The sequence below is a fragment of the Stenotrophomonas sp. YJH_SMC_105-26 genome (assembly GCF_059368915.1).
Window position 1 is genome coordinate 56,152 of sequence record NZ_JCAFSD010000011.1, and the last position, 54,033, is coordinate 110,184.

The 54,033-nt window shown below is 65.3% G+C and carries 54 protein-coding genes (2 of these 54 cut by a window edge); 29 read left to right on the forward strand and 25 right to left on the reverse strand.

Translation table 11 applies throughout. The features are described from left to right. Window positions 1–657, reverse strand: partial view of a succinyl-CoA:acetate CoA-transferase ScpC gene (gene scpC, locus AC5P7F_RS18945; RefSeq protein ID WP_197602883.1) — the beginning only. It extends 858 nt beyond the left edge of the window; 657 of the gene's 1,515 nt are visible here — the first part of the coding sequence; its start codon is at window positions 655–657; the stop codon falls past the left edge of the window. A gap of 386 nt (window positions 658–1,043) precedes the next feature. On the opposite strand from scpC, the gene glnE reads away from it, so the two are divergent. Further along, window positions 1,044–3,839, forward strand: coding sequence for a bifunctional [glutamate--ammonia ligase]-adenylyl-L-tyrosine phosphorylase/[glutamate--ammonia-ligase] adenylyltransferase (glnE, locus tag AC5P7F_RS18950; RefSeq protein WP_197602881.1), 2,796 nt, complete (start codon window positions 1,044–1,046; stop codon window positions 3,837–3,839). A 373-nt stretch (window positions 3,840–4,212) separates the two neighbouring features. Here glnE and AC5P7F_RS18955 read toward each other — a convergent pair whose 3' ends face one another. The 6 genes from AC5P7F_RS18955 to AC5P7F_RS18980 all read right to left on the reverse strand — a co-directional run bounded on the left by AC5P7F_RS18955 (window position 4,213) and on the right by AC5P7F_RS18980 (window position 8,134). Beyond that, on the reverse strand, window positions 4,213–4,773 hold the full coding sequence (locus AC5P7F_RS18955) for a queuosine precursor transporter (RefSeq protein ID WP_014645727.1): 561 nt from the start codon (window positions 4,771–4,773) through the stop codon (window positions 4,213–4,215). Window positions 4,774–4,848: 75 nt separating this feature from the next. After that, window positions 4,849–5,364 carry a hypothetical protein gene (locus AC5P7F_RS18960; RefSeq protein WP_197602879.1) on the reverse strand — a complete coding sequence of 172 codons (516 nt, stop codon included), beginning with the start codon at window positions 5,362–5,364 and terminating at the stop codon, window positions 4,849–4,851. A 31-nt stretch (window positions 5,365–5,395) separates the two neighbouring features. Further along, window positions 5,396–5,899, reverse strand: a complete 504-nt coding sequence (locus tag AC5P7F_RS18965; protein ID WP_014645729.1) for a hypothetical protein — start codon at window positions 5,897–5,899, stop codon at window positions 5,396–5,398. 19 nt (window positions 5,900–5,918) lie between these two features. Further along, window positions 5,919–6,770, reverse strand: coding sequence for a DUF2145 domain-containing protein (locus AC5P7F_RS18970; protein ID WP_197602877.1), 852 nt, complete (start codon window positions 6,768–6,770; stop codon window positions 5,919–5,921). A 48-nt stretch (window positions 6,771–6,818) separates the two neighbouring features. Beyond that, complete coding sequence (locus AC5P7F_RS18975) at window positions 6,819–7,046, reverse strand: hypothetical protein (protein WP_014645731.1); 228 nt, start codon at window positions 7,044–7,046, stop codon at window positions 6,819–6,821. A gap of 128 nt (window positions 7,047–7,174) precedes the next feature. After that, on the reverse strand, window positions 7,175–8,134 hold the full coding sequence (locus AC5P7F_RS18980) for a mitochondrial fission ELM1 family protein (protein ID WP_481462451.1): 960 nt from the start codon (window positions 8,132–8,134) through the stop codon (window positions 7,175–7,177). Between the two features lie 126 nt (window positions 8,135–8,260). Here AC5P7F_RS18980 and AC5P7F_RS18985 point away from each other — a divergent pair, with 126 nt between their 5' ends. Both AC5P7F_RS18985 and AC5P7F_RS18990 read left to right on the forward strand, forming a co-directional pair. Further along, entirely contained in the window at window positions 8,261–8,851 is a 591-nt protein-coding gene (locus AC5P7F_RS18985; protein ID WP_005415046.1) for a malonic semialdehyde reductase, read from the forward strand. A gap of 86 nt (window positions 8,852–8,937) precedes the next feature. Further along, the gene (locus tag AC5P7F_RS18990) at window positions 8,938–9,645 is read left to right on the forward strand and encodes a YceI family protein (RefSeq protein WP_005415047.1); all 708 of its coding nucleotides are present in this window, start codon (window positions 8,938–8,940) and stop codon (window positions 9,643–9,645) included. A 157-nt stretch (window positions 9,646–9,802) separates the two neighbouring features. On the opposite strand, the gene AC5P7F_RS18995 is transcribed toward AC5P7F_RS18990, so the two are convergent. Then, window positions 9,803–10,204, reverse strand: coding sequence for a hypothetical protein (locus AC5P7F_RS18995; RefSeq protein ID WP_197602874.1), 402 nt, complete (start codon window positions 10,202–10,204; stop codon window positions 9,803–9,805). Window positions 10,205–10,412: 208 nt separating this feature from the next. On the opposite strand from AC5P7F_RS18995, the gene AC5P7F_RS19000 reads away from it, so the two are divergent. Further along, window positions 10,413–11,243, forward strand: coding sequence for a hypothetical protein (locus tag AC5P7F_RS19000; RefSeq protein ID WP_197602872.1), 831 nt, complete (start codon window positions 10,413–10,415; stop codon window positions 11,241–11,243). A gap of 161 nt (window positions 11,244–11,404) precedes the next feature. On the opposite strand, the gene AC5P7F_RS19005 is transcribed toward AC5P7F_RS19000, so the two are convergent. Then, entirely contained in the window at window positions 11,405–12,202 is a 798-nt protein-coding gene (locus tag AC5P7F_RS19005) for a siderophore-interacting protein (protein ID WP_197602871.1), read from the reverse strand. Window positions 12,203–12,261: 59 nt separating this feature from the next. Continuing rightward, on the reverse strand, window positions 12,262–12,822 hold the full coding sequence (locus AC5P7F_RS19010; RefSeq protein ID WP_049441440.1) for a PadR family transcriptional regulator: 561 nt from the start codon (window positions 12,820–12,822) through the stop codon (window positions 12,262–12,264). Window positions 12,823–13,367: 545 nt separating this feature from the next. On the opposite strand from AC5P7F_RS19010, the gene aceE reads away from it, so the two are divergent. The 6 genes from aceE to AC5P7F_RS19040 all read left to right on the forward strand — a co-directional run bounded on the left by aceE (window position 13,368) and on the right by AC5P7F_RS19040 (window position 21,060). Next, complete coding sequence (gene aceE / locus AC5P7F_RS19015) at window positions 13,368–16,055, forward strand: pyruvate dehydrogenase (acetyl-transferring), homodimeric type (RefSeq protein ID WP_012478970.1); 2,688 nt, start codon at window positions 13,368–13,370, stop codon at window positions 16,053–16,055. Window positions 16,056–16,301: 246 nt separating this feature from the next. Next, on the forward strand, window positions 16,302–17,327 hold the full coding sequence (locus AC5P7F_RS19020) for a hypothetical protein (protein ID WP_197602870.1): 1,026 nt from the start codon (window positions 16,302–16,304) through the stop codon (window positions 17,325–17,327). Between the two features lie 10 nt (window positions 17,328–17,337). After that, on the forward strand, window positions 17,338–18,489 hold the full coding sequence (locus tag AC5P7F_RS19025) for a GmrSD restriction endonuclease domain-containing protein (protein ID WP_197602869.1): 1,152 nt from the start codon (window positions 17,338–17,340) through the stop codon (window positions 18,487–18,489). Then, on the forward strand, window positions 18,486–19,175 hold the full coding sequence (locus tag AC5P7F_RS19030) for an MAE_28990/MAE_18760 family HEPN-like nuclease (protein ID WP_197602868.1): 690 nt from the start codon (window positions 18,486–18,488) through the stop codon (window positions 19,173–19,175). Before AC5P7F_RS19025 ends, AC5P7F_RS19030 begins: the two co-directional genes overlap by 4 nt. 83 nt (window positions 19,176–19,258) lie before the next feature. Then, entirely contained in the window at window positions 19,259–20,377 is a 1,119-nt protein-coding gene (locus AC5P7F_RS19035; RefSeq protein ID WP_197602867.1) for a GmrSD restriction endonuclease domain-containing protein, read from the forward strand. 62 nt (window positions 20,378–20,439) lie between these two features. Continuing rightward, window positions 20,440–21,060: a HEPN domain-containing protein gene (locus AC5P7F_RS19040; RefSeq protein WP_197602866.1), complete on the forward strand. Its 621-nt coding sequence runs from the start codon at window positions 20,440–20,442 to the stop codon at window positions 21,058–21,060. 475 nt (window positions 21,061–21,535) lie between these two features. Here the strand turns inward: AC5P7F_RS19040 and AC5P7F_RS19045 are convergent, their stop codons facing one another. The 4 genes from AC5P7F_RS19045 to AC5P7F_RS19060 form a co-directional block, all read right to left on the reverse strand. Continuing rightward, window positions 21,536–21,937 (reverse strand): HNH endonuclease, encoded by a 402-nt coding sequence (locus AC5P7F_RS19045; protein WP_197602865.1) that lies wholly within the window; start codon window positions 21,935–21,937, stop codon window positions 21,536–21,538. Continuing rightward, window positions 21,889–22,434 carry an SRA domain-containing endonuclease gene (locus tag AC5P7F_RS19050; protein WP_197602864.1) on the reverse strand — a complete coding sequence of 182 codons (546 nt, stop codon included), beginning with the start codon at window positions 22,432–22,434 and terminating at the stop codon, window positions 21,889–21,891. The genes AC5P7F_RS19045 and AC5P7F_RS19050 overlap by 49 nt, the downstream gene beginning before the upstream one ends. A 623-nt stretch (window positions 22,435–23,057) precedes the next feature. Then, window positions 23,058–23,426 carry a hypothetical protein gene (locus AC5P7F_RS19055; protein WP_053494870.1) on the reverse strand — a complete coding sequence of 123 codons (369 nt, stop codon included), beginning with the start codon at window positions 23,424–23,426 and terminating at the stop codon, window positions 23,058–23,060. Between the two features lie 487 nt (window positions 23,427–23,913). Next, the gene (locus AC5P7F_RS19060) at window positions 23,914–24,129 is read right to left on the reverse strand and encodes a hypothetical protein (protein WP_197602863.1); all 216 of its coding nucleotides are present in this window, start codon (window positions 24,127–24,129) and stop codon (window positions 23,914–23,916) included. A gap of 212 nt (window positions 24,130–24,341) precedes the next feature. Here AC5P7F_RS19060 and AC5P7F_RS19065 point away from each other — a divergent pair, with 212 nt between their 5' ends. The 7 genes from AC5P7F_RS19065 to AC5P7F_RS19095 all read left to right on the forward strand — a co-directional run bounded on the left by AC5P7F_RS19065 (window position 24,342) and on the right by AC5P7F_RS19095 (window position 30,695). Beyond that, window positions 24,342–24,941 (forward strand): hypothetical protein, encoded by a 600-nt coding sequence (locus AC5P7F_RS19065; protein ID WP_197602862.1) that lies wholly within the window; start codon window positions 24,342–24,344, stop codon window positions 24,939–24,941. 4 nt (window positions 24,942–24,945) lie between these two features. Beyond that, window positions 24,946–25,920, forward strand: a complete 975-nt coding sequence (locus AC5P7F_RS19070) for a lytic enzyme (RefSeq protein ID WP_262243139.1) — start codon at window positions 24,946–24,948, stop codon at window positions 25,918–25,920. Window positions 25,921–26,075: 155 nt separating this feature from the next. After that, window positions 26,076–27,002 carry an XVIPCD domain-containing protein gene (locus tag AC5P7F_RS19075; protein ID WP_481462530.1) on the forward strand — a complete coding sequence of 309 codons (927 nt, stop codon included), beginning with the start codon at window positions 26,076–26,078 and terminating at the stop codon, window positions 27,000–27,002. After that, window positions 26,999–27,634, forward strand: coding sequence for a hypothetical protein (locus tag AC5P7F_RS19080; RefSeq protein ID WP_197602860.1), 636 nt, complete (start codon window positions 26,999–27,001; stop codon window positions 27,632–27,634). Before AC5P7F_RS19075 ends, AC5P7F_RS19080 begins: the two co-directional genes overlap by 4 nt. A 180-nt stretch (window positions 27,635–27,814) precedes the next feature. Then, entirely contained in the window at window positions 27,815–28,648 is an 834-nt protein-coding gene (locus AC5P7F_RS19085; RefSeq protein ID WP_262243137.1) for an XVIPCD domain-containing protein, read from the forward strand. A gap of 184 nt (window positions 28,649–28,832) precedes the next feature. Beyond that, complete coding sequence (locus AC5P7F_RS19090) at window positions 28,833–29,978, forward strand: YncE family protein (RefSeq protein WP_197602858.1); 1,146 nt, start codon at window positions 28,833–28,835, stop codon at window positions 29,976–29,978. Window positions 29,979–30,122: 144 nt separating this feature from the next. After that, window positions 30,123–30,695: a hypothetical protein gene (locus AC5P7F_RS19095; protein ID WP_197602857.1), complete on the forward strand. Its 573-nt coding sequence runs from the start codon at window positions 30,123–30,125 to the stop codon at window positions 30,693–30,695. A 41-nt stretch (window positions 30,696–30,736) separates the two neighbouring features. Here the strand turns inward: AC5P7F_RS19095 and AC5P7F_RS19100 are convergent, their stop codons facing one another. Together AC5P7F_RS19100 and AC5P7F_RS19105 are read right to left on the reverse strand one after the other, a co-directional pair. Next, on the reverse strand, window positions 30,737–31,153 hold the full coding sequence (locus AC5P7F_RS19100) for an XVIPCD domain-containing protein (RefSeq protein ID WP_197602856.1): 417 nt from the start codon (window positions 31,151–31,153) through the stop codon (window positions 30,737–30,739). A gap of 75 nt (window positions 31,154–31,228) precedes the next feature. Continuing rightward, window positions 31,229–31,708: a DUF4440 domain-containing protein gene (locus AC5P7F_RS19105; protein WP_197602855.1), complete on the reverse strand. Its 480-nt coding sequence runs from the start codon at window positions 31,706–31,708 to the stop codon at window positions 31,229–31,231. A 221-nt stretch (window positions 31,709–31,929) separates the two neighbouring features. Between AC5P7F_RS19105 and AC5P7F_RS19110 the strand changes: the two genes are divergently transcribed. Continuing rightward, complete coding sequence (locus AC5P7F_RS19110) at window positions 31,930–32,742, forward strand: alpha/beta fold hydrolase (RefSeq protein ID WP_197602854.1); 813 nt, start codon at window positions 31,930–31,932, stop codon at window positions 32,740–32,742. 9 nt (window positions 32,743–32,751) lie between these two features. Continuing rightward, window positions 32,752–32,925, forward strand: a complete 174-nt coding sequence (locus AC5P7F_RS19115; RefSeq protein ID WP_005415066.1) for a hypothetical protein — start codon at window positions 32,752–32,754, stop codon at window positions 32,923–32,925. Between the two features lie 110 nt (window positions 32,926–33,035). Here the strand turns inward: AC5P7F_RS19115 and AC5P7F_RS19120 are convergent, their stop codons facing one another. Beyond that, the gene (locus AC5P7F_RS19120) at window positions 33,036–33,716 is read right to left on the reverse strand and encodes a hypothetical protein (RefSeq protein WP_069118052.1); all 681 of its coding nucleotides are present in this window, start codon (window positions 33,714–33,716) and stop codon (window positions 33,036–33,038) included. Between the two features lie 138 nt (window positions 33,717–33,854). On the opposite strand from AC5P7F_RS19120, the gene AC5P7F_RS19125 reads away from it, so the two are divergent. Both AC5P7F_RS19125 and AC5P7F_RS19130 read left to right on the forward strand, forming a co-directional pair. Further along, the gene (locus AC5P7F_RS19125) at window positions 33,855–34,499 is read left to right on the forward strand and encodes a hypothetical protein (protein WP_495204192.1); all 645 of its coding nucleotides are present in this window, start codon (window positions 33,855–33,857) and stop codon (window positions 34,497–34,499) included. 64 nt (window positions 34,500–34,563) lie between these two features. Further along, window positions 34,564–35,532: a polysaccharide deacetylase family protein gene (locus tag AC5P7F_RS19130; RefSeq protein ID WP_197602853.1), complete on the forward strand. Its 969-nt coding sequence runs from the start codon at window positions 34,564–34,566 to the stop codon at window positions 35,530–35,532. Window positions 35,533–35,535: 3 nt separating this feature from the next. Here the strand turns inward: AC5P7F_RS19130 and AC5P7F_RS19135 are convergent, their stop codons facing one another. Then, a complete protein-coding gene (locus AC5P7F_RS19135) occupies window positions 35,536–36,456 on the reverse strand; it encodes a class I SAM-dependent methyltransferase (RefSeq protein ID WP_230548521.1) in 921 nt (306 codons plus the stop codon). A 65-nt stretch (window positions 36,457–36,521) separates the two neighbouring features. Next, entirely contained in the window at window positions 36,522–36,938 is a 417-nt protein-coding gene (locus tag AC5P7F_RS19140; protein WP_075076834.1) for a hypothetical protein, read from the reverse strand. A gap of 90 nt (window positions 36,939–37,028) precedes the next feature. Here AC5P7F_RS19140 and AC5P7F_RS19145 point away from each other — a divergent pair, with 90 nt between their 5' ends. Then, a complete protein-coding gene (locus AC5P7F_RS19145; RefSeq protein WP_032961769.1) occupies window positions 37,029–37,313 on the forward strand; it encodes a hypothetical protein in 285 nt (94 codons plus the stop codon). A gap of 88 nt (window positions 37,314–37,401) precedes the next feature. Here AC5P7F_RS19145 and dmeF read toward each other — a convergent pair whose 3' ends face one another. After that, window positions 37,402–38,364 (reverse strand): CDF family Co(II)/Ni(II) efflux transporter DmeF, encoded by a 963-nt coding sequence (gene dmeF / locus AC5P7F_RS19150; RefSeq protein WP_046428557.1) that lies wholly within the window; start codon window positions 38,362–38,364, stop codon window positions 37,402–37,404. A gap of 48 nt (window positions 38,365–38,412) precedes the next feature. Here dmeF and AC5P7F_RS19155 point away from each other — a divergent pair, with 48 nt between their 5' ends. Further along, window positions 38,413–38,697, forward strand: coding sequence for a metal-sensing transcriptional repressor (locus tag AC5P7F_RS19155; RefSeq protein WP_021204443.1), 285 nt, complete (start codon window positions 38,413–38,415; stop codon window positions 38,695–38,697). A gap of 76 nt (window positions 38,698–38,773) precedes the next feature. On the opposite strand, the gene AC5P7F_RS19160 is transcribed toward AC5P7F_RS19155, so the two are convergent. After that, the gene (locus tag AC5P7F_RS19160) at window positions 38,774–39,145 is read right to left on the reverse strand and encodes a MerC domain-containing protein (RefSeq protein ID WP_046428559.1); all 372 of its coding nucleotides are present in this window, start codon (window positions 39,143–39,145) and stop codon (window positions 38,774–38,776) included. A gap of 69 nt (window positions 39,146–39,214) precedes the next feature. Between AC5P7F_RS19160 and AC5P7F_RS19165 the strand changes: the two genes are divergently transcribed. Next, window positions 39,215–40,540: a GTP-binding protein gene (locus AC5P7F_RS19165; protein ID WP_014645761.1), complete on the forward strand. Its 1,326-nt coding sequence runs from the start codon at window positions 39,215–39,217 to the stop codon at window positions 40,538–40,540. 186 nt (window positions 40,541–40,726) lie between these two features. Here the strand turns inward: AC5P7F_RS19165 and AC5P7F_RS19170 are convergent, their stop codons facing one another. Next, window positions 40,727–42,334 carry an ATP-binding cassette domain-containing protein gene (locus AC5P7F_RS19170; RefSeq protein WP_197602852.1) on the reverse strand — a complete coding sequence of 536 codons (1,608 nt, stop codon included), beginning with the start codon at window positions 42,332–42,334 and terminating at the stop codon, window positions 40,727–40,729. Window positions 42,335–42,545: 211 nt separating this feature from the next. Next, window positions 42,546–43,445 carry a LysR family transcriptional regulator gene (locus AC5P7F_RS19175; protein ID WP_049406919.1) on the reverse strand — a complete coding sequence of 300 codons (900 nt, stop codon included), beginning with the start codon at window positions 43,443–43,445 and terminating at the stop codon, window positions 42,546–42,548. A 228-nt stretch (window positions 43,446–43,673) separates the two neighbouring features. On the opposite strand from AC5P7F_RS19175, the gene AC5P7F_RS19180 reads away from it, so the two are divergent. After that, window positions 43,674–44,852 (forward strand): serine hydrolase, encoded by a 1,179-nt coding sequence (locus AC5P7F_RS19180; RefSeq protein ID WP_197602851.1) that lies wholly within the window; start codon window positions 43,674–43,676, stop codon window positions 44,850–44,852. Further along, window positions 44,849–46,033, forward strand: a complete 1,185-nt coding sequence (locus AC5P7F_RS19185) for an MFS transporter (protein ID WP_014645765.1) — start codon at window positions 44,849–44,851, stop codon at window positions 46,031–46,033. The genes AC5P7F_RS19180 and AC5P7F_RS19185 overlap by 4 nt, the downstream gene beginning before the upstream one ends. Before the next feature lie 216 nt (window positions 46,034–46,249). Here AC5P7F_RS19185 and AC5P7F_RS19190 read toward each other — a convergent pair whose 3' ends face one another. Beyond that, entirely contained in the window at window positions 46,250–47,866 is a 1,617-nt protein-coding gene (locus tag AC5P7F_RS19190) for an EAL domain-containing protein (RefSeq protein ID WP_075076829.1), read from the reverse strand. Between the two features lie 230 nt (window positions 47,867–48,096). Here AC5P7F_RS19190 and cycA point away from each other — a divergent pair, with 230 nt between their 5' ends. Both cycA and AC5P7F_RS19200 read left to right on the forward strand, forming a co-directional pair. After that, a complete protein-coding gene (gene cycA, locus AC5P7F_RS19195; protein ID WP_142235382.1) occupies window positions 48,097–49,470 on the forward strand; it encodes a D-serine/D-alanine/glycine transporter in 1,374 nt (457 codons plus the stop codon). 162 nt (window positions 49,471–49,632) lie between these two features. Further along, the gene (locus AC5P7F_RS19200; protein ID WP_049406906.1) at window positions 49,633–50,409 is read left to right on the forward strand and encodes a lytic transglycosylase domain-containing protein; all 777 of its coding nucleotides are present in this window, start codon (window positions 49,633–49,635) and stop codon (window positions 50,407–50,409) included. Window positions 50,410–50,506: 97 nt separating this feature from the next. Here AC5P7F_RS19200 and AC5P7F_RS19205 read toward each other — a convergent pair whose 3' ends face one another. Further along, window positions 50,507–52,027 carry a hypothetical protein gene (locus tag AC5P7F_RS19205; protein WP_197603038.1) on the reverse strand — a complete coding sequence of 507 codons (1,521 nt, stop codon included), beginning with the start codon at window positions 52,025–52,027 and terminating at the stop codon, window positions 50,507–50,509. 165 nt (window positions 52,028–52,192) lie between these two features. On the opposite strand from AC5P7F_RS19205, the gene AC5P7F_RS19210 reads away from it, so the two are divergent. Continuing rightward, window positions 52,193–54,033 carry the 5' portion of an NHL repeat-containing protein gene (locus AC5P7F_RS19210; protein WP_197603040.1) on the forward strand. It continues 241 nt past the right edge of the window, so the window shows 1,841 of its 2,082 coding nt (coding positions 1–1,841); it begins with the start codon at window positions 52,193–52,195; its stop codon lies off the right edge, out of view.

The following is a 54,033-nucleotide window of genomic DNA, read 5'->3' on the forward strand; positions in this document are numbered from 1 at the left end:
GGCCACGATCTTGTCCAGGTCGCAGCGCAGCGCGGTGTCGCCGATGCGGTCGTTGGCGTTCACCAGCGGAATCGGCTTGCGGTGCGGTGGCAGCGCGGTGCCGTAGTAGATGTCGTGCATGCCGTCGACGCCGGCCGGCTGCCATTCGTTGACCTCGACGATCACCTTCTTGGCCAGGTCCAGCCAGGTCTTGTTATTGCCGACCGAGGTGGAGGGCACCAGCGAGCCATCTTCGCGGATGGCCGAGACTTCGATCACGGCGGTATCGATCTCGCCGTAGAAGCCGAACCACACGTGCTGGGCGACGTGGCTGAGGTGGATATCGATGTAATCCAGCTTGCCCTCGTTGATGCGGTTGCGCGCATCCGGATCGCTCTGGAACGGCATGCGCATGGCGATGCCATCGGCCTTGGCCAGCGCGCCATCGAGTTCCGGCGCGGTGGAGGCACCGGTCATCAGCTTGATCTGGAAGGGCTGGCCCTGGGCGTGCACCGCTTCGATGCGGCGGGCCAGTTCGACGGGAACGGCCTTGGGATACCCGGAGCCGGTGAAGCCGCTCATGGCCACGGTTTCACCGGGCTGGATCAGCGCGGCTGCGGCCTCGGCGGAGACCACGCGGTCACGAAGACGCGCGTTGGCGATGCGATCAACAGACATGACGACAGTGTTTCTGGGGGGAAGGCCGATTATCGGCCATCCTCATCCGTACGGGGGGTTCTACCTTCGTGGAATGGCTTTTCCCCACCGGGGTCACCCATACCCACCGGTTTTGTTTTGCAGTGCAGCGTGCAAAGTGCTTTCGCAGCCCGCACGATGGCCCTGCATCCCGACGTGGGGGAGGGAGCAGAGCCCGCTGGCAGTTCGCTGCAAGCGGGCTTTTTTATTGCCTGCCGCCCAGAATGAATGCGCGGCACCCCTTCGGGGTCGGATCCTTTTGCCAAGGGCAAAAGGCTCTGACCCCAGCAGCGGCATCAACCGGCGGCACCTCGGGGTCAGAGCCCTTCGCCGTTGGCAAAGGGATCCGACCCCGCGAGAATCAGCGCATGACCCTCGCCACCGCTGACCTGCCCGCCACCCTGCAGCCCCTTGTCGAACGCGCCCTGGCGCGCCTGGCCCAGGTCCTGCCCGAGCCTGTTCCTGCCGAGCTGCTGCCGCTGCTGACCCGGCTGGCGGTGGCCAGCGACTTCGCGCTGGACACCCTGGTGCGGCAACCGGCGCTGCTGGCGCAGCTGGCCGCCCCCGACTGCCCGCCGATCCCGGCGCCGGTGCTCGATCCGCTGCAACCCAGCGACTGGCCGGCACAGCTGCGGCGCTGGCGCACCGCGATGTCCACGCGGCTGATCTGGCGTGACCTGGCCGGGCTGGACGACGTGGCGCAGACCCTGGCTGGCGCCACCACTCTGGCCGAGGATTGCCTGCGGCTGGCGCTGGACGCCCTGCAGCAGGAATTCGCACAGCGGCACGGCGTGGTTCGTGATGGCGCAGGCGTCCCCCAACAGCTGGTGGTATTCGGCCTGGGCAAGCTCGGCGGTGGCGAGCTCAACTTCAGTTCCGATATCGACCTGGTCTATGCGTACCCGCAGGGCGGCGAATCCGACGGTCCGCGCGCGCTGGCCGCCGAGGAGTATTTCGCCCGCCTCGGCCAGCGCCTGGCCAAGCTGCTGGACGAAACCACGGTCGATGGCTTCAGCCACCGCGTCGACCTGCGCCTGCGCCCGTTCGGCAGCGCCGGTCGCGTCGCGCTGTCGTTCGCGGCGATGGATCAGTACTTCCAGCGCGAAGGCCGCGACTGGGAGCGCTATGCGTGGCTGAAGGCGCGCGCGGTGGCCGGCGATATCGACGCCGGCGAAGCGTGGTTGCAGACCCTGCGCCCGTTCGTATACCGCCGCTACCTGGATTTCACCGCGCTCGACGGCCTGCGTGAGATGAAGGCGGCGATCACCGCCGAAGTCGCGCGCCGCGAGCTGCACGAAGACATCAAGCGCGGCGCCGGTGGCATCCGCGAAATCGAGTTCCTGTGCCAGGCGCTGCAGCTGATCCGCGGTGGCCGTGAGCCGGCGCTGCGCGAGCGCCGCCTGCTGGTGGCACTGGACGCGCTGGTGGCCGCCGGACAGATTGCGCCCGACGATGGCGCTGCGCTGCGCGAGGCCTACCTGTTCCTGCGCCGGTTGGAGAACCGCCTGCAGATGCTGCGCGACGCGCAGACCCACGTGCTGCCCAGCGACGCGCTGGACCGCGCGCGCATTGCCATCGGCCTCGGCTACCCGGATTGGGAGGTGCTGCGCGCGGCACTGGTCGAACAGCAGCAGCGGGTCAGCACCGAATTCGCCGCGCTGCTGGCCCCGCGCAGGGGCCAGGCCGCGCCCGACGCGCTGGCCAACTACTGGCGCAGCCTGCCCGAGGGCAGCAACGCGCCGTTGCTGGCCGAAGCCGGGTTCCTCGATGCCAATGGCGCAGACCAGTCGCTGCGCGATTTCGCCCAGGGCACCGGCGTGAAGTCATTGTCCGATGCGGCGCGTGCGCGGCTGGATCGCGTACTGCCCGCGTTGCTGCATGCGGCCACGCGTTCGCCGCAGCCCGATGCCGCGCTCAAGCGCGTGCTCGGCCTGCTGCAGGCGGTCCTGCGCCGGACCAGCTATCTCGCGCTGTTGGATGAACAACCGAGCGCGTTGGCGCGTCTGGTCGATGTGCTGGCACGCAGCGCGCTGCTGGCTGAGCGGCTGGTCGCGTATCCGCTGCTGCTGGATGAACTGCTGGATGTGCGCGTGTCCGGGCCGATGCCCGATGCGGCCGGCATGCTGGCCGAGTGCCAGCAGGTGCTGGCGGTGGAAGATCCCGAATCGGCACTGCGCTGGCTCAACGAGACGCGGCTGGCGCTCAGTTTCCGCATGGCGATGGCCACGCTGGACGGCCGCCAGGGCGCGGTGGACAGCACGCGGCAACTGGCCGAACTGGCGCAGGCGGTGGTGGTCACCGTGCTGGCGATGGCCGAGGCGGACATGCGCGCCGCGCACGGCGCGATTCCCGGTGGACGTTTCGCGATCATCGGCTACGGCAGCCTCGGCGGGCTTGAACTGGGCTTCGGTTCCGACCTGGACCTGGTATTCCTGCACGACAACCCGGCCGGCGTGGAGGCCAGCGACGGCCCGCGTCCGCTGGAGCCGGGGCGCTGGTATGCGCGGCTGGCGCAGAAGGTGATGGCGCTGCTCGGTGCGGTCACCGCCGCCGGCCGCCTGTACGACATCGATGTGCGCCTGCGCCCGGATGGTGGCAAGGGTTCGCTGGTGTCTTCGCTGGCCAGTTACACCGAATACCAGCGCGAACGTGCGTGGACCTGGGAACACCAGGCGCTGGTGCGCGCGCGTGGCGTGGCCGGCGATGCCAGCCTGCTGGCGGATTTCGAGCAGGTGCGTGCACAGACGCTGGGGCGTGAGCGCGACATGGGTGTGCTGTATGCCGACGTGCTGAAGATGCGTGGGCGCATGCGCACCGAACTGGACCGCAGCGACGCCGCACGGCTGGATCTGAAGCAGGGTGCGGGTGGCGTGGTGGACCTGGAATTCCTGCTGCAGACCGGCGTGCTGGCGCGCAGTGCGCGGCACGTGGCGTTGCTGCAGCCGCGCGATACGCCGTCGTTGATCGATGCGTTGGCTGGTTCTGGTTTCCTGCCCGATGCCACTGCGCAGGCGCTGCATGGCGCGCACGCCACGCTGTTGGACGTGGGCCTGGCCTGCACGCTGGACCGCCGCCCGCGGCTGGCCCCGACCACGCCGGCGATTGAAGAGGCGCGTGCAGCGATTACGGCGGCGTGCAGAGCGGCAGAGCTGCCGTTCGCCTGAGTGCCGGATGGCGGAGGACTGCAGTTGGTAGATGCCAACCTTGGTTGGCATGAATGCCAAGCGCCAACCAAGGTTGGCGACTACCGGATCAATGGCCCTGCGATGCCCGCTCCTGGTGGGTGCCGACCGTTGGTCGGCACAATCTGTCGGCACCCACCGGATCAATGGCCCTTCGATGGCACGCCGTTGGTAGATGCCAACCTTGGTTGGCATGAATGCCAAGCGCCAACCAAGGTTGGCGACTACCAGATCAATGGCCCTGCGATGGCCCGCTCCTGGTAGGTGCCGACCGTTGGTCGGCACAATCTGTCGGCAGCGATGAGTTCTGCAGGGCGTGTCGACCACCGGTCGGCACCCACCGGATCAATGGCGGTCAGCTGGTGGCGCGCAACGGCGCCATCTTCCACAACAACGCGCGGAACGGGGCCAGCAGGCAGACACCGATCGCCAGCTTCACTGCCAGGTCGCCGGCGGCCCAGCTCACCCACGGCAAGGTGGAACCGGCAAACGCGATCGACCAGAAAAGGGTGGTATCTACCGTCGCGCTGCAGGTGGTGGCCACCATCGGTGCGCGCCACCAGCTGCCGCGGCGCAGGCGGTCGAACACGGTGATGTCCAGCAGCTGGGCCACGATGAAGGCCGAGCACGAGGCAATGGCGATGCGCGGGGTGGCCACCCAGATCGACAGCAGCACCGCCACCGCGAAACCGATCCACGCCACGCGGCGCGCCGGGCCCGGGCCGAAGCGGCGGTTGATCAGGTTGCTGACCAGGAACGCGACCGGATAGCTGAAGGCGCCCCAGGTCAGCCAGTCGTTGATCGGGTACTGCACCAGCACGTTGGACAGCAGCACCACTGCACCCATGGCCAGTACCGCCAGCACGAGGGCGCGCGGGGTCAGCGGGGCAAACAGAGGGGCAGGACGCACGGACATGGCGAGCCAGGGAGACAAAGGGGATCGCCCATTATCCGCCCGGCCTGCGGCAAAGCCAAAACCGGTCGTTCAGCTTTACAGCGCTTCACTCATCACATCACCGGCGGCATAGGCCGTCGGCACATAGGCCAGGGTCTGGCCCTGCGCGCTCTTCACGTTCCAGCCGGCACCGGCCTCGGTGGGGTCGAAATGCACCCGTTGCCCGACCACGAAGGCTGCAGTCGGGTTCTCGCCCGGCGGCTGCACCGGCCAGCGCAGGGTGGCGGTGTGGTCGGCCTTGTCCGGTACCTGCAACTGCACCTGGCGTTCGCCCGTGGGCGTGGTCTCCACCTTCTTCACTTCCATTGGCGGCAGCGGCACCGCCTTGGTGCGGGTCGCCCTGGCATTGCGTTCGCTGGCCTTGAACGGCGCCTTGGACAGTTCGGACAGGCCCACCGAGGCCGCCATCGGCAGCGACAGCACCACGAATGAGGTCACGATCACGCTGGCCTCGCTGCTGTTCAACTGCGGCGCGGCGCCGGCATGGACGGTGGGCACCAGCAGCGCCGAGAGCAGCAATGCAGTGGTGGGAACGCGCAGGCAACGGAACATGGAGACCTCCTGGTCAGCGTGGGGCGGCGGCTCAGCGCCGGGTATCGAAGATGTCGCGCGGGCCGGTAGCCTCGGGCAGGTATTCCAGCGCACGGCCCTGGTTGTCCTTCAACTGCCAGCCCTGGTCATTGCCCGTCGGCTCGAAGTTCACGGTCTGGCCCACGGTGAACTGCACGGCCGGGTCGCCAACGCCGCGCGGGTACTGCATCGACGCGGTGTTCTGCGGATCGTTGGCATCGCGCAGCAGCACTTCGCGGCGGCCGTCGACGGTAGTGGCAATCGCGCTCACCTCCATCTGCGGCAGCTTGATCTGCTGCGGGCGGGCCAGCGGCTGGCCGGCATCGGCGGCATCCTGGGCTTCCTTCGCCGCGGCGGCGCGGGCCGAGGCCACCATCTGCGTGGACATTTCCAGGCTCGGTCCCTGCGGGCCCGGGTCATGGATGATCACGATGCGGCGTTCGGCATGGGCGGCCGATGACCAGGCCAGCGCGGTGACGATCAGCATCGATACCAGGGAGTTGTGCAGCAGACGCATGTCGTTCTCCTTGCGGGATTCAGGGCGAGGCGGCGGTGGCACCGGCCACCGGCACATGGGGGATCACCAGTTCCTGCTGCAGCTGGCTGCGCTGGTGCAGGAAGTCGAACACCGATTCCACCGTCACCACCGAATAGTTGCCGGAGATGCGTTCGCCGGCCGGATGGTCGGTGGTGGTGGCGTTGGCCACGAACAGGCGCGCACCCACGCGCTTGCCCAGGCCGATATGCAGCACGCTGGGCTGGTACTTCTGCTGGCGCAGCCACTGCTGTGCCTGTTCGCGCTTGACGATGGCCGGCGCGCCTTCGGCCTGCGCCATCGCCGCCGCCAGCACTTCCAGCACCCACTGGTTGGAGTTCTGGTAGTCGGTGGCGAACGGGTAGGCGACCACGTTGTACTTGGTTTCGTGCAGCGCCTTGGGCTGGATCGACGGCGGCACCAGCATCGCGCGCAGTGCGGCACGCAACGGTGCCGACGGCACGCCGATGCGCAGGTCGGTATGGCCGCCGCTCTCGCCGACGAAGTTGCCGAGGCCCTCGTGGTACAGCTGCGAGCTGTCGGTCTTGCAGCGGTTGAGCAGGTGCATCGCGCGCCAGCGGCCGTCGTCCTCGCGCAGCAGGAAGGCCAGGTGGCTGTGGCGCAGGCCATAGCGGCTCAGGTCCTGGCCACCGCGCGCGGCCACCACCACGTCCACATCGGGCAGCGCGTCCAGGCGTTCGGCGGTGGTCCAGGCCACGTCCAGCATCGCCGCCTGCGATGCCACACTGGGGTAGCGCTCGCGGCAGGCGGTGCTGTTGGCCCAGGCCGGTGCGGTCGCCAGCAGGCTGGCGATCAGCAGCGCGGCGCGGGGCAGGCGGGAAAAACGATCCATGTCGGTACCTTCAACGGCGGGCAGGCCCGCGCGCCGATCATACGCTGCTCAGCGCAGCGGGCGATCCACGCCCTTGCGCTTGAGCTCCTTGTCGCAGGCGTCACTGATGGGAGCCACCGGCAGTGGCGGGCGCTGGCCCTTCGGATCGCGCAGCGCCGGTTGTTCGCGGTACGCGTCCAGCTGCTGCTGGCATTGATACGAGATCGGATCCAGCTCGGTGGGCGCGGTGGAACACGCGGCGAGCAGGGCCAGGGGCAGCAGGAGCAGGGTACGCATGAAGAAGTTCAGTCCAACGGGGGGCCTTGGACTGTAACCGTGGTGCCGGATCGAAATGTTCAGAAAACGCTGCGCACCCGGCATTACCGCGATGCCAGGCGCCCAGGATTGCCGGCCAGCGGCCGGCACTACCCCAGTGTCAGGCGCTGTTTCACTTCCGCCGCCACCCGCGCGGTTTCGCGCAGCGGCTCGATGCGGTCGTACTGCCAGTCCAGCCAGTGCGCCTGCAACCGCCCACGTTCGCGCAGCTGCTGCTGGAAGCGCGCCAGGCGGCCCTGCGCTGTGTCGGCCAGCGCCACCATCACCGGCATGCGCGTGGCGCACGCCTCCGAGAGCAGGTTCACCGAATCGGGCGAGACCACCACGCGGTTGGCCCAGCCGAGCAGGCCGCCATAGGGATTGGTGCCGTCGCCACCATCGCCCCAGATCACGTGCGGCAGGTCGGCGAACTTCGCGCGCAGGATCTCGGCCAAGGCCGGCGGCGTGCGTCGCGAGGTGGTCGCCAGCAGGCTGCCGCCTTCGCTGCGGATCTGCTCGGCCAGCGCCTGGAATACACCGACCATCGCCGTCTCATCCCACGGCGCCAGTGGCGTCGGCCCACCGACCAGCAGTGCTGTGTGCGGGCCGGGCAGGGTGCTGAAGCCGGCGAACGCAGCGCGGCCCCAGGCCAGCCAGTCATCGTCCACCGGGTTGAGGCTGCCGAGCAGGGTGAGCACGTTGCTGCCGCGCAGGGCGTCGTGTTCGGGCACCACCACCACATCCCAGTGGCGCGCGCCGATGCGCGGGTCGAGGATCTGCACCACCTGGCTGCCGCGTGCGCGCAGCACGCGCAGGGCGCCAGCGGCCTGGCGGCCACAGCCGATCGCCAACGCCGGGGCGTCGGCAGCCAGCGTCGCGAAGGCCTCGCCGTAGCCGTTCACATCGCCGGGCAGGCGCCGCGGCGCCAGCCAGCGCCAGGGCGCGCGCGGTTGCAGCAGCAGCGGTCGGTGGGTGCCCTGGCGCAATGCCGAGGCCAGCGCGACCGCCTGGCGGACATTGCCCGCGCGGCCGTCAGTGACCGTCCAGGGCGCGCTCGATCGTTTCACCATTGGCATTAATTCGTTTCAGTCCTGCTGGGTGTTGCAACAGTCGCGACACTCTACACTGCGGCTCGTCGATTCGCCCCGCGCCGCCCGCGGGCACTGACTCCCTTTCGCCGCCCTGGAGATCCACCGATGTCCCACGCGCTCGACGCTGCTGCCCTCGATCAGCTGTTCCGCACGGCCCGCACCCAGAACGCCTTCCTCGACAAGCCGGTCCCCGAGAGCCTGCTGAAGGAACTGTACGACCTGGTGAAGTGGGGCCCGACCGCGGCCAACACCACGCCGGCCCGCTTTGTCTTCGTCACCTCGAAGGAGGCCAAGGACAAGCTGGCCCCGGCGCTGTCCGAAGGCAACCTGGCCAAGACCATGGCTGCGCCGGTCACCGTCATCATCGGTTTCGACCTGGACTTCCACGAGAAGCTGCCGTACCTGTTCCCGCACACCGATGCCAAGGCCTGGTTCGACGGCCCACAGGAAGGCCGCCACGAAGCCGCCATCCGCAACGGCAGCCTGCAGGGCGCCTACCTGATCCTGGCCGCGCGCGCGCTGGGCCTGGATGCCGGCCCGATGTCCGGCTTCGACCCGGCCAAGGTCGACGAAGCCTTCTTCGCCGGCACCTCCATCAAGTCGAATTTCCTGGTCAACCTGGGTTACGGTGATCCGGCGGGCCTGTTCCCGCGCCTGCCGCGCCTGTCGTTCGACGAAGCGGCGCGCATCGCGTAAGTCGCTGTATCGGTTTCGGGCCCGCCGTCGTGCGGCGGGCTCTTGCTGCACCGTGTACCCACCCTACGATCCGGAGAGTTCCTCAGATGAGCGCCACCCGTAAACTGCTGCTGCCGCTGGCCCTGACCCTGGCCATCGCCGCCTGCTCCAAGCCGGCCGACACCGCTGCCCCGGCGGCCGATGCCGCCGCCCCGGCCACCACCGAGCAGGCCGCCACCCCGGCGGCTGATGCCGCTGCTGCCGCGCCGGCCGCCGAAGCGATCAAGATCGCCTCGGGCACCTACAAGCTGGACCCGAGCCACACCGACGTGCTGGCGCAGTGGAGCCACTTCGGCTTCTCCAACCCGAGCGCGCACTTCGGCAACGTCGAAGGCACCCTGGTGTACAACGCCGAAGACGTGACCAAGTCCACCGTGGAAGTGAAGCTGCCGCTGAGTGGCCTGAACAGCTTCACCGCCAAGTTCGACGAGCACCTGAAGAGCGCCGACTTCTTCGACGCCGCCAAGTTCGCCGATGCCACCTTCAAGAGCACCAAGGTGGAAGCGGCCGGCACCAACAAGCTGACCGTTACCGGCGACCTGACCATCAAGGGCATCACCAAGCCGGTCACCCTGGACGTCACCGTCAACGGCGGCGGCGAGCACCCGATGGCCAAGGTTCCGGCCGCCGGCTTCGATGCCACCACCACCCTGAAGCGCAGCGATTTCGGCGTCGGCGCGTATGCTCCGAATGTCAGCGATGAAGTGAAGATCCGCATCACCACCGAAGCCACCGGCGAAAAGCCGGCCGCTTGATGCACCCCGCTCACTCGTCGTGAGAAGGCAGAAGGCCCGCTGAAAAGCGGGCCTTCTTTTTGGGTGCGGGGGAACGCGCGTTGGTAGATGCCAACCTTGGTTGGCACATGGGCACTCCGCAGGCCAACCAAGGTTGGCCACTACCGGGTACGATCCCTCAGCGCAACGCGCCCAACCATGCCACGCACGCTTCGCTCGGGCTCTGCTTGGCCTTCACCGCCAGCCCGCTGGCCCGTGCGAACGTCTGCGCGGCCTGTGCCACCACCTGGCGTGCGATCAGCGCCGCCTGCTTGGTCGCGGCCTGCTGCTTGCGCAGCTGCACGATGTTGATCGAAGGCCGACCGACCGGCGCATATTTCTGGTCGCGGCGCAGCACGTCGGCCACCTGGGCCACTTCGAATTCGGCCTGCAGGTAGCGGTGCTGTGCCGCCACCAGCTCGCGCAGCGGCGCGCGCAGGTCAGCGGTGTCGGCGAACGCGGCCAGCGCCGCATCGCAGGCGGCGTCATCGGCAAAGCGGGTACGCAGCGCGTCCACGCTGGCCAGGGTCAGTTTGGCCATGTGGGCCTCGTTGCTGCAGGAAAGGAGCGCGATTGTCGCATTGCTTGGCGGCTGATGCGTTGAACCGGGTGTCGGAATCCGTGTAGAGCCGAGCCCACGCTCGGCTCATCGCGCGCAGCGCGAGGGTTTTCCGATGGCGGAGCGGAGAGCAGCCGAGCGTGGGCTCGGCTCTACAATGGCTGTTGTATCACCCACGGAAGGAAGACCCATGCAGGACGCGCAGTACTGGTTGAACGAATTCTGGTCGGGTCTGAGCGTGCTCGATCTGGCGGGCGGCAGTGTGCTCGGTACGCTGCTTGGCCTGGTGCTGGGCATCCTCGGCTGGCGCTGGCTGCACCGCCGCGGCTGGTTGCAGCGGCGCAAGCGCTGGCATCACTGGCTGCTGGCCAGCTATGTGGTGCTGCTGCCGCTGGCCACGGCCTTCTTCGGCCTGCAGCTGGGCTTCACCGCCGGTGCGCACCGCGCGCTGTTCAAGCAGCTCGATCATTTCCAACCGCACCTGCAGACCCTGGTGGAAGGCTGGAGCGAAGGCTTCACCGACTCGCTGGACGACCCGCACATGCGCGAGGCATTGCGCAGCCAGGGCACGGTGGGCGATGTGGCCGACACCATCGCCTCGGCCTACCTCAGCGAACATCCGCTGCCCGGCCTTGATCGTCTTGGCAATGGCCCGTTGGCACGCGGCACCGGCTGGGTGATCGGCAAAGTGCGCGAAGGCCTGCTGCGCGGCATGGTGGAAGACACGCTGGTGGACAAGGCCGGCACGGTCGGGCTGGAACCCAAGGTGGTGCGTGAGGCGCTGACCATGCATGTGGATGAGCTGCTGCACACCCGTGGCGTGCTGCGGCTGGTGAAGGCGCAGATCAACGGCATGATGCCCGGCGTGTACTTCGGGCTGCTGCTGCCGCTGCTGGTCATCGCGCTGCTGGTGGCGCTGGAGATCTGGGCCGCGCAGCGGTTCGGGTGGACGGGGCAGGTGGCCAAGCCGCCGGTCGCGGTCCCTCTAGAGCCGAGCCCATGCTCGGCTCATCGCGCGTAGCGCGATGGGTCCATCGGTGGCCGAGCGGAGAGCAGCCGAGCGTGGGCTCGGCTCTACACAGTCAAAGGCGTGCGGACCAACGGTCCGCACCCACCAGGCAGGTTCTGGTGCATGGGGTCAGATCCCTTCTCCACAGGAAAAGGGATCTGACTCCGAGCCGGTCAATCGCCGTCGGTTTCGTCCGGGTGGGCCTTCCAGTAGCCGGTCGAGCGGATCCAGTCGCGCGGCACGCCCAGGTGGCCTTCGATGAACTTGCGCATCATCCGCGCGCGGCGCGATTCGGTGGCGATCCAATAGAAGACATCGCCGTCCGGTGCCTCGAAGTCGGTCAGCATGTCTTCCAGCAGCGTGCTGCTGGCCGCCGGGAAGCCGTTGCGCTCCAGCCAGTGGATGCGCACGTTCTCGTACTGCGGCAGGTCCTGGCGCTCGGCCTCGTCGCGCACTTCGATGAAGGCCTGCACCTCGGCGCCGTCCGGCAGCACGTCCAGCCAGCGGGCGATGGCCGGCAGCGCGGTTTCATCGCCGATCAGCACGTAGGCGTCGTAGGTGTCGGCCACCACGAACGAGCCGCGCGGGCCGCCGATCACCAGCGTGTCGCCCGGCTGTGCGCGTTCGGCCCACGGCCCGGCGACGCCCTGGTCGTGCAGCACGAAGTCGATGGCCAGCTCGCCGGTTTCGTGGTCCCACCAGCGCGGGGTGTAGTCGCGCGACGGCGAGGGCTCCTTGCCGGCCGGGTAGCTGCGGCCTTCGGCGGTCAGCACCGGCAGCACCATCTCGCCGCTGGCATTGGGGAAGAACAGCTTGATGTGGTCGTCGGCGCCGGGCGAATCGAAGCCGGCCAGATCGTCGCCACCCAGCACCACGCGGCGCATGTGCGGGGTGACCTCTTCGGTGCGCAGCACGGTCAGTTCACGGAAGCGCACATCCAGGCGCAGGCGCGTGTTGTTGTGTTCGGTCATGGGGATACCTGTAAAGGTGTCGCGCGGGGGCGCGCGGCATGGGGGAGACCTGGCTGGATTCAGTCTGGCTGGGTCGTTGAAAACGGTGGGCTCTCGCTACCGGCGGTACCGTTGAGCAGGGCCGAGGCCCGCGTCAGCAGCGCCGCCACTTCTTCCGCCTCGCCCTCGGCCCAGCGGCCGTGGTGATGCACCAGCGCCCGCTTGAACTCGCGCAGGGCAGTGGCCAGCGGCGGCGGCAGCGAGGCCTTGGTGATCTCGCGGGCACGGTCGAAGGCACGTCGCTGCGCCAGCCGCACCTGGGTGCGCTGCACCTTCAGCTCGAACTCGCCGGCAGCGGTGATGCGGAAGATCCGCTTGCCATCCACTTCCTCGGCCTCGATCCAGCCGGCCTGCTCGAAGCTGGCCAGCAGCGGGTACATGGTGCCGGCGCTGGGCGTATAGGCCTGCATGAACTGGTTGCTGATCAGCTGCATCAGCTCGTAGCCATGGCGCGGCTGCTCGCCGATCAGGGCCAGCACCAGCAGGCGCAGGTCACCGCGGCTCAGCACGCGTGGCTGGCCGTTGCGGCGGGGCACCGCCGGATCGGTGGAACGGGCTCTGGGGGAAGGGGGGCGGCTCATTTCGATATATCGGTAAACGAGTGTGCAAACGATATATCGATATATCGAAGCCGGCAATCACCGATCCGGCCACAAGCAGGTCCGTTTTGGGCCACGGGCGGCCGCGTGCACAGCAAAAGGGGCGCCCCTTGCAGGGCGCCCCGGCGATGCTGTGGAAGGGAGCAGGGCCGCCAGGCCCCTCACTCGCGGCCCACGCTGGACCCGCAGCCGGTACCGATCCAGAGGCAGGTGCGACATGTTGTCGCTGGTTCAGTACCGTTGCCCGAACCGCCCCTACAGCGGTGCCGGAGTTGCCCTACAACCGTCATCGGCAGCGGTAACACTGCGTCCTGCACATGGGCGCAGCGGCCCGCAAGCGACAGCCCGCGCAGCCGCCAAGGCCCGCCGCAGGGCCGTCAGCGGGCGCGGCAAGCCCCTTGCGGACACTGGCCGGTTGCATCCATACGCCTGCGTAGCCAAGTGACGAAAGCCCTTGGTGCGCTACACTTTGCGGTCTAGAAATCTATACAACAGTCGCGCGCGTGCGTGCGGTTATGGGAGCGCTAATGAACTGGTTGAACGAGGTGCTGAACAACGACCCGAATCCTGTGGAAACCCAGGAGTGGATCGAGTCGTTGAAGGCCGTTATTGATGTCGAGGGCTCCGAGCGCGCGCATCAGCTGCTGGAAGGCATGGTGGAACTGACCCGTCGTTCGGGCGCCTACCTGCCGTTCTCTCCCACCACCGAATACGTCAATACCATCGAACCGCAGTTCGAGGCCAAGAGCCCGGGCAACGCCGAGCTGGAATGGCGCATCCGTTCGATCATCCGCTGGAACGCGATGGCCACCGTGGTCCGCGCCAACCGCAAGCCGGGTGACCTGGGCGGCCACATCGCCTCGTTCGCCTCCGGCGCCACCCTGTACGACGTAGGCTTCAACCACTTCTGGCGCGCCCCGAGCGAGAACCACCCGGGCGACCTGCTGTTCATCCAGGGCCACAGTGCGCCGGGCATCTACGCGCGTTCCTTCCTGGAAGGCCGCATCAGCGAAGAGCAGCTGGACAAGTTCCGCATGGAAGTGGACGGCGGTGGCCTGTCCTCGTACCCGCACCCGTGGCTGATGCCGGACTACTGGCAGACCCCGACCGTGTCGATGGGCCTGGGCCCGCTGGCCGCCATCTACCAGGCGCAGTTCATGCGCTACCTGGAAAACCGTGGCCTGATCGAGAAGTCCGACCGCAAGGTGTGGTGCTTCATCGGCGACGGCGAGAGCGACGAGCCGGAAACCCTGGGTGCCATCGCGCTGGCCGGCCGTGAAGGCCTGGACAACCTGATCTTCGTGGTGAACTGCAACCTGCAGCGCCTGGACGGCCCGGTGCGCGGCAACGGCAAGATCATCCAGGAACTGGAAGGCGTGTTCCGTGGCGGCGGCTGGAACGTGATCAAGCTGCTGTGGGGCGGTTACTGGGATGCCCTGCTGGCCAAGGACACCAACGGCGTCCTGAAGAAGCTGATGATGGAAACCGTCGACGGCGAATACCAGAACTGCAAGGCCTTCGGCGGCGCGTATACCCGCGAGCATTTCTTCGGCAAGTACCCGGAAACCGCCGCGATGGTCGCCGGCCTTTCCGACGACGACATCTGGCGCCTGAACCGTGGTGGCCACGACCCGCACAAGGTGTACGCCGCCTACCACCAGGCCGTGAACACCAAGGGCATGCCGACCGTCATCCTGGCCAAGACCGTGAAGGGTTACGGCATGGGCAGCGCCGGTGAGGCACTGAACCCGACCCACCAGACCAAGAAGCTGGACGACGAAGCGGTGCGCCACTTCCGCGACCGCTTCAACATTCCGGTGACCGACGCGCAGCTGGCCGACGGCCAGGTGCCGTTCTACCACCCGGGCCCGGATTCGCCGGAAGTGCAGTACCTGCAGGAACGCCGTGCCGCGCTGGGCGGTTACCTGCCGCAGCGCCGCCGCAAGGCCGACAAGACCTTCGTGGCACCGAAGCTGGAAGCCTACGAGCGCCTGCTGAAGAGCAGCGGCGAGCGCAGCTACTCCACCACCATGGCCTTCGTGCAGAGCCTGAACATCACCCTGCGCGACAAGGAACTGGGCCCGCACATCGTGCCGATCGTGGCCGACGAAGCCCGTACCTTCGGCATGGAAGGCCTGTTCCGCCAGATCGGCATCTACGCGCCGTTCGGCCAGAAGTACAAGCCGGTCGATGCCGACCAGCTGATGTTCTACCGCGAAGACCAGAGCGGCCAGGTGCTGCAGCAGGGCATCAGCGAGCCGGGTGCGATCAGCTCGTGGATGGCCGCCGGTACCAGCTACTCGGTCAGCAACGTGCCGATGCTGCCGTTCTACATCTACTACAGCATGTTCGGCTTCCAGCGCGTGGGCGACATCGCCTGGCAGGCCGCCGACATGCGTACCCGCGGCTTCCTGCTGGGTGGCACCGCCGGCCGCACCACGCTGAACGGTGAAGGCCTGCAGCACGAAGATGGCTTCAGCCATCTGGTGGCCGGTGGCATCCCGAACGTGCGCAGCTACGACCCGACCTTCGGCTTCGAAGTGACGGTAATCCTGCAGCACGGCACCAAGCGCATGATGGAAGACCAGGTGGACGAGTATTACTACGTCACCCTGATGAACGAGAACTACACCCACCCGGAAATGCCGGAGGGCGCGGCCGAAGGCATCGTCAAGGGCATGTACCTGCTGACCGACGCCGGCAAGCCGAAGAAGGGCGAGCTGCGCGTGCAGCTGCTGGGTTCGGGCACCATCCTGCGCGAAGCCATTGCTGCCGCCGAGCTGCTGGACAAGGACTTCGGCGTGACCGCCGACATCTGGAGCTGCCCGAGCTTCAACGAACTGCGTCGCGATGGTTTCGACGTGGAACGTGCCAACCGCCTGCATCCGGAAGGTGAGCAGCGCAAGGCCTACGTGACCGAGCTGCTGGAAGGCCGCCAGGGCCCGGCGATTGCCGCCACCGACTACGTGCGTGCCTATGCGGACCAGATCCGCGCGTTCGTGCCGATGTCGTATACGGTGCTGGGTACGGATGGCTTCGGCCGTTCGGATACGCGTGCGAACCTGCGTCGGTTCTTTGAGGTGGATCGCTACTACATCGCCCATGCCGCGATTGCGGCGCTGGCGAAGGAAGGGAAGATGACCGCGAAGGATGTGGCCCGGGCGATCAAGCAGTACAAGATTGATCCGGAGAAGGCTAATCCTGTTGGGGTTTGATCTTAACGTTAAGCAAAGCGTGAAACAGTGATCAATCCAAGACGCGATCCAAAGGCTACGGATGGCCGTGCGAGTTGGTATCCATACTACGCAGGCTTCTCGCCCCAATTCGTCAGTCACGTTCTCCAGAGCAGCCGGCTTTCGCCGGCTGCTTTCGTTGCGGATCCTTGGAATGGTGCTGGAACAACGACAACGGTTGCGCAGGCCAAAGGTTTCCGAACTTGGGGAGGGGATGCGAATCCCGCAATGATTATTGTGGCTCGAGCTAAACAGGTTTCAGCGAAACAGTTAGCTTTAAGTAAGGATGCATTCGAGGCGATACTGGCTTCTCGATCGAGTCGATTCCCAGCAATTCATTCGAAAGACCCATTGCTTGGTCTGCTGCCGCCCGGCCCTGCTGCCGAAATAAGGGGTATCGAGCGAAGTCTGAGAAATCTCTGTGCAGAATGGGGCTATTTCCCTGAGATTCCGGAGGAGATGAGGCCGGAATTCGCTCTGATGTACCTGACACTTTTTCGGGCCGCACGGGGGCTCGCAAAAGGGTCGAAAACAAAGAATCCCACTTGGCATAAATCGACTAGCAACGAGCTTGTCGAGCTGTCTTCAGAAGCGGTTCGTGCCGAGATTGTCGCGATATGGAAGAGCCTTTCATCGGAAGTTGCCCGTTGCGCCACCAACTTTGGCACGGGAACCTTGAGTGCATCGCTATCCCAAGAAATTCCACTGAAAGATGCGGCGGTAGACTTAATTCTGACGTCTCCGCCCTACTGTACCCGGATCGACTACGTGGTCTCGACCACCCCAGAGCTTGCCGTTCTTGGGCTTAATGAAAGGGCGTTTGACTCATTGAGAAGATCACTGATGGGCACAACGACGGTCGAGAAAAAAATCGGCGAAATCGATGAACGTTGGGGGGCATCGTGTTGCACATTCCTCAACTCTGTCAGAAGTCATCCTTCAAAGGCGTCTTCTACTTACTACCTCAAGTCGCATATTCAGTATTTCAAAGGGCTCTTCAAATCTATCGAGGAGTGTTGCCGTATTCTGAGATGCGGAGGCGCCGCAGTCTTCGTGGTTCAGGATTCGGAGTACAAGGGCATCCGAAATGACCTTGCATCCATTACTGTAGAAATGTTCGAGTCATTCGGACTGGAGTGTACCGGCAGGGATGATTTTGAGAAGAGGATAAGCATGCGCTCTCTCAATTCGGCTAGCAAGATGTACGCGTCCGGCGCCTCACCAGTTGAGAGTGTTCTGACGTTCAAAAAATAAGGTGGGAATCATGGATCTGATTAACCTCCTCGACTCTGAGTCGAGCGCTGCCAAAACTCAAAGCCTCGATCTTTCTTTCAATGAACTGTACGACATGTATAGGTCGCCGGATCATGAGCTCAATATAAGTCCTGAGTACCAGCGGATCTTTCGCTGGACTATCGGTGCGCAGTCAAGATTTATAGAGAGTTTGCTGCTCGAGATGCCTGTGCCCCCGATCTATGTGATTGAGGATCAGGTGGGCAAGTACGAGCTGATTGATGGTCTCCAGAGAATATCATCATACCTCCATTTTAGAGGGGTGCTGGACTCACCATATTCTCTCCCTCGCGTCCAACTAGGCGAATCTCTTAGGCTGGCAGACTGCGACATCGTGCCTGCGCTGAACGGACTATTGTATTCAGACCTTCCAACGGCCCTGCAGATTAGGCTGAAGCGCGCGTTTGTGCGCGTGGAGGTCATCAGAAAGAACAGTGATCCTCGCCTGAAATATCACATGTTCAAGCGCTTGAATACTGGCGGTATACTTCTCAGTGATCAGCAGCTTCGGAATTGCACAATTCGCCTCCTGGATAACAGGTTCACAGACTTTCTTGGTGAAATGTCTAATGATGAGAATTTTAAGACCTGCATTCAGAATCTCACTGATGACCGCCTCAGGGCCTCTTATGATCAAGAGCTTGTGCTGAGATTCTTCGCATTTAAGTACGACTTGGCTTCGTTCAAGCATGATGTGTCGGATTTCCTAACGGACTACATGGAGAAGGTGTCCGATGCGGGTCATGATCAACACCTCCCCTTAGATTACGTTGACGCAGAGAAGTCCTTCAAAGATACGTTCAAGGTGCTCGCAACTGCTTATGGCAGCGATGCCTTTTCATTCGCAAATGCAAAAAATATTAAGCGGCCACCGGGCGTCGGGAAAGAGCTGGTTTCCGGATTTAGCGTCTACCACTACGAGGCTCTCTGTATCGGTGTCCAGCCATACATGCCCAAGTTGCTGAGGCTCGTCGACCAAGATCCTGATGCGCTCAGAGCCGCGGTGACGGCAATCAAAATGGACAGAGACTTCATCTCTGCAACTACAGGTGGCGGGAAAAACTCGCCTGGTCCTTTGCGCGCTAGGATTGGGATGGTGGAAAAAGTGATGGGGGCGCTATGACAGAGGATGAGTTCTTTAGTGAGCTAGAGGCTGGTTGGGCGACTAGGCAAGCTGAGCTCCTCGCTCTTCAGAATCTGGCTGCGCGAATGGAGGAATGCGATGCGGACCGATACCGTCGTGCAATGGTACTGATGCTTTATGCGCACTTCGAGGGCGGCGTAAAATTCAGTTTACTAGTGTATGTCAAATTTCTGAACGAGTTGGATATTGCTATCGTTGATGCGAATGCTGAGATTGCCGCGGCAGGAATTAGTGACGTGATGCATGCGCTGCGCGATCCACACCGGAAGTGCCCTGAGTTTTCTAGGGAATTGCCGGATGACTCCGATCTCCATAGATTCGCTAGGGACCGAGAGCTTATGTCCGTGCTTCCCGATATTCTTAACCGGAAGCTCTCAATCGACGACAGAGTCGTGAACACCGAGTCAAATTTGAAGCCCGTAATCCTGAGGAGAATTCTCTTTCGGCTTGGACTGGATCATCATCTTTATGATCATCATGAGTACGCGATCAATAGATTGATTCGAATCCGCAATGGTATTGCGCATGGCGAGAGTATGTCTGGCGTATCAAAGGAGAGGTACGACGAGGTTCGAGACGTGGTTTTCGATGTGATGCGAGATATGCGGCTCAGGCTGCGTGATTGCCTTCATCGTCAGGTCTATCGTCGCAAGGTGGCAGCGTAAAATTTCACATTTGGATCAAGGGCTCGATTGCGAAACTGCACTAGTCTTTGTGCGATCCCCGAAAGCTCAGGAGGAGGGCTTGGATGTCAGTTAATCTAATAGCGGAAGTGGAGAAGCAGCGCCACGACGTCGTTGTCGACACCTACACTGCGACGTGGAATGAACTTCTTGATCAGTTTAAAAAGCACGACATTTCAATTGATCCTTTGTATCAGCGGGCATTCCGATGGACGATGGATCAGCAGACGCAGTATTTGGAGTCGTTGCTGCTGAGTATACCGACTCAGCCTATATTTTTGGCTGAAACCGAGGATGCGAAATTCGAGGTTATCGACGGACTTCAGAGATTTAGTAGTGTTCTGAAGTTCTTTGCTTCGGAGGTGTTCGAAGAGGAGGGCGCAGAGGCATATGGCGTGAACTTGGAGAATCCCCGTGACAACAACGTCTCAATTCCGTCGCAGCTGACAGTTGCTCCGATACTGGAGGGGCTGGAAGGGTTGACTCTAGATTCCATGCCGGAAACGCTTGTGCGCACTCTTCGGTATGCAAGAATTCAAGTAATTCTCATCCAAAGAAAATCGAGCGAGCTTGCGAAGTATCATGTCTTTATGCGGTTGAACCGCGCGGGCACTACTCTTTCAAACCAAGAGATTAGAAACTGCTCCGCCAGGTTGTTCAGGAGTGCTTTCGCAGATGTCTTGATGGATCTCGCAAATGATGCGGATGTGATAAGCGCGCTTAGGCTCTCCGATGCTGATAGGCGAGCAATGGGTGTTCAAGAGAGCATTCTTCGTCTGATTGCATTCAGCAACTTCGAGCCCGAAACTCAAAGAATTGATGAGTTCCTGGATCGCGCCATGTACTTGGCAGCTTCCGGGAAATTTAACTTCACTTCCAAGATGAAATCGGCGGTGCTGAAAACTTTCGAGTTAATATCGGAGGCATATCCAAATGGGGAGGCTTTCCGTTTTCAGAAAGGCGGAATTTTCAAGGGGGCGTTTAGCACAAACCTCTTTGATATAGTTGCGTGTGGTGTTTACCAAAATCTTAGAAGTGTTGAGGCTGCGGGCGCGAAGGCACTCCGTTCAAAGATATTCAAAATGCATAGTGTTGACGAGGCGATCGCGCTTACTGGTGCCGGATCAAACACAAAGGCCAAGATGCTTGGTAGGGTCGAGTTCGGCCGGCGTTGGTTCCGTTAATGGCCCGCCACTTGACGCTCCGTGCAGCCCGTCAAGAGTTGGCGGCCGCGAAGCAGCGACATATGTCTCTGCTCAATGATTTGAAGAGGCATTGCGTTGATGAGAATACTACGAGAGAGGGATTCAAATACCTCCTGGCAATTCCTATCATTTACGCGGCTTGGGAGGGCTACTTTAAAATTTCCTTCACTTTGTGCATCAAGCGAAAATGTCAATCGACTCTGAGAGCTCGCGCGTATCCCGGAATCTACAGGACGCTCTGGCTGCAGAAGCAGCCTTTCGTAAAGTCCTACTTGGCTTCTTTAGTCAATGCAATGCAGCCAGGCAAGCCGGTTTCACCAAAGACTGGATCTCAGTACAAGGCGTTAGCGACGTTCTCTGAGAACTTCGCTCACTGGCTAGAAGAGCCAGTTGATCACGCGAGTGGTTTCGAAGGTCTAGTAATGACCCACTCAAATGTTGACCATAGTGTCCTCACTCTCAATTCCGAGGTGATCGGGCTTGATCTGACAGGAGTTCCTGTGGGTCGCTTGGATAGCATGGTGGGACGAAGAAATGAAATATCCCACGGCGGATTGCTAACATATCCAACGGAAGCCGAGGTCATTGAGCTTGTCGCTTTCTGTGGCAATTTGATCACCAGTGTCGATGGGAAGATTCGTGACTGGTTGGCTAGCTCCTGAAATAGAGCTTCCCCTGCGAATACTTGGCGGCCTGCCAGAGTGGGCGGTCGCCAAAGTATTCGTTGTCGTCAAGAGGGCGCCGCCGATCAGAATAGCTAAACATCTACAGCAGCCGCAGCGAACGCCCCCTCGATCGTCACTTTGCTTCTTCTGGTTTGCCTCAATAAATGTATTTGATCTACTAGGTTACAGCTGAATATCTGCTGAGTTTGCTTTACCCGAGCGAGAAGCGGATGAGTGAAGGGATGGAAGAATGGTCAAGCATTGGATCGTCAGGAACAAGTCGCCATTGGTCCTTGAAATAATCCACGAAAGGGCCGCGGAGACCGCTACCAGCGAGTCCTTTCCGCAAGCGCTGGTGGTAATAATGAGATGAAAGATTGCGTCGCTGAATTATGAGGCCGGGACTTCATTTCCAAAAATTGTTGACTAGCGTTGAGTTAAAGTGGCCAGTGATCGCGTCTCTGTAGGAATCCTACTTTGAGAAGTATACTGGGACACGTTTTTTAAAGTTGACGTCTCGGTGGAACTCAAGAAAGTTCAGCTGTTTGCTAGAGAAGTTTACATATCGAGGTGATGCATCTAAGTTAAGACCTAGCCGAGCTCGTATGTATTTGGGTAGGTAATTCGAAATTGGTGGGCGACCGCTCGGAGAAAAGCTAATCCACTCGCGATCAAAAAGCATGTCCGCATGCGGAGCCAACAGAAGGCCGTTTTCACCATCAACTCGTTCACTATGAGTACTATGTGCCCAGGGCTTGATATGGCTTGCGCGAAGGATTCTAAGGTCCTCAATGCCAGTCAGTCGGCAACCCTTTTCAATGCCGATCAGACGCTCACGGAATAGGCATTGCTTCGTCCGCACTTCGGTTCGCATCTTGCGCTGGTTGCGCCGACATCATCGATAGCATCTATCTCAGATTGGTCGGTCTCACTTGCCGCGAGGCCCAGTGAGGTTTCCAGTGATCTCAAGCGAAACACGATCGCAGACCCTAGCTGCCCTTCTCGATCCGGCGTGCCAGGTTGAACGTAGGAGGACAGGCACATGAACCTACCAAGGTACCGGCAGGGTCGCCCCTTGCTCATCATCTGAAACACTACGAGCGTCTTGCCATCCTTGGCGTGCTCACCAATCGCTCGCTTGCCGGCCACATACTTGATGTCTCCGACTTGACCTTCGCCGAAGTAATGAAAGACTTCGTCGTCGTCCCAAAAGTCATGGTAGCCGTGAGACACGCCGGCCTCGCCAGTGAACGCAATGACTAGCGGATGCTCCTTTGGTGTCGAAATGCCGCCTTGCTGTTGCCCGCCAAATACACCGTGGATCTGCTTTTGACGGTTGTAGAGCGCGCCCACCTCGAATGGGAGTTCCATCCTAGATCCCTGTCCCAGAAGCTACGTGCCCAGGATTCTAGCCAGAACCACGTTGCTTGTGTCATTGGTTGACGCGTTTGGCTGCCTCGACAGGGTGCAGATGGGGACTATTTGGACGAGAGTGGAGGGCAGCTGTTCTCAGGTGGGCTCAAGTTCCTCCTGCGTCTCTCTGGTGAGCCCCATCCATCCTTCCAGCGCTGTAGCTCCATAGCATCGCTTGCGACCGTAGACATGGTGACTATTAGAAGACTCGGCCCAGAGTTGTCCACGAACAGAATGGCATCGCCAAGTACGCTCATATCAAAGAAGCGTCTACTGGAATCATGTTTTTCGATGGTGACGCCTTGGCAAGCCAATGCTTCGGCAAAGCTCTCGGCGTCGGCCTGGAACAGGGCAAACTCCGAGTCGGTGAGTCTTGGGTAGTTCTCAAAACTCATTGCGGTGGCCGGCGCGTACGTCCCTCCAATGATCAGTCCCAATAGCGCTGCCGTCGTCAGGGCAAGCAAAGTCCGGCTCGGCATAGTGAGGCTAGTGTTAGAGGCTAAAGGCTCAGACAGCGGCGAATGCTTCGGACCGTGCATACGATCCTTGCATTGCATTCGATGTGCGCAGCGAGGTGCGCTCTACTCCCGAACCTGCAGCCGCTCAATAGCCTGCGCAGTCAACGCCACACACGCCATCTTCAACCCTTCCATAACTCGATCCCCGAGGTATTCCTCGGGCGCGCCGTTCTGCCTAGTCCGCTCCGCAGCCAACATCAGCTCCGCCACCACACGCAGCCCGGCTAGTGCGCAATCTGCATCCGCCAACTGAAGACACCGCCCAGGCAGTTGATGCCGTTCCGGCCAAGGCTGGCCATCCGCAGCTGCACCAGATCCGATGCGGCGCAGCGTGGCTACGAAGGCGTTGGGATCGACGGACGGTTCGCGCTCGGGTTCGGCGTTGTCCGGATCGTACTGCGCGTGCAGGGAACGGAAGTCCGATGTGTTCATGGCAGTGCTCCGTACAGGACAGATAGCAACGCCACCGATAGAGGCGGCGGACGGTGCGTGTCTCGAAAACCGGTGAATACCCAATCCGGCGGGTCCGAGGACCCCCACGCACCGCCCGCCATGGATCGCGAACGGATTGCCAGCCGGCGCCATCCGAAGATGACGCCGACTGGCAAGCGCAAAGCACTGGGTATTCAGACGGGTTTTCGAGTCCCGCGCCACCTAGTGCGAGGTGGCACGCCAAGGTGTACTCGCATGGCCGCGAGATGCCAAGAAACCGTAGGCCGCAGAGGCCGCAAATGCTGACGCTTACGGCATTGTTGCATGGCGGGCGCGCGGCAGAACCCTTGCGGTGCAGTGGTTTCGGCCGGTGTTAAGTTACCGCCCGAATGCGCATTGAAAAGCACGGTTTGCAGCTGTTCGGGATCCCAAAAGCGACATGTAGCCCACAGGGCCCATTCGCGCAGCGTGCCGATTGCGACACAGCTTAACTTTGCAGCGCCACGCCCGGCCGTGGCCACAGCGCATCGTCGCGCTCCAGGTCGTAGTCGCTGCCGAACGCCAGTGCTGCTTCGCGTGGAGGAAGGTCTGCGTAGCAACTCAGTAAGTACTCATCTATGCCGGCATCGCTATGTTCGATGGCAAACAGGTAGTGACGCTCGTTGTCGAACGCTTCCAGCCATGCGGTGTCTATCGTGGTCATGGTCATCCTCCTGACTGCAGGAATAGTGCCTGCACCATCGCGTGCCTCTAACACCAGAACTGGCCCACGCAATGTTCATCGGCAGGAATCCCCATCTCACCCCAAGGTTATGTGAAGCCAGTTCAGGTCCTGCGGGCCGGTGCGGTGTATAAACTGCCGACACGTGAGTGCCCGAATGCGAGGAATGGATGCGACAGCTACTGAGGCCATGGATGGTACTGCTGCCCCTGCTCGCGGGTGGCTGCGGCGCCCAGGCACCCCAGATGTATGGCGATGGTTTTCCCGTCGCCAAGCCGATGGACCTAGTCCATGCAGGTGCGACGGTAGAGGCGCGTTTCGAACTGCCGCCGCCTTGGGAGAAGGATCCCAAGCCACGCACGTTCCTGATCGGCTTCCGTACCGGTGGGCCTGCAAAGCGCCCGGACATGAAACCGGGCGATGTCGACTTCCTTGAAGACGCCCGGATTCCCCTGAAGGTGCAGCTGTGGAAGCTGGAGGGCGAAACCGAAACGCCCATAGCACTGCAGGTATTGAATCGCGATCTGCCTGCTGTCTGGCAGGGCAGCCGATATCAACCGGCCAAGGGCGACGTGTACGAATACAGGAGCGCCGTCGGCGCGGATTCGAACAGTCTGGTCAACGCAGGAAAGTACGACATGTCCCTGGCCTACAGGGAATACGAGGTGGCCCGTGCCGATTCCGGGGATCTGACGGCCGGTAGGTACCGGCTGAAAGTGACCAATCTTCAGGGCAACCCAGACGTTGCGCATCTCAACTTCGAGCTTCTCGTCGCCAACTACAACGTGAAATAGGACTATGGACAGTCAATCGAATAGTGCAGCCGCACCCCAGGAAGGCAAGAAAGGGCCTTACACCGTCACGGTCTACCTCGCTGCTCCGGGGACACCTGTTGCAGGCAAGGATGGCACGACCCACTCATCTTCGGCGGGCCATGCCTACTTCATGGTTGCCGATGGTGAGAAGAAAGACGGATATGGGTTCTCGCCGATAAAAACGGGGATCACCGGGCCTGGGCACGTGGTCAAGGGGGAATTCGAGACCTATCAGAACCCTCGGTTCTCCTACACGCTCGAGATCACCAAGGATCAGTACGAAAAACTGAAGGCGTACGGCGAGGCGAGCGTCAATCGCGATCAGGACCGATTCAATCTCAACTACAACGGTTTGTCGAACAGCTGTGTCGACTACGTGTGGACAGGCCTTGGTCAGGCCGGTCTGCGACCCAAGCTGGAGAAGCCCAATCCCGACTTCGAAGGGACGATGAAAGTGCTTCCGAACATCGATGCGCTGAAGAGCATCCCCAAGCCGTTCCCCGATAGCAAGCTCAATTCGACGCACGAGAACCCCCTTCCCAAGAAGCAAACCACGTTGCAGAAGCTGTTGACCGAGGTGGAGGGCGAACTGCCGCCGCAGGAGCGTTTGGCTGCACTGTCGCCGGAATCGCAGCAGCTGTTTGACCGCATGCGATCGGAGCTGCCTGAGAAGGTGAGCGATGCGCAGGTGATGTCAGCGATGGTTGCTGCGCGGGAGAACGGCATTCACCAGCCGCAACAGCTGCGCGATGTGGTGCTGCAGGAAGAGAAGATCTTCGTGATCGGCACGACGCCTGGCTTCAGGGCCATGGTGGATCTGAACCAGCCTCAGCAAAGCCTTGAGGAGGGGCTGGCCCGCAGTCAGCAGATCGACACGCGAGTGACTGAGCAGACCCGTCAGGAAACGCAGCAGCGCGAGGCGGCAACCCAGACGTCCGGCGGCATCCAGATGGGCTAGTGCCGCCACCCGCGCGCTTTCGGGGCGCTGGTACTGCACGCTGGCTCACATATTCAGCAAGTCGCGATCGGCGGCGTCTCTTCCTCCACCTGCCGCCCATCCCACCTATGCCATCATCCGCCCAGGACCGCAGTACCCGACAAGGCTGAGCAGGCATGGAGCAGGCAACTCGCTACACCGTAACCCTTTATCTGGCCGCGCCCGGCACCCCGCTGAAGAGTGGGGGCATTTCGCCGCGCGGCCAAATGTACCTGCAGGTGGCCGCGGGCGACGAGGCCCACAGTTACGGCTTCGCGCCGCCGCGCCAGGCGCCGGGCGAAACCCGCACCGGCATGCAGTACGCGCAGGTACGCCACGACGATGCCGACGAGCATCTGGACCCGTACTACAGCCGCACCCTGGAAATCACCGAGGAGCACTACGGCTGCCTGCGTGATTTCGCCGAGGAACCGGCCGAGTTCGAGTTCGATGTGGATCGCTCGGCCACCATCAATCGCTGCAGCGATTTCGTCTGGGCGGCGCTGCACTACGCCGGCCTGCATCCGCTGCCGGCCCCGCTGGATGGCGGCAGCAACCTGGGCGAGTTCGCGGTGCTGTTCAATCTGCCAGAGATCCAGTGCATTGCCGCGCCGTTCCCGGGCAGTGATCTGAATGCCGAGACCCATCATGCGATGCCCGAGCGCGAGGCCGAGCATCATCGCCAGGGCGACCGCGCCAGCGATGAGCCGCCGCCGACGCCGATTGAAGTGGCCGGCACGCTGCTGGACCCTTCGCATCCGGACCACCGCCTGTTCTCGCAGCTGATCCAGAAGGTAGCCGAGCTGGACGCCGCGCATGGCCGCCCGTTCGATGCCGCCAGCCAGCGCATCAGCGCCAGCCTGCTGGTGCTGGCCAAACAGAACAACCTCTCGCGCGTGGACCACGTGCTGCTCAGCACGCCAACCCAGAACAGCCATGCCGCCGAGAGCATCTTCATCGTGCAGGGCGACCGCAACGACCCAGGGCACCGCCGGGCCAGCATCGCCACCGAGGTGGCGGCCAAGACCGATGTGGCCGATTCGCTGCGGTTGAAGGAGCAATGACGCGGCCACTGCGGTGGGGGCTGGTGGTACTGGCGGTGCTGGGCGCGCTGGCGGCATGCCGTGCGTCACCAGCGCCTGAGGTTGCGCCGCCCCTGCTGACGCGTGCACAGGCCGAGGCCCGCACGGTTGTGCCGTTCACGCGGGCCGTGCAGTTGCAGAAGGCCGGTCGGATTGCCGAGGTCACGTTTGATTTGCCGGCACCCCAGAAGCCGGCCATTCCGATCCTGAACATTGGGTTGCGGCTGCAGGATACCGACGGGCGCTCGTTGCTGAACGTGTGGGAGAAGCTCAGGCTGGAAAGGCCACCCATGCGATTGCGCCTGCAGCGGATTGATGGCGGCGCACCTGGTCCTGTACAGCTATGGCAGAGCACCCCTGACGGGCGCGACTCACAGAGAATTCCAGAAGATGAGGTTGTGCAATATCTGTCCGATACAAGCCTGGATGAGGGCGCACTGATCGAAGCCGGTTTGCACTCGCGTGAGATGCTGTATCAGGTACTTCAGGTCGCGGATGTCGGTTGGCTGGAGCCGGGCCGGTATCGGTTGACAGTCGACCTGATGGAGGATCGTCCTCAGCTGCAAGGGCTTCAGGTAGAACTTGTCGTTGGATATCAATCGCTAGGGAAGTAGGACATGAGCAAGGAAGCAGAGCGCTATACGGTCACGATTCATCTCGCCGCACCCGGCACGCCGAGAGTCGATGTGGGCAACGCGGGCCAGAAGAGATTGTTGGATCCGTCATTTGCTGGGCACATGTTCCTTTCGCTGACACGATCAAATGACCCGGTACCCGTGAGCAGGGGATTCACGATGGGGAACGACCGTGCGAATCCTTCGCTGGGCAAAGTCGATGACACGGATCTGCGGGTCTACGACAAACCCCGCTTCGAGCGCACGATCGAGATCAGCAAGGCGCAGTACGACCGCATCCTCGAGTTCTCGGCAGACCCGAAGAAGCACGGGTTCGACATGAACTACGACTTCTTCTCCAACGCCTGCACCGATTTCGCCTGGGGTGCCCTGAACCACGCAGGCCTGCGCCCGGTCGGGCTGGCCGGGGAGATCACCAACTACGAGGGCGCCACCAGGGTCCTGGACAACATCCGCGCCGTCAATGCCATTCCGCAGCAGGTGAAGGGCAGCGAGCTGGACAGGGTGCAGTGGAACCCGATGCCGAAGCAGACCTTCCGCGAGTGGATGTTCACCGAGAACGGCGAGCAGTGGCGCGGCAACAGCACCCTCGCGGCAAGCGGCACGCCCGCAGACCCGGCGCACGATGATCATGCCCGCCTCAACCAGATCCACCAGCAGGTGGCCGACCTCGGTGCTTTCGGTGCACGCAACGGCAATGTCAGTGCCAGCCTGCTCGCGCTGTCGAAGGAGCAGCAGTTCTCGCGCGTGGACGAAGTGGTGCTGGGCGAGCAGCGCGGTGATACCGCGCCGAAGCTGTTCATCGTGCAGGGGGACCGCGGTGACCCGGCGCACCAGCGCGCCAGCATGCCGGCGGAGCTGGCAGCGCAGGCACCGGTGGAGGCCTCGTTCGAACGGGTCGCGCAGTTGCAGCAGAACCTGCCGCAGCGCGATGTGCAGCGCCTGCAGGAACAGCAGCAACTGGAACAGAGCCACGGCCCACGGATGGCATAGCCGGCGGGTAGCGCCAAGGTCGAACGTCTGCCATGCCCGCGCCGGCGCACGCCACGCCCCCCCACCTGCTACCATTCCCCCGCAACCCCAGCCAGCCCACCCGCGCAGACAGATGCAGGTCGGGCCGTCGCAGTACGGCCCAGCGAGCCAGGACACCTTCCCGTGCCCATTCAAGGACGCTCGCATGTTCCGTAATCCTCTCTTCCGCTCGGCCGCCCTGGCCGTTGCCGTTTCGCTCAGCCTCGGCGCGCCTTCTGCATTCGCCGACAATGCGCCCGCCGCCAGCGCCACCACCGCCGTACAGCGCCAGGCCGTGGCCAAGGGCCTGTACGAGCTGGCCTACAGCCCGAAGCAGAACGCCGTGTTCGTGGCCTCCTCCGGCGGTTTCGGCGATGACGCCGGCCCGGCCCAGGTGCTGCGCCTGAACCCGGCCACGCTGGCCGTGGAAACCCGCATCCCGCTGGAGCGCAAGGCGTTCGGTGTGGTGCTGGATGACGCCCACAACCGCCTGTACGTGGGCAACACCGTGGACCTGTCGGTGACGGTGGTCGACACCGCGCAGAACAAGGCCGTCGGCACCATCCAGCTGATGGAGAAGAAGACCGGCAAGGACGGCAAGGCTGCCTACACCCACGACCTGCGCGAGCTGGTGGTCGACAGCGCGGCCAACCGCCTGTACGTGACCGGCCACAGCAGCCAGCCGGACGTGAGCAGCGTGCTGTTCGTGATCGATACGAACACGCTGAAGGTGATCAACACCATCGACGGCCTGGGCAATGCCAAGGCGCCGGGCCTGGCGCTGGATGCGGCCAACAAGCGCGTTTACACCAGCAACCTGCTGGCCGACCTGGTGGTGGTGGGCACCGATTCGAACAAGGTGGTGGCGCAGCACAAGATCGCCGCCGAGCAGCCGATGAACATCGCGCTGGACCCGGCCGGCAAGCGCCTGTTCGTGACCGACCAGGGCTCGGAATTCCTGCGTGGCTACCAGGCCAAGAGCAGCGGCCTGGTCAGCAAGCATCCGGGCCAGCGCGTGCTGGTGCTGGACCGCAGTACCGGCAGGGAACTGGCCAGCATCCCGACCGATGCCGGCCCGCTGGGCATCCTGCTGGATGCACCGCGCAAGCGCCTGTACGTGACCAACCGCGAAGCCGGTACGGTGACGGCGTACAACAGTGACAGCTATCAGAAGGTGTCCACTTACGCCGTGCCGACCCACCCGAACAGCCTGGCGCTGGATGCGAAGAACAACGTGCTGTTCGTGAGCATCAAGAACGGCGAGAAGGATGACAAGGGCGCTGACGAGAGCGTGGCGCGCATCCAGCTGTAAGGCGAAGACGCCGGGCTACGCCCGGTGGTTTTCCGCGTGAAGAAGGCAGGGTGCAGACCCTGCCTTTTTCTTTGCCTGGTTGCAGTGCCCAGCACCAGCCCGCTAGGGTTGAACCCCATGGCAGGGAGCCAAAGGGTCTTCATCATGCTGGGTATCCACCGCTGGCTGCGCGCCGGCCTGGTCTTCACGCTGGTGGGTGCACTCGGCGCTTGCAGCCGCATACCGGATGCACCGGAGCCGCTGGATCTGGTCAAGCCGATCAACCTTGCCGAGCCAGGCCAGACGGTGCGGTTCGAGTTCGAGACGAATCCCCGCAGTTTCTATCCGGGTCGACCCTACGTGCTGGATCTTGAGGTGCAGCGACATGGCCCCGGGCCTGACAGTGGGCCTGACATGGACAATGTTCATGTTCCCTTCCAGCTGTCCCTGCAGCGCTGGGTCGCAGGTGCCTGGCAGGACGTTGCAACGTCTGATGTCCATCAGGCAAGGGCGCGCAGTCTGGGTCAGCCGCTCCCCGAATGGCATGAGTCGGCAGACTGGCGCTACGCGCATCAGGTATCGATGGACGCCAGCCGATACAGGTTGAGCATCGTCACCCTGCCGATGGAAACCGATGCCCGCTACCGCCTCGATGTGCGCACGGTGCAGCCCACCCTCTTGCTCCAGCATTACCCGGCACAGCTGCGGGTCCACGCGGACCCTCTGTCGGGAAAATGATCAGAGGCTTGCGCCGCTCCGCCAACAACGCTGGAGGCGGCTCAGCCCAGACGGTGTGCCGGGTTCTGCTGCTGCTCCTGCTCACGGATCTGCTGTTCGGGCACTAACCCCACGGCCGGCTGCTGCGGGGCCAACCCCAATTTCTGCATCGACTGCTCCACCGGCGTCTGTACCGCCACGGCCGTCGGCATCATCGCGCGCAGGTGCGCCGGATTGGCCGGGTCGCCCTGCACCACGAAGACGTTGTGCCCGGCCGGGTGCTGGGCCGTGGCGTTGCTGACCAGCACGTGGTCGACCTGCTGCAGGCCCTGCTCGCGGGCGAGTACGGTCAGGCTGGCGGTCAGGCGTTCGCTGGTCTGGTCGAACGGACGCCCATGCTGGGCGTCCAGTGCGGCCACGCCCTGGCGGATCTGCTGGTTGAGGCCGTAGTCGGGGTGGTTGGGGGTGATCTCTGCCATGGCGATCGAACGGTAGCGGTGGGTCGGGGTGAACCTCGCCAGTATAGATCCGGCCGGTGAAGGGCGCCGGAAAGGTCAGTCCGCCGGCCGATGGTCATAGCTGATCACCCGTTCGGCCAGCCAGTGCCCGTCCACGCGGCGCCAGACCTGGATGAAACGGGCCTGGCCCACCCAGCGTTCCACACCGTCCTCGCCGCGCTCGTGGAAGCGGTGGTCGCCGATTTCCAGTGCCCGCTCGTCGTGCAGCGGGAATACCTGCAGCGAGGAGTCCACCAGCTCGCGCCGCAGGCGCCAGCCGCCCTTGCGCGCGTTGTCGCACAGGTTGGCTACGCTGCGGCGGAAATCCTCGCGGTTGCTGGCCGACTTGCCGTCCTTGTCATGGAAGAACTCCATGTCTTCGGTGGTCATCGCGGCGGCCTTGTCGGCATCGCAGGCCTCGAAGGCGACAGCAAAGAGCTGGGTATCGGCCTGGCGGATCTGTTCGCGCAGGTCATCGACGGGCGACGGTGCGGCGGCGAGGCCGGCGGCCAGCAAGGGCAGGGTGAGCAGCAGCATGGCAAGACTCCCGGGGATGGTCTGCGCAGGCTGGCATGCCGGTGACCAAGGCGGTACGGCACTGCGACGAAACCGGGAAGGCGGGGTGCGAAGGCCGCAAATGCCGGTGCGGCTTCGCGTTGCGGCATGTGCAGGCGATGTCACGGGCGGGCGCGATTCCCTCACGGCTGCCACAGGGCGCGGCCGCTAGCCTGCACTCCTCCCCTTCCACAGGAGCGCCCATGCCTGCTTCCCGCATCCGCCTGCATGTTGAAGATACCGGTGGCGACGGCCGCCCGGTGATCCTGATCCACGGCTGGCCGTTGTCCGCCGATGCCTGGAAGACCCAGGTGGCGATCCTGCGCGACGCCCAGTATCGGGTCATCAGTTACGACCGGCGCGGCTTTGGCCGCTCTGACAAGCCGAGCGAGGGCTATGACTACGACACCCTGGCGGCGGATCTGGCGGGGTTGATCGAGGAACGTGACCTGCACGATGTCACCCTGGTCGGTTTCTCGATGGGCGGTGGCGAGGTGGCGCGCTACGTGGCCAACCACGGCCAGGATCGCCTGCACAGTGTGGTGTTCGCTGCGGCGGTGCCGCCGTTCCTGCTGCGCAGTGACGACAACCCGGAGGGGCCGCTGACCCAGGCCAAGGCCGATGAAATGCGCAGCGGATTGGAGAAGGATCGCGAGGCGTTCTTCGACGGCTTCACCCGCGACTTCTTCAGCGCCAATGGCCAGTTGATGGTGACCGAGGAGACACGCCAGTCGGCGATCGCACTGTGCCACCAATCCGACCAGACCGCGGCGCTGGGCTGCATGAAGGCGTTCGCCACGACCGATTTCCGGGATGACCTGAAGAAGATCACGGTGCCGACCTTGATCCTGCACGGCGACAGCGATGCCATCGTGCCGTTCGAGGGTTCCGGCCAGCGTACCCACAAGGCCATCAAAGGCAGCGAAGTGGTGATCCTGGAAGGCGCGCCACATGGCTGCAACACCAGCCACGCCGACCGCTTCAATCTGGCCCTGCTGAACTTCCTGAAGCGCTAAGCTGCGGCCATGCGCCAGACCAGAACACCCCCGTGGAAGAAGCCCAACCCCAAGGGCCAGACGTCGCAACCGCTATCGGATGCGCAGAAGGCGGCGGCACGGCAACGTGCCGAGGAGAACGGGCGGCGCTATCCCAACCTGGTCGACAACATGTGGGCGGCGAAGCTGCCGCGTGGGTCGTGATTCAAAGGCTGGCTGTGGGCCTGGTATAGCGCCGAGCCGATGCTCGGCTGGCGCGCGGGGCGCGTGCCAGCCGGAGAAGGGGCAAAGGGCAGCGGAGCATGGGCTCGGCGCTAAGGGCCGGGCAGTGGCTGCCAGCCCGACTCCCTCCATGGCGCAACCTCGCGTTGCTGTACGTCAATGGCCTCGATTGGCAACCCGGCCAGCCGTGCCAGTTCCGCACGCAGCATTTCGGTGTCCAACGGCAGCGCGATGGCCACCTGCAGGCGGTCGCCCTGCTGCCGGACCTGCACGGGCACGACCGCATGGGCTTCATGCTCACCGCCGGTGCGACCGATCGGGTAGCGCATCGCCGTGGGCCGCCCCAGCTGTGCGAGCGCGGGTTGCCATGCCTGCAGCACGACGGGCTGTGCGGCCACGGGAACCTGCGCCTCGACGACGGTTCCCGCATAACCGGTGAGATTGTCTACCATCACCTGGAAGCGTGCGCCATCGGGGATGACCAGCACGGTGGCGATCAGCGCCATCAGCGAGAGGATGGCCGCGGCGACGTGCCAGCTACGGGGTGCGGTGGCGGCGCGGGTTGCCGTGCGCAGGCCCGGCTTGCGCCGCAGCTTGCGCGCGTAGATGCGTCGATCCTTCCTGCGGGGGCTGCTGCTGTGCTCCGGCAGGTTCAACGGGACGCGTGGCATCCGGGCGACGCGCGCATTGATCAGGCGCGAGAGCAGCCACCATGCGAGCACGAACGCCAGCAGTGGCAGCAGCGTTCGTACCACCAGATACAGCATCACCATCGGGAACATCCTGCTTGGCACACACGGATTCAATCAACCTCGTCATCGTAACGGCGCTGCGTGGTGCGTGTCGCATCCGCCAGCCGACACGTGCGAAGCGCTTGGTTAGGATGGCTCTTTGCTGTCATGGATGAACCGATGAGCGCCGCCACTTCCCGAATCCGCCGCATCTGTGGGCAGGGGCCGATCCTGTTGATGCTCCAGTGGGTCGCGCTGCTGTCTGTGGTGCTGGCTGCCGGCTTCTTCCATTACCGCGTGGAGCTGTTGCTGGAGCCGGTGACGGTGGCCTGTGGGGGCCCGGACGCGCAGGCGCGATTGCAGGTTGCCGAACAGGTGATGGCGCGTGCGGGCGCACTGGATGACTGGCAACCCCTGGGCTGGATTCCATGGGTAGGCCTGGTGCTGGCCTTGCTGGGGGCCATGGCGGTATGCGCAAGCCGTGCGCTGTGGCTGCGCGATCGGCTGCGCACGGCGAACGTGGCGCTTATGGTGCTGCACGGTGGCGCACTGGCTTTGGCCGGATGGGTACTGCACCTGTACGAGGATGCATGGAGTAATGTGGCGCGGCTGTCACCCTCGGCGTGCCTGGTGGAGCTGGTGTCGGAGGGCGATGTACCGCTGGAGCAGGCGCAGCGCGTGGTGTTCCACATCCTGACGCGCGTGAACGCGCCACTGCTGCGTAATCCGGATGATCTGGCGCTGGTGTTGACGGTGCTGTTGTTGGCCGCGATGGCCGGCGGCGTTGCCCTGTGGCATGCGATCGCGCGGGCCCGGGCGGGCTGAGCACGCTCGGCGGCGCGCGGCAATCGCGCTACAGTCGACGCCTCGCCACTCCAGGGAAGACCCGATGCGCTTGTTGCTGCGTGCGTTGCCGTTGTTGCTGTTGTCGCTGGCGGTGCATGCCGCCGAGGTGGACCGCCGTATCGCGGTGACCATCGATGACCTGCCATGGGCACGGCTGGACCAGATCGTGCCGCCGGATCTGCAGGCGCGGCATGAGGGGTTGATGGCCCAGCTGCACCAGGCAGGCGTGCCGGTGGTCGGCTTCGTCAACGAGAACAAGCTTGAGGTGGAGGGACAGGTGCAGCCGGCGCGGGTGCAGATGCTGCGCGACTGGCGTGATGCGGGCTATGTGCTGGGCAACCACACCTACTCGCACATGGATCTGAATGCGAAGGGCCTGGCGGCGTTCCAGCAGGACTTCCTGCGCGGCGAGACGGTGCTGCGGCCGCTGCTGGCCGAGAAGGGGCAGGCGCCGCAGTGGATGCGCCACCCTTACCTGCGTGCCGGGCGCACCGCGGATGAGCGCGTGCAGATGGATGTGTTCTTCAAGCAGCATGGCTACCGCGTGGCACCGGTGACGGTGGACAACGGTGAGTGGGTGTGGGCGTTCGCCTACGCCAACGTGATGAACGAGCAGGCGGACTCGCCCGCGCGCGCGGCGACGCTGGCGCAGCTGCGCAAGGGCTACGTGCCGTACATGCTGAACAAGCTGGACTATTACGAGAAACAGTCGCAGGCGCTGCTGGGGTACGCGCTGCCGCAGGTGTGGCTGATGCACGCCAATGAGCTCAACGCGGCCACCTTCGCCGAACTGGTGGCGGCCACGAAGCGCCGCGGCTATCGCTTCATCTCGCTGGACGAGGCGATGCGTGACCCCGCGTATGCGCGGGGTGCTGAAGGCTACAACGGCCGCTATGGCCCTAGCTGGCTGCACCGCTGGGCGATGGCGGAGAACAAGCCGAAGGACTTCTACGACGGCGAGCCCGAGGTGCCGGCGTGGGTGATGAAGCTGGCCAAGGTCGATTCGGAGTAAGGCTCAGCGCTTGACGGCCAGCACGCCGTCCAGCGCCAGTTCGGCCTTGAAACCGGCCTTTTCCAGGCGCTTGGCCACTTCGCGCGGCACGTCGCGGCCGCTGGTCAGCTTGTTCGGCGCACCGGTGTAGTGGAACAGGCGGCCGCCCTTGCGGATCACGCGGGCGAGGTGGTCGTAGAACACCTGTGAGTACAGCTCGCCGGCGATGCCGAAGCGCGGCGGGTCGTGCAGGATCGCGTCGACACTGTTGCTGGCCACCTGTTCGATCTGCTGCGAGACGTCACCGTGGCTGAACTGCAGGCGGCCACCGGCGGCAGCCGAGTCCGGATCCGGCGACCACGGGTTGAGCGTGCGCAGCCACATCACATCGGCGTTCTTCTCGAACGAGCGGATCTGGCCGACACCGGCTTCCAGCGCACAGGCGGCGAAGTAGCCGAGACCACCGCAGGTATCGAGGATGACCTTGCCGGCCGGGGCGACCAGCTCCACCTTGCGGCGTGCATCCTCGAACGGCGACAGCTTCGAGGTCGGCAGCATCTTGATGCCGTCGATCTCGAAGGTCGGTGCGCCCCATTCGGTCGGCACCAGCTTGATCAGCGAGCCGCTGTAGCGCGAGATCGGCGCGAAGTCCTCGCCATCCCAGTAGTACAGGGTGCGGTCCTTCAGCTTGCCCGGCCAGGGATAGGGCTGGCCCCGGAAGTGGAAGCCATCCGCATCCAGCGCCACGCTGTCCTGGCTGCGGCCGAGATCGAGCGAGCCCTGCCAGTCGGCGGCGCCCTTGTCACGGGCACGGCGCAGGGTATCGGCGCTGTCGCGGGTCAGCAGGGGGCCGGTGTAATGGGGCACGGCGGGTACCGGGGCGGTTCGGGGGAGGGCATGGTACCGCAGCTGTTGTAGAGCCGAGCCCGCCCTAGGCTCCACCATGCCTGCATCCACGCATGGCGTGGATCTACTGCAAACGTAGCCGAGCGTGGGCTCGGCTCTACAGTTCAATCGCACTTCACCGCATACACCGGCCCAGCCCCGATCAGCATCAGCGCCATGTAGTCGCTGTCGCTGGCCTTGCCCTTCAGCGTCGCGCCCTTGTTGAAGTGGAAGATGCCGAAGCCGCCGGACATGCGGATCAGGGCATTGTCGATCTGGTCGGCGTCGTCGCGGAAGTAGCGGCTGATCTCGCTGGACGTGGCCTTGTGCAGGGCGTTCGGTTCGCGCTGCCACTGCTCGCCACGGCTGAAGGAAACGAAGTACTGGCCGCCTTCCTTGTCGATGCGGAAGTCGGCGGGCTTGCGCGCGCCGGTGGCGAAGCAGCCCTGCAATGGGTCGGCGGAGAAGGGAAGCCGCGCATCGTCGCCGCAGGCAGTGAGCAGCAGGAGGGCACCGGGCAGCAGCAGGCGGAGCGTGCGCATGGGATGTCCCTACAGGGCAGGTGCGGCTAGTGTAGGCAGCACGCGGGCGTGGCCCGTACAGAAATTCGGCAAGGACACAGGGGTTTTCGGATGGCGCAGGGCAAGGCACCGTGGTGCGGCGTGGCCAGTTGGCTGGGGATTGCTGTGGGGTGGGGGGCAGGCACCGTGGCGGCGCAGGCGGCAGTCGCTGCCGGTGGCAATGGCATGGCCGCTGGGCTGGGCGTGGGCGTGCTGGGCGCGGCCTTGGTGGGCGGCGGCCTGGCAGTGGCCGCGCGCGTGCGTGGCGAGCGCTGGCCATGGATCGGCATCAGCGGTGCGGTGCTGAGCGCGCTGCCGCTGCTGATGTACCTGCTGCGGATGATGCTGAAGCTCTAGCGGTAGTGCCGGCCGCTGGCCGGCAACTGCAGGTGGCGTGCGGTGTTCATGGGGTTGCCGGCCAGCGGCCGGCACTACCTGGCGTGCATCACTCGCTGCGGTGGATCTCCACCGTTACATGCACCAGTTCTTCGTGGATCGCCAGCGCGTTGCGCACGGTATCGGCATCCAGCGTGGCGTCACTGGTGACCACGCTGGCGCTGACCGCGTACTTGCCGCGACCCACCTGCCAGACGTGCAGGTCGGCCAGGCGTGCCGGCCACGGGCCCTGTTCGATCACCTCGCGTACTTCGGCCACCACCGGCGCGTCCATCTGCGCGTCGAGCAGGATGCGGCCGCTGTCGCGCAGCAGGCCGACCGCCCACACCGTGACCAGTACGGCGCCGACCAGGCCCATCACCGGGTCCAGCCAGGTGAGGCCGAGCAGCTTGCCGCCGAGCAGGGCGACGATGGCCAGCACCGAGGTGGCGGCGTCGGCCAGCACGTGCACGTAGGCCGAGCGCAGGTTGAGGTCGTGACCGTGCGCATGGCCGTGGTCGTGGTGTTCGTGGCCATGCCCGTGGTCATGGCCATGGTGATGATGCGCGTGGCCCGGGCTGTCGTGCAGCCACCAGGCACACAGCAGGTTCACGCCCAGCCCGACCGCCGCGATGGCGATGGCTTCGTTGTAGTGGATCGGTGCTGGTACCCACAGCCGCTCCAGCGACTGCACGGCCATCAGCGCGGCCACGCCGAGCAGGGCGATGGCGCTGGTATAGCCGGCCAGGATCTCGATCTTCCAGGTGCCGAAGGCGAAGCGCGGGTCGTGCGCGTAGCGGCGTGCGCAGCGGTACGCAAACACCGAGAGGCCCAGCGCCAGCGCATGCGAACTCATGTGCCAGCCGTCGGCGAGCACGGCCATGGAGTTGAACCACCAGCCGCCGACGATCTCCACGACCATCATGCTGACGGTGAGCCACAGGGCGCGGCGGGTATTGCGTTCGGCCAGCGGGTTGCCGTCGTCGAAGCGGTGTTCGTGGCGACGGGCGGCGGCAAGGGCGTCCAGGTGCATGGGGGCCAGCGGTGGAGTGGATACCCCCATAGGGTATATGATTCCGGCATGGCTCATGTACACAAGCATCGAAAGCAGTTGCTGACCCGGGTGCGCCGCATCGGCGGCCAGGTGGCGGCGTTGGAGCAGGCGCTGGACAGGCCGGAGGGTGAGGCCGGCGACTGTGCGGACGTGCTGGTGCAGGTTGCCGCCGTGCGCGGTGCCGCCCATAGCCTGCTGATGGAGCTGCTGCACGAGCACCTGCAGGAACACGTGGTGGGCGCCGAAGACCCGCAGCAGCGGGCGGCCGAGGCCGAGGTGCTGGTCGAGCTGCTGCGCCGCTACGGCAAATGACCGGGTAGTGCCGGCCGCTGGCCGGCGACTGCAGGTTGTCTTCCCCGTTCATGAGGTTGCCGGCCAGCGGCCGGCACTACCCGTGGCGGTGTCGCGCGTTCCAGATATGCGTGGCGGCCAGCAGCAGGCTGCCGGTGACCGTCATCGGTGTTTCCCAGTCGTGCGAGGGCAGCGCCAACGCGCCGGCCAGCAGCAGGCCGAGCCCGGCGCCGGCGGTGGCCCAGGCCAGCACGGGCAGCGGGTGACGGCGTTCTGCCCGCCACAGCGCGTAGCCGGTCAGCGGCAAGGCGATGGCCACGAACAGCAGATGCACCCATTCCGCTTCGGCCCACGTGCCGAACAGCGGCAGCGCGGCGGCAAGCAGGGGCAGCGCCAGGCAGTGCAGCAGGCACAGGCTGGACAGGGCGACCGCGCTGGCATCAAGCAGGGCGGCAGAAGGCGACTTCATGGGGGGAGGTTCCTTGCGCAGCAATTGTTATACAGTAACATTTCCGTTCCGCAGCCAACCCGCTCCGACATGAACACTGTTTCCCGCGCCGACCGTCGCCTTCCGGTCACCGTGCTGTCCGGCTTCCTCGGGGCCGGCAAGACCACCCTGCTCAACCAGATCCTGCGCAACCGCGAGGGCTTGCGTGTGGCGGTCATCGTCAACGACATGAGCGAGGTCAACATCGATGCGCAGCTGGTACGCGAGGGCGGCGCCGAACTGCGCCGCACCGAAGAGACGCTGGTGGAGTTCAGCAATGGCTGCATCTGCTGCACGCTGCGCGATGACCTGCTGCAGGAAGTGCGGCGCCTGGCCGATGCGGGGCGCTATGACTATCTGCTGATCGAGTCGACGGGCATCGGTGAGCCGATGCCGGTGGCGGCCACCTTCGCGGTACGCGACGAGCAGGGCTTCAGCCTGAGTGACATCGCGCGCCTGGACACGATGGTGACGGTGGTGGATGGCAGCGCGTTCCTCGCCGACTTCGGCTCGACGCTGCGCCTGGCCGAGCGTGGCCAGCAGGCTGGGCCGGATGACGATCGCGGCGTGGTCGACCTGCTGTGCGAACAGGTCGAGTTCGCCGACGTGATCGTGGTCAGCAAGGTCGATCAGACCGATGACGAAGTGCTGCAGGACACGCTGGCCGTGCTGCGTGGCCTGAACCGCGACGCGAAACTGCTGCTGTCCAGCTTCGGTGACGTGCCGCTGGCCGAGCTGCTGGACACCGGTCGCTTCGACTTCGAGCGTGCGCAACGTGCGCCGGGCTGGGTAAAGGAGCTGCGTGGCGAGCACACGCCGGAAACCGAGGAGTACGGCATCGCCAGTTTCGTCTACCGCTCGCGGCGACCGTTCCATCCCGCGCGTTTCGCCCGCGCGTTGCAGTCGGGCATGCCGGGCGTGATCCGCAGCAAGGGCTGGTTCTGGCTGGCCAACCGCATGGACTGGGTGGGCGAGCTGAACACCGTAGGTGCCGCGACGCGGACGCAGGCGGCGGGGTTCTGGTACGCCGCTCGCGATCGCGTGCGTGCCGGGCTGGAGGACACGCCGCCGTTGCTGCCGCCCACGCCGCTGCCGTACAGCGACCTGGGCTGGGCGCGGCAGCAGGCCGATTGCTGGAGCGCACCGTTGCCGGGGCCGGAAGACTTCCCGGATGCGGCCGCGCACTCGGCGATGCAACGCCTGTGGCACCCGTTGTGGGGGGATCGCCGCCAGGAGCTGGTGGTGATCGGCGTGCACATGGATGAGCGTGCGGTACGTGCGGAACTGGATGCCTGCCTGCTCAACGACCAGGAGCTGCGTGCGGGCCCGCTGCTGTGGCATCAGTTGCCGCAGGCATTCCCGGTGTGGAAGCGGTGACGGTGCACTGAGGATCGATGGGTTGCCGGCCAGCGGCCGGCACTACCCCTGGTCGATATGCCATGCGTGGATGGATGCATGGCGGAGTCGAGCATGGCTCGACTCTACAATGTGATCCGTCGCGGCCAATCCTGTAGAGCCGAGCCCATGCTCGGCTGCTGCAGTAGATCCAGGCATGGCGTGGATCTACAAGGCGTCACGCCACTGCCAACCCCCGGTGCTCACCTGCAACACCTGCGTCGGTCGCAATGCCTGCAGCAGGTGCCGGTCGTGGCTGACCATCACCAGCGCGCCCGGCCATGCCACCAGCAGTTCTTCCAACGCCTGCAGGGCACCCAGATCCAGCGCATTGCCGGGCTCGTCCAGCAGCAGCATCTGCGGTGCGGGATCGGCATACAGCACGCTGGCCAGCGCGCCTTTCACCCGTTCGCCATCGCTGAGGTGATGGGCTGCACGCTGGATGCGCTGCGCGTCCAGCCCGAGCAGGGCCAGCCGTGTGCGCAGTTCACCGGTATCGGCCGCCGGGTTGGCAGCCTGCACGGTGTCGAGAATGCTGCGTTCGCCGGAGAGCCCCAGCAGCTGCTGGTCGAGCAGCGCCAGTGGTGCATGCCGTTGTACGTTGCCACTGCGTGCAGGCAACTGGCCGGCCAACACGCGCAACAGCGTGGACTTGCCACTGCCGTTGTCACCAACCACGGCGATGCGCTGGCCGCGGCGGATGTCCAGCTGCAACGGCGCGCGGCAGCCATGCGGCAGCACCAGCGACTCCGCCTGCAGCAGGCGTGCGCTGCCGCGTTCCCCCTCGCCGGCAAACAGTGCCAGCTCCGGTGTGGCGTGAACCGCCGAGGCTGCAGCGCGCAGCTGGTCTGCGCTGGCCTGCAGGCGCTCGGCCTGTACCTGCTGTGCGCGGCCGTGGCTGCCCTCTGCACGTTGTTTCTGTCGGCCGAGCAGGATCGGCGCCTGGTTGGCCTGCTTTGCATCGCGATTGCCACGTGCCTGGCGTTGCTGCTGGCGTTCGTGCTGTTCGCGCGCACTGCGCTGCTGCTGCCGGTGCTGGGCGCGGGCGTGGTCGAGCTGTGCCGCGGCCGCTTCGCGTTCGGCGGCACGCGCGTCGGCGTAGTGCTGCCACGGCCCGCCATAGCGATGCAGCCCGCGCGCGTCGAGCTCGACGATCTGCTGCATGTGCGCCAGCAGTTCGCGATCATGGCTGATCACCAGCAGGCCGCCGCGCCACTGCTGCAACCGTTCGTACAACTGCTGGCGATGGCGGGCATCGAGGTGGTTGCTGGGTTCGTCCAGGATCAGCCAATCAGCGCCGCTGGCCCAGGCGCCGGACAGCGCCACCTGCATGGCCTGGCCGCCACTGAGACGCGCGGCGGGTTGGGCGGGATCGAGGTCGTCGGGCAGCCGTAGCGCCTGCCATTGCTGCTGCAGGCGCTCGCGCAGATCCCAGCGGTCGCCGACGCAGGCGAAGTCGGCCTCGTCCACGCTGCCGGCTTCGATGCGTTGCAGTGCGGCCAGTTCCGCGCCAACGCCGGCCAGTTCACCGACCGTGCCAACGGGTGGATAGCCGGGCGTCGGTAACAGGAACACGCGGCCGCTGCCGCGTACCTGCCCGTTCTCTGGCTGCGCCCGGCCGGCGAGCAGGCGTGCGAGCACGCTCTTGCCAGCGCCATTGGCACCGACCAGGCCGGTGGCGACCGGATCGAAGGAAAACGTCAGATCGGAAAACAGCGGGCGGCCGTCGGCCAGTCGATACGACACGCGATCGAGCGTGAGGGAATACGGGGTCATGCGACCTCCATGGATGCCGGGTTCTCCCCTGCGCGCAGGGGCGGGAAGAGTCAGGCCGTCTAGTGGGAAGACGGCGGCATCAATGGCGCATCGGTCGCGAGCCTCTTGGAGGAATGAGGGGCCAGTATAGCGGGACTGGCTGAATGGCTGCGTGCAGCTGTAGAGCCGAGCCATGCTCGGCTGACCTTAAGCATCCACGCATGGCGTGGATCTACGGCACGGTGTCCAGGCGGGCGCCGACGAAGTCGATGAACACCCGCAGCTTCGGCAGTACGTGTCGGCCCGAAGGCCACAGCAGGTGGAAGGTGCCGCAGGAGTGCACATGATCCTCCAGCACGGTGACCAGGCGGCCGTCGGCCAGCGCATCGCGCACCGAGTGCACCGGAACGAAGGCCAGGCCGACATCACGCAGTGCCAGCGCCACCCGCGCCTCGATGGTGTTGGCCACCATGTGCACCGGAAGTTCCTGCGGTGCTTCGTCATCGGGCCAGTGGATCGGCCACGGCTCCAGCTTGCCGGTGCTGGGGAAGCGATAGTGCAGCAGCGTGTGCTGCATCAGTTCCGCCGGCGTGCGCGGAACCCCGCGGCGCTGCAGGTAGCCCGGCGAGGCGATTACACGGCGCGGGAACACCCCCAGCCGGCGTGCGTTCATCCGCGAGTCGCTGGGTTCACCGACGCGCAGCACCGCGTCGAAGCCTTCCTCGATGACATCGACCAGCCGGTCGCTGAAATCCAGGTCGAGGCGGATGTCCGGATACGCCGCCATGAACTCGGCCATCAACGGCAGGGTGAGATCGCCGACCAGCGGCAGGCTGATGCGCAGCGTGCCGCTGGGCGTGGCGTGCGGTTGTGCCAGCTCGGTGCGTGCGGCATCGCGCTCGTCGAGGATGCGCCGGCAGCGCGCCAGGAACAGCTGGCCCTCGGCGGTGAGCGTGATGCTGCGCGTGCTGCGGTGGAACAGGCGCACGCCCAGTGCATGCTCCAGCCGGGCAACGCACTTGCCGGCGGCAGATGCGGAGATGCCCTGCAGGCGCCCGGTCTCGACGAAGCTGCGCGTGTCGGCGGCGTGCACGAAGGTCTGCAGGTTGGCGAGATTGTCCAGGACTGACATCGGCGTAGGGGCAATGAAAGCGGCAGGGTAGGGGCGGGTGTTCGCGGCGGGCGGCGGCGCCACCGCAACACTGTGGTGCGGGACGGGCGCTGGCCCTTGCGGCCTTGGAGTTCCGGCCATCATGCCGATTGCGGACTGCACGGTCCATGATGCCCGGAGCCGCAACCGGCTTTTTGCGCCGCGCCGTGCTGCCTAACGTGGCGGGCCTCTCCCCCACGGATCACCGCGATGAATGCCGCTCTTTCCCTTGAACGCGCACCGACGCTGCCTTCGGTGCAGCGCGTGCTGCAGCAGGTCCACCCGACGCGCCTGGTCGGTGCGGTGGTGCTGGTGCGCGAACATGGCGTGCTGCGCCACGCCAGCGCGACCGGGCTGGCCGAGCGGGAGTCGGGCATGCCGATGCAGCGCGACCAGCTGTTCCGGCTGGCCTCGGTCAGCAAGCCACTGCTGAGCACGGTGATCCTGCGCCTGGTGGCCGAAGGCGTGCTCGACCTCGATACGCCGGTGCAGCGCTGGCTGCCGGACTTCCGGCCGGCGCTGGCCGATGGCCGCAGGCCGCCGATCAGCCTGCGCCAGCTGCTCAGCCACAGCAGCGGGCTGGGCTACCGCTTCCTGGAAGCCGATGCGCACGGACCGTACGCCCGGGCCGGCGTCAGCGATGGCATGGACGCCAGCCCGGTGTCCTTGGCCGAGAACGTGCGCCGTATCGCACAGGCGCCGCTGCTGTTCGAACCGGGCAGCCAGTGGCTGTACTCGCTGGGCGTGGACGTGGCCGGTGCGGTGGCCGAAGCGGCGACCGGTGAAACGTTGCAGGCGCTGTTCGAGCGTCTGCTGGCTGCCCCGTTGGGCCTGCGCGATACGGCGTTCGCCACGCGCGCTGCCGAGCGCCTGGCAACGCCCTATGTGAGCGACACGCCGCAGCCGCATCGCCTGCAGGAAGGCGAGATGGTCGCGCCGTTCGAGGGCACGGTCGGCATCGAGTACAGCCTTGCGCGCGCCACCGATGCCAGCCGCTTCGCTTCGGCCGGCGCCGGCCTGGTGGGTACTGCCGATGACGTGATGTCGGTGCTGGAGGCGCTGCGTGACGTGCAGCGCTCCGGCCTGCTGCCGCCCGCGCTGGCGGCAGAGATGGCCAGCCCGCAGGTGGGCGAATTTGGGCCGCCGGAACCGGCCGGCTGGGGCTTCGGGCTGGGCTTTGCAGTACTGCGCGAGGCCGCTGCCAGCGGCACGCCGCAGCGCGAAGGCACCTGGCGCTGGGGCGGCGCTTATGGGCACAGCTGGTTCGTCGACCCGTCGCATGGGCTGAGCGTGGTGGCGCTGACCAACACCCTGTACGAAGGCATGGATGGCGCCTTTGTCGATGACCTGCGCGATGCGGTCTATGCAGACCTGGAGGCTGCGCGATGAGCGGCCACGCCATCGATGCGGCCAGCCCGGCCGGTGAGGCCACGCGCTTGCCGTGGGCGGGCCTGCTGGCGCTGGCAGGCGGCGGCTTCATCACCCTGTTGACCGAGACCCTGCCGGCCGGCGTGCTGCGACCGATGGGCGACAGCCTGGGCGTGAGTGATGCGGCGGTGGGCCAGCTGGTGAGCGTGTATGCGCTGGGCTCGGTGATGGCGGCACTGCCGATGACAGCGTTGACCCAGCGCCTGCCGCGGCGTCCGCTGTTGCTGGCGGCCATCGCCGGCTTCGTGGTGGTCAACACGTTGACGGCGCTGAGCAGCAGCTATGCGCTGATCCTTGCTGCGCGTTTCCTGGCCGGCGTGAGCGGTGGCCTGCTGTGGTCACTGGTGGCTGGCTATGCCGCACGCATGGTGGTGCCGTCGCTGCAGGGGCGCGCGATCGCGGTGGCGATGGTGGGGTCGCCGTTGGCGCTGTCACTGGGCGTGCCGGCCGGTACGTTGCTGGGCCAGCAGGTCGGCTGGCGCTGGGCGTTCGCGTTGATGAGCGTGCTGGGCGTGGGCCTGCTGGCGTACGCGCGCTGGGCACTGCCGGCGCTGCCTGCGGCCGGTGCCGGTCAACGTGCGTCGCTGGCCAAGGTCTGGCGCATGCCGGGCGTGCGCAGCGCGCTGCTGGTGATGGTGCTGTACGTGCTGGCGCACAACGTGCTCTACACCTACATCGAACCGTTGGCGGTGGAGGCGGGTGCCGGCCCGTGGCTGGACCGGCTGCTGCTCGCCTTCGGCGTGGCGGCGATTGCCGGCATCGGGATTGCTGGTTGGGGCGTGGATCGCCACCTGCGTGCGCTGGTGTGGGCGGCGGTGATCGGCTTCATCGTACCGGTGCTGGCCTTGCTGGTATGGCCCGGCGTGGCCAGCGCGCTGCTGCTGGCGACGATCCTGTGGGGCGTGGCGTTCGGCGCGGTGCCGACCCTGTTCCAGACCGCCTTGGCACGACGCGCCGGGGCCGCTGCGGACCTGGCGCAGTCGATGCTGGTGACCGGCTGGAACCTGGCCATTGCGGCCGGCGGCGTGGCAGGCGGCGTGCTGCTGCAGGCCAGCGGCCCGAGCCAGCTGGGATGGTTGCCGCTGCTGTTGCTGGCGGTGACCGTCGCGTGGTTGCTGGCACGGCCGAAGGCGTGGGCGTAGGCGGCGCTCAACGATGATGCGGTGCCGGCCAGCGGCCGGCACTACCGTGGGCCGCGCCATCCTCGCATGGCGTGGATCTACCGAGCGCAGCGACCCGCGTTCGCTTCTTCTGTTGATTCCGTGGTGGGACCGCCGCCGGAACCTGTCAGAGACGTCCCGGCCAACGCCGGGATAGCTGTACGCGACCCACCACGGGGGGCTCTGCCGTTGGCCGTCCTACTCGATCCCTTCACGCTCGATCGGCACGCTGCGCGGGTTCTGCATGTGCTCGCGTGCAGCGCCGTACTGCTGCTGCCGCTTGTGGTGGAAGGCGACGAACTCATCACGCGGCAGCGGCCGCGAGAACAGCCAGCCCTGGCCGAATTCCACATGCCGGCTGTGCAGGTAGGCCAGCTGCGCTTCGGTTTCCACGCCCTCGGCCACCACCCACAGGCCCAGCTCCTTGGCCATGTCGATGATGTGCGGCGTGACCGGGCTGGTGGCGCTTTCGGTGCCGATCGCATCGATGAACGACTTGTCGATCTTCAGCGCATCCAGTGGCAGCTGCTGCAGGTACTGCAGGCTGGAGAAGCCGACGCCGAAATCGTCGATCGCCACGCTGTGGCCGGCGCGGCGGGCGGCGGCAAGCATGGTGCGCGCGCGGTCCAGGTCGAGGAAGCCACGTTCGGTGGCCTCCATCCAGATCTGCTGCGGCAGGATGCCGCTGCCGGCCATGTGCCGGGAAATCATCTTCAGGGCGCGGCCGCTGCTGATGTCTTCGGCGGCGAGGTTGATCGCGATGTGCGCGCTGCGGTCGGCCACCAGCAGCTCGCGCATGTCGCGCACCACGTTCTCGATCACCAGGTCGGTGACGTCGGCGATCATGCCGGCCTCTTCGGCCAGCGGAATGAACAGGTCCGGCCGCACCTGGGTGCCATCCGGGCGCTGCCAGCGCACCAGCGCCTCGGCGCCGACGCAGATGCCGGTGTCCAGTTCGATGATCGGCTGGTAATGCAGGTACAGCTCGCGGCGGCGGATGGCGGTGGCCAGCTCACCGCGCAGCGACAGGCGGCGCCGCGACAGCCAGATCACCAGGCCGGCCCCGGCGGCGGCCAGCAGCAGGCCGACCGGCACGTACAGCCATGCCTGCTGGCGGAAGGCGGCGGCCAGCGCGGTGCGCGGCGTGGTGGCGATGGCCAGCCATTCCTCGTTGCGCGCGGTGGCGAACAGCGTGGCGTGATCCAGGCCTTCGCCGGGGTCGCGCAGCAGTGCCTGCAGCAGGTCCGGATCCAGGCCGGGCTGTTTGGCCAGCAGGCGTCCATCGGGGCTGGCCAGCGCCAGCCGCACGTTCGGGTCGGCAATGACATCGACGAAGCGGCGCGGGTCCACCAGTGCGTCGTAGGACCCATACAGGACCGCCAGCACCTGGCGGCGGCCGCTGATTTCCGGGCGCACATCCACTGCAATGCCTGCGCCATCGCTGGTGACGTGGTCCGGCGTGGGTTGATCCACATCGGACAGGAACGGACCCCACGAGGTGCAGCGCAGCTTGCCACCTTCGAAGTAGCCCATCTGGTCGATCGATGGGGTGGTCATCACCAGGGTCTGCATGCGCCGGATGTGTTCGGGGCTGCAGGGTACGTAGGCGCCGGCCTCGGCCGATTTCAGTGCCGCCAGCGCTTCCTGGTAGGACAGGTCGGAGCGGCGCAGGGTGCGATCGGCGATGTCGCGCAGGCGCTGCTGTTCGACGCTGATCGCGCGGTCCCAGGTGGCGTAGGCCATGACCGCGATCGGCAGCGCAGCGGCCAGCAGGGCCAGGGCGGTGCCGCCGATGATGACGCGCAGCCGGCTCATGGCCGGGGCTCCAGCGGGGCGGGCGGGGCAGGGCGCATGGTGGGCCGGTCCTTGGGCAGGTGCGGCTATCTGAGCATGGCGCCGGGCCGGGCGGAATGGGATCAATACGGTATTCGGTCACATTGTGGTGAAAGCGGCCCGCTTTGACGCAATGGGTCCGTCTGGCGCTGGCGCTCGGCGCCGCGGGGGACTACCGTCGAATGCTTCGCCCGCCCCTTTTGCCCGCGCCCATGACCGAGCCCGCAACGCCCCCCGAGCACCTGCGCCGCAGCCTGTCCAACCGCCACCTGCAACTGATCGCCATCGGCGGTGCCATCGGCACCGGCCTGTTCATGGGATCGGGCAAGACCATCAGCCTGGCCGGCCCCTCCATCGTCTTCGTCTACCTGATCATCGGCGCGATGCTGTTCTTCGTGATGCGCGCGATGGGCGAACTGCTGCTGTCCAACCTGCAGTACAAATCCTTCATCGATTTCTCCACCGACCTGCTCGGCCCGTGGGCCGGGTTCTTCTGTGGATGGACCTACTGGTTCTGCTGGATCGTCACCGCCATCGCCGATGTGATCGCCATTGCCGCCTACGCGCAGTTCTGGTTCCCCGGGCTTGAAGCCTGGAAACCGGCGCTGGCCTGCGTGATGCTGCTGCTGGCATTGAACCTGGTGACGGTGAAGCTGTTCGGCGAAATGGAATTCTGGTTCGCGCTGATCAAGATCGTGGCGATCTGCGCGCTGATCATCACTGGCGCCGGGCTGGTGGCGTGGGGCTTCACCTCACCCAGCGGCCACACCGCGTCGCTGTCGAACCTGTGGAATGACGGTGGCATGTTCCCGATGGGGCTGGTCGGCTTCTTCGCCGGCTTCCAGATTGCGGTGTTCGCCTTCGTCGGCATCGAGCTGGTCGGCACCACCGCCGCCGAAGCCGCCGACCCCGAGCGCAACCTGCCCAAGGCGATCAACTCGATCCCGGTGCGCATCATCATCTTCTACGTGCTGGCGCTGATCGCGATCATGGCGGTCACCCCGTGGCGCCAGGTGGTGCCGGACAAGAGCCCGTTCGTGCAGCTGTTCGTGCTGGCCGGCATTCCCGCCGCCGCCAGCCTGATCAACTTCGTGGTGCTGACTTCGGCCACGTCCTCGGCCAACAGCGGCATCTTCTCCACCAGCCGCATGCTGTACGGCCTGGCCGAAGAGGGCCACGCCCCGCGCGGGCTGTCGAAACTGTCGCGCGCCGCAGTGCCGGCCCGTGGCCTGCTGTTCTCGTGCCTGTGCCTGCTGGGCGGCACGCTGCTGATCTACCTGATTCCCAACCTGGTGACCGCCTTCACCCTGGTGACGACACTGGCGACGGTGCTGTTCATCTTCGTCTGGTCGCTGATCCTGGTGGCCTACATGGCCTATCGCCGTCGCTATCCGGAGCGCCATGCTGCATCGATCTTCAAGATGCCCGGCGGCGTCGCGATGTGCTGGGCGTGCCTGGTGTTCTTCGCCGCCGTGCTGGTGCTGCTGAGCCTGCAGGGCGACACCCGCCAGGCGCTGATCGCCAGCCCGGCGTGGTTCGTGCTGCTGGGCGTGGGCTATTGGGTGCGTCGGAGGACCGCGAAGTGATCCGAAGTGGGGTCAGATCCCGTTGCTCAGCAACGGGATCTGACCCCGGCAGGTCGCGGGAGGTTGCCGGCCAGCGGCCGGCACTACCACGGGTGCAGGACGCCGCCCTGCCGGCCCCCATTCACCCAACATTAGCGGGCACGGCCGGATCATCCGGACGCCATGTCCCCTCGCCCCGTCCTGCTCGCGCTGTTGCTGCTGCCCAGCCTGTGGCCCGGGCTGGCCGCCGCGCGCACCGTCTACCGCTGCGTGCAGGGCAACACCGTCAGCCTGGCCACCGCGCCGGAGCCGGGATCGCGGTGCACGCCGAAGGAGATCGACGACAACGCCGTCCAAACCCCGAACCTGTGGGGCAACATGGGCGTGTTCAGCGGCGTGCTGTACGAGCGCGAACAGGACGGAGCGCTGGTCTACTCCACGCGCAACCTGCCCGGCTCACGGGTGTTCCTGAAGTTCACCGTGGCCACGCCGCCAGGCGAGCCGGCGCACGAAGGCCTGGGCAAGGTCGGCACGCCGCAGCTGGCGCAGCACGCCAGGCAGTTCAAGGCCGCGTCCAGGGCCACCGGCGTCGATGATGCCTGGCTGCGTGCCATCGCCCACGCCGAAAGCAATTTCGACGCGCTGGCGGTATCCAGCAAGGGTGCACAGGGCGTGATGCAGCTGATGCCCGAAACCGCGCAGGAATACGGGGTGAGCGATCCGTTCTCGCCGCAGCAGTCGATCGAGGGTGGCGCGCGCTACATGCGCGCGCTGCTGCGCCGCTACAACGGCGACCGCCCGTTGGCGGCGGCCGCCTACAACGCGGGCATCGGTGCGGTCACCCGCTACAAGGGCGTGCCGCCCTACGCCGAAACCCTGGCCTACGTGGACAAGGTAATGGCGCTGTACGCACGCTACCGCGAAGCGATGGGCATCCGCACCGAGGTGCCGGCGCGCTAGCGGACGGTGCCGCCTGCACGTGGCGTTGTAGAGCCGAGCCGATGCTCGGCTGCGCCAATTGCAGCCGAGCATCGGCTCGGCTCTACACAAAAGCTGCTCAGCGCGAGGTGGAGCTGCTGACCAGGTCGTAGCGTTCAATGCGGCCGACGCGGGCGACCTCGGCCTGCACGTCGGCACGCTGCTTGAGTGCACGCCACGCGGCATCGATGCGCACATCACCCGGCAATGACGGATAGGTGCGCATGTCCTGCAGGCTGGCCAGGGTTTCACCGCGTTCGATGGGCGAGCGCAGCTGTTCGATCAGCACGGCGGCGGCACCGTCCAGGTTGCCTTCCTCCAGCAGCATTTCGCGATGGAACAGGCGGGCATCCTCGCGCTGGGCCAGGATCACCGCGCGTGCCGCTTCGCGCGCTTTGGCATCACCACGCTCGCGGGCGGCGGCGAACTGCAGCAGCGCCTGCGCGGCCTTGCCGTAGCCGGCGAGGCCCGGCATGTCACTCACTGCCTGCGCAGCGTCCTGCATGCGCCCCAGCGAACTGAAGACGAAGCCGACATTCATCTGGTGCTCGACACCATCCGGGCCGAGTGCGCCGATGCGTTGGGCCTGTTGCGCCGTGGCCAGTGCCTCATCGGTGCGGCCCAGCCGGCGCAGTGCGGTGAGCCGGCTGTTGAGCAGCCAGGCCACCCATTCCGCTTCGGCGGCGGCAGGTGATTCGCCGTTGCTCGCGGCACCGGCCATGCCCTCGGTCAACGACAGCACTTCCTCGTTGCGGTCCAGCATCAGCAGGGTGGTGCTGAACTCGGCCATGCGCGCATCCAGTGCGCGGTCGAGCAGGCCGGAAACACGCAGTTCATCGAGGTGGCGCTGCGCCGCCTGCACCGGATCGAAGCGCGCATCGCCGCGATCGACATAACGGTCGAAGCGCTTGTCGCTGCGCAGGCGGATGATCTCGGCCGGGCTGTCGATGCGCGCCAGCGTGGCTGGAATGCCGTCGCCACGGCCATTGTCGGCCTGCAGCGTGGCCAGCGTCAGCCACAGCCCGGTGGGTTCCAGGCCGCCACTTTTCCAGCCGTTGTCAAACAGCGCCTGCAGCAGGTCCATGCGCTTCATCGGCTGGTCACGCAGGCGGTACTGCAGGTAGTTGATGGCGTGGTGATCGACCGGCAGCGGCGCGTCGGCATGCTGCAGTGCCTTCACCAGGAAGGCGGTGGCTGCGGCCGGCTGGTTGTCCGACAGTTCCACCGACACCTGGGTAAGCAGGATCTGTGCATCCTCCGGCAGGGCCTCCTGCGCCCGCTGCAGGTAGCGGCGGGCCAGGGCCGGCTTCTTCTGCATCAGTGCGGTCCAGCCAGCGACCTGCGAGGCGCGGCCACGATGCTCGGCATCGAAGTCGTCCAGCAGGGGATCCTCCATCAGCCGTTCCATGCTGATCAGCGCGCCCAGCGTGTTGCCACTGCGTGACTGCTGGATGGCCTCATCCCAGCGCGTGGCATAGGCCTGGTGCATCGCATCGGCGGTGATTGACGGCTTCTGCGGCGCCACCGTGATCGAAGCAGTGGCGGATGTGCTGGCCAATGCGGCCAGCAGCAGGGCGGTGAGCGGGAGAACGCGGGGCATGGAGAATCTCCATCCGTGGGAACCGCATTGAACCTGCTGCAGCCAGCGAGGACAAGCACGACGAAGCGAATTCTGGCGTTCAGCCGCACAATCGGCCGTGGCGGATCGCACGCGCAGCGTCTATTGTCGGTGCCTCTTCAGACAGCAGGCAGGCAGCGCAGCACGATGGCACGGTGGCAATGGATGGCGGCAGGCGTAGCGTTGGCGACGGTAGTGGCATTGGCTGCGACCTGGTGGGAGACACCGCTGCATACGCTGGCTGAACCGGCGGGTCCGGCTCCGACGCCGTTGGCGTGGACCGCGCAGATCGAACCGCTGGCCGGCGATGGCCACCCGGGTGACCGTGATGGCGCGTCCGCGCAGGCACGCTTCGCCGATCCGTACGCGTTGCTGCGCAGTGCCGATGGCAGCGTCTATTTCACCGATGCCGGCGACAACAACCGGATCCGTCGCCGCCTTCCCGATGGCCGCGTTGAAACGGTGGCCGGGCAGGGCGAGGGACGTGTCGATGGCCCTGCACTGCAGGCCAGTTTCAACACGCCTTCGGGCATTGCCGCCGACGCGCAGGGCAACCTGTATGTGGCCGACACCGGCAACCATGCGATCCGCCGCATCAGCACCGATGGCCAGGTGACCACGCTGGCCGGTGGCGAACAGGGCCACGCCGACGGCCCTGCCGCGCACGCGCGCTTCGATGCGCCGATGGGCATCGCCGTGGATGCGCAGGGCCAGGTTTACGTGGCCGATACGTTCAACGATCGCATCCGGGTGATCGGTACGGATGGCAGCGTGCGCACCCTGGCCGGTGGTGATCGGCCGGGCCTTGCCGATGGCGTGGGCGCCGCTGCGCGCTTCGATACGCCGGTGGCGCTGGCCTTCGACGCGCAGGGCGCGTTGCTGGTGGCCGACCTGTTCAACAACGCCGTGCGCCGGGTGGGTGCCGATGGTACGGTCAGCACCGTGGTCGCCGCCGGTGGCGTGATCAATGGGCCGCTGTCGTTGGCCACCACCCATGACGGCGTGCTGTACGTGGGTGATCTCGATGGCCGCATCGTGCAGGTGACGCCGCAGGGCCATCAGATCGCGCTGGTCGGCAATGGCCGCCTGCCGCGCCTGGCCCGCCCCAGCGGATTGGCGCTGGATGCCGATGGCAGCGTGCTGGTGGCCGACGCCGCCAGCTACCGCCTGCATCGCCTGCGCCCGCTGCCGGTGGGCGACCTGCCGGCACCGGCACTGGTCGGCCCGGCTGCCGATGCCGCGCTGCCGAAGACCGGGGGCCGTTGGCCGCTGGCACCGCAGGACGGCTGGCACGAAGTGGTCGGCACCCTGGGCGAGGTGCGCGGCAACTTCACCGGTGAGAGCCGCCACCACCTGCATGGCGGCTTCGACGTGCGCGGTGATGTGGGCCAGACCGTGCTGGCGATCGCCGAAGGCAAGATCAGCAGCCCGGTGGCCGCCTGGAACCTGGGTGAGCAGGCCGAGGGCCTGGTCGTGGATCGCCTCAAGTACATCCACATGCGGGTCGGCCGCACCCCGCGCGACGAACCCTACGATGCGCGCTGGCAGGCGCTGTACGACGAGCAGGGCAGGCTGGAGCGGATGCGCGTGCGCCGCGGCATGCGCATCCACGTCGGTGACCGCCTGGGCAGCATCAACAACCAGGCGCACGTGCACCTGGCGGTGGGTACCGGCGGCTTCGAGACCAACGCGGTGGCGCTGGGCTTCCAGGGCTACGCCGACCACTTCGCGCCGCGCATCACCGATGTGGCCCTGCTGGACGACAACGACCAGCCGATGGCCGCCGGCAGCGATGGCGTGGTGATGGTGGCGCGCCAGGGCCGCGGCGTGCAGATAGTGGTCGAGGCCTGGGACCAGGTCGACAACAACCTGCCGCGCCGCCGCCTGGGCATGTACCAGGTGGGCTACCAGATCCTCGACGCCGGTGGCCGAGCGCTGCAGGGCTACGAACAGCCGCGCTGGAACATCGTGTTCAACCGCATGCCGCC

Bases quoted from the DNA above. Each gene is read 5' to 3' on its own strand.
- glnE (WP_197602881.1), top strand. From the start codon at position 1,044: ATGACCCTCGCCACCGCTGACCTGCCCGCCACCCTGCAGCCCCTTGTC.
- AC5P7F_RS18955 (WP_014645727.1), bottom strand. From the start codon at position 4,773: ATGTCCGTGCGTCCTGCCCCTCTGTTTGCCCCGCTGACCCCGCGCGCC.
- AC5P7F_RS18960 (WP_197602879.1), bottom strand. From the start codon at position 5,364: ATGTTCCGTTGCCTGCGCGTTCCCACCACTGCATTGCTGCTCTCGGCG.
- AC5P7F_RS18965 (WP_014645729.1), bottom strand. From the start codon at position 5,899: ATGCGTCTGCTGCACAACTCCCTGGTATCGATGCTGATCGTCACCGCG.
- AC5P7F_RS18970 (WP_197602877.1), bottom strand. From the start codon at position 6,770: ATGGATCGTTTTTCCCGCCTGCCCCGCGCCGCGCTGCTGATCGCCAGC.
- AC5P7F_RS18975 (WP_014645731.1), bottom strand. From the start codon at position 7,046: ATGCGTACCCTGCTCCTGCTGCCCCTGGCCCTGCTCGCCGCGTGTTCC.
- AC5P7F_RS18980 (WP_481462451.1), bottom strand. From the start codon at position 8,134: ATGGTGAAACGATCGAGCGCGCCCTGGACGGTCACTGACGGCCGCGCG.
- AC5P7F_RS18985 (WP_005415046.1), top strand. From the start codon at position 8,261: ATGTCCCACGCGCTCGACGCTGCTGCCCTCGATCAGCTGTTCCGCACG.
- AC5P7F_RS18990 (WP_005415047.1), top strand. From the start codon at position 8,938: ATGAGCGCCACCCGTAAACTGCTGCTGCCGCTGGCCCTGACCCTGGCC.
- AC5P7F_RS18995 (WP_197602874.1), bottom strand. From the start codon at position 10,204: ATGGCCAAACTGACCCTGGCCAGCGTGGACGCGCTGCGTACCCGCTTT.
- AC5P7F_RS19000 (WP_197602872.1), top strand. From the start codon at position 10,413: ATGCAGGACGCGCAGTACTGGTTGAACGAATTCTGGTCGGGTCTGAGC.
- AC5P7F_RS19005 (WP_197602871.1), bottom strand. From the start codon at position 12,202: ATGACCGAACACAACAACACGCGCCTGCGCCTGGATGTGCGCTTCCGT.
- AC5P7F_RS19010 (WP_049441440.1), bottom strand. From the start codon at position 12,822: ATGAGCCGCCCCCCTTCCCCCAGAGCCCGTTCCACCGATCCGGCGGTG.
- aceE (WP_012478970.1), top strand. From the start codon at position 13,368: ATGAACTGGTTGAACGAGGTGCTGAACAACGACCCGAATCCTGTGGAA.
- AC5P7F_RS19020 (WP_197602870.1), top strand. From the start codon at position 16,302: ATGATTATTGTGGCTCGAGCTAAACAGGTTTCAGCGAAACAGTTAGCT.
- AC5P7F_RS19025 (WP_197602869.1), top strand. From the start codon at position 17,338: ATGGATCTGATTAACCTCCTCGACTCTGAGTCGAGCGCTGCCAAAACT.
- AC5P7F_RS19030 (WP_197602868.1), top strand. From the start codon at position 18,486: ATGACAGAGGATGAGTTCTTTAGTGAGCTAGAGGCTGGTTGGGCGACT.
- AC5P7F_RS19035 (WP_197602867.1), top strand. From the start codon at position 19,259: ATGTCAGTTAATCTAATAGCGGAAGTGGAGAAGCAGCGCCACGACGTC.
- AC5P7F_RS19040 (WP_197602866.1), top strand. From the start codon at position 20,440: ATGTCTCTGCTCAATGATTTGAAGAGGCATTGCGTTGATGAGAATACT.
- AC5P7F_RS19045 (WP_197602865.1), bottom strand. From the start codon at position 21,937: ATGCGAACCGAAGTGCGGACGAAGCAATGCCTATTCCGTGAGCGTCTG.
- AC5P7F_RS19050 (WP_197602864.1), bottom strand. From the start codon at position 22,434: ATGGAACTCCCATTCGAGGTGGGCGCGCTCTACAACCGTCAAAAGCAG.
- AC5P7F_RS19055 (WP_053494870.1), bottom strand. From the start codon at position 23,426: ATGAACACATCGGACTTCCGTTCCCTGCACGCGCAGTACGATCCGGAC.
- AC5P7F_RS19060 (WP_197602863.1), bottom strand. From the start codon at position 24,129: ATGACCACGATAGACACCGCATGGCTGGAAGCGTTCGACAACGAGCGT.
- AC5P7F_RS19065 (WP_197602862.1), top strand. From the start codon at position 24,342: ATGGTACTGCTGCCCCTGCTCGCGGGTGGCTGCGGCGCCCAGGCACCC.
- AC5P7F_RS19070 (WP_262243139.1), top strand. From the start codon at position 24,946: ATGGACAGTCAATCGAATAGTGCAGCCGCACCCCAGGAAGGCAAGAAA.
- AC5P7F_RS19075 (WP_481462530.1), top strand. From the start codon at position 26,076: ATGGAGCAGGCAACTCGCTACACCGTAACCCTTTATCTGGCCGCGCCC.
- AC5P7F_RS19080 (WP_197602860.1), top strand. From the start codon at position 26,999: ATGACGCGGCCACTGCGGTGGGGGCTGGTGGTACTGGCGGTGCTGGGC.
- AC5P7F_RS19085 (WP_262243137.1), top strand. From the start codon at position 27,815: ATGGGGAACGACCGTGCGAATCCTTCGCTGGGCAAAGTCGATGACACG.
- AC5P7F_RS19090 (WP_197602858.1), top strand. From the start codon at position 28,833: ATGTTCCGTAATCCTCTCTTCCGCTCGGCCGCCCTGGCCGTTGCCGTT.
- AC5P7F_RS19095 (WP_197602857.1), top strand. From the start codon at position 30,123: ATGCTGGGTATCCACCGCTGGCTGCGCGCCGGCCTGGTCTTCACGCTG.
- AC5P7F_RS19100 (WP_197602856.1), bottom strand. From the start codon at position 31,153: ATGGCAGAGATCACCCCCAACCACCCCGACTACGGCCTCAACCAGCAG.
- AC5P7F_RS19105 (WP_197602855.1), bottom strand. From the start codon at position 31,708: ATGCTGCTGCTCACCCTGCCCTTGCTGGCCGCCGGCCTCGCCGCCGCA.
- AC5P7F_RS19110 (WP_197602854.1), top strand. From the start codon at position 31,930: ATGCCTGCTTCCCGCATCCGCCTGCATGTTGAAGATACCGGTGGCGAC.
- AC5P7F_RS19115 (WP_005415066.1), top strand. From the start codon at position 32,752: ATGCGCCAGACCAGAACACCCCCGTGGAAGAAGCCCAACCCCAAGGGC.
- AC5P7F_RS19120 (WP_069118052.1), bottom strand. From the start codon at position 33,716: ATGGTGATGCTGTATCTGGTGGTACGAACGCTGCTGCCACTGCTGGCG.
- AC5P7F_RS19125 (WP_495204192.1), top strand. From the start codon at position 33,855: ATGAGCGCCGCCACTTCCCGAATCCGCCGCATCTGTGGGCAGGGGCCG.
- AC5P7F_RS19130 (WP_197602853.1), top strand. From the start codon at position 34,564: ATGCGCTTGTTGCTGCGTGCGTTGCCGTTGTTGCTGTTGTCGCTGGCG.
- AC5P7F_RS19135 (WP_230548521.1), bottom strand. From the start codon at position 36,456: ATGGTGGAGCCTAGGGCGGGCTCGGCTCTACAACAGCTGCGGTACCAT.
- AC5P7F_RS19140 (WP_075076834.1), bottom strand. From the start codon at position 36,938: ATGCGCACGCTCCGCCTGCTGCTGCCCGGTGCCCTCCTGCTGCTCACT.
- AC5P7F_RS19145 (WP_032961769.1), top strand. From the start codon at position 37,029: ATGGCGCAGGGCAAGGCACCGTGGTGCGGCGTGGCCAGTTGGCTGGGG.
- dmeF (WP_046428557.1), bottom strand. From the start codon at position 38,364: ATGCACCTGGACGCCCTTGCCGCCGCCCGTCGCCACGAACACCGCTTC.
- AC5P7F_RS19155 (WP_021204443.1), top strand. From the start codon at position 38,413: ATGGCTCATGTACACAAGCATCGAAAGCAGTTGCTGACCCGGGTGCGC.
- AC5P7F_RS19160 (WP_046428559.1), bottom strand. From the start codon at position 39,145: ATGAAGTCGCCTTCTGCCGCCCTGCTTGATGCCAGCGCGGTCGCCCTG.
- AC5P7F_RS19165 (WP_014645761.1), top strand. From the start codon at position 39,215: ATGAACACTGTTTCCCGCGCCGACCGTCGCCTTCCGGTCACCGTGCTG.
- AC5P7F_RS19170 (WP_197602852.1), bottom strand. From the start codon at position 42,334: ATGACCCCGTATTCCCTCACGCTCGATCGCGTGTCGTATCGACTGGCC.
- AC5P7F_RS19175 (WP_049406919.1), bottom strand. From the start codon at position 43,445: ATGTCAGTCCTGGACAATCTCGCCAACCTGCAGACCTTCGTGCACGCC.
- AC5P7F_RS19180 (WP_197602851.1), top strand. From the start codon at position 43,674: ATGAATGCCGCTCTTTCCCTTGAACGCGCACCGACGCTGCCTTCGGTG.
- AC5P7F_RS19185 (WP_014645765.1), top strand. From the start codon at position 44,849: ATGAGCGGCCACGCCATCGATGCGGCCAGCCCGGCCGGTGAGGCCACG.
- AC5P7F_RS19190 (WP_075076829.1), bottom strand. From the start codon at position 47,866: ATGAGCCGGCTGCGCGTCATCATCGGCGGCACCGCCCTGGCCCTGCTG.
- cycA (WP_142235382.1), top strand. From the start codon at position 48,097: ATGACCGAGCCCGCAACGCCCCCCGAGCACCTGCGCCGCAGCCTGTCC.
- AC5P7F_RS19200 (WP_049406906.1), top strand. From the start codon at position 49,633: ATGTCCCCTCGCCCCGTCCTGCTCGCGCTGTTGCTGCTGCCCAGCCTG.
- AC5P7F_RS19205 (WP_197603038.1), bottom strand. From the start codon at position 52,027: ATGCCCCGCGTTCTCCCGCTCACCGCCCTGCTGCTGGCCGCATTGGCC.